The sequence below is a fragment of the Oceanobacter sp. 3_MG-2023 genome (assembly GCF_030688925.1).
In the GTDB taxonomy this organism is placed as follows: domain Bacteria; phylum Pseudomonadota; class Gammaproteobacteria; order Pseudomonadales; family Oceanobacteraceae; genus Oceanobacter.
Map to the genome: position 1 here is coordinate 1 of NZ_JAUYVX010000017.1, position 57,671 is coordinate 57,671.

At 52.8% G+C, this 57,671-nt stretch carries 54 protein-coding genes, 2 tRNA genes and 1 pseudogene (1 of these 57 running past the window's edge); 17 read left to right on the top strand and 40 right to left on the bottom strand.

Annotated elements, in window-relative coordinates; translation table 11 throughout:
• Positions 1 to 169: 169 nt before the first annotated feature.
• From Q8W32_RS14770 to Q8W32_RS14790, 5 genes are all read right to left on the bottom strand, one after another.
• Positions 170 to 703: a HEPN domain-containing protein gene (locus Q8W32_RS14770; protein ID WP_305415495.1), complete on the bottom strand. Its 534-nt coding sequence runs from the start codon at positions 701 to 703 to the stop codon at positions 170 to 172.
• 13 nt (positions 704 to 716) lie between these two features.
• The gene (locus Q8W32_RS14775; RefSeq protein WP_305415496.1) at positions 717 to 2,306 is read right to left on the bottom strand and encodes a VWA domain-containing protein; all 1,590 of its coding nucleotides are present in this window, start codon (positions 2,304 to 2,306) and stop codon (positions 717 to 719) included.
• Entirely contained in the window at positions 2,303 to 3,781 is a 1,479-nt protein-coding gene (locus Q8W32_RS14780; RefSeq protein ID WP_305415536.1) for an AAA family ATPase, read from the bottom strand. The genes Q8W32_RS14775 and Q8W32_RS14780 overlap by 4 nt, the downstream gene beginning before the upstream one ends.
• An 87-nt stretch (positions 3,782 to 3,868) precedes the next feature.
• Entirely contained in the window at positions 3,869 to 5,239 is a 1,371-nt protein-coding gene (locus tag Q8W32_RS14785; RefSeq protein ID WP_305415497.1) for a sigma-54-dependent Fis family transcriptional regulator, read from the bottom strand.
• 309 nt (positions 5,240 to 5,548) lie between these two features.
• Positions 5,549 to 7,465: a 3'-5' exonuclease gene (locus Q8W32_RS14790; protein WP_305415498.1), complete on the bottom strand. Its 1,917-nt coding sequence runs from the start codon at positions 7,463 to 7,465 to the stop codon at positions 5,549 to 5,551.
• Positions 7,466 to 7,617: 152 nt separating this feature from the next.
• On the opposite strand from Q8W32_RS14790, the pseudogene Q8W32_RS14795 reads away from it, so the two are divergent.
• Positions 7,618 to 7,992: pseudogene (locus tag Q8W32_RS14795) on the top strand (transposase); the annotation flags it as partial.
• Between the two features lie 339 nt (positions 7,993 to 8,331).
• On the opposite strand, the gene Q8W32_RS14800 reads toward Q8W32_RS14795, so the two are convergent.
• Positions 8,332 to 8,408: transfer RNA gene (locus tag Q8W32_RS14800), tRNA-Val, on the bottom strand.
• A 99-nt stretch (positions 8,409 to 8,507) separates the two neighbouring features.
• Positions 8,508 to 10,538, bottom strand: a complete 2,031-nt coding sequence (uvrB, locus tag Q8W32_RS14805; protein ID WP_303434042.1) for an excinuclease ABC subunit UvrB — start codon at positions 10,536 to 10,538, stop codon at positions 8,508 to 8,510.
• Positions 10,539 to 10,663: 125 nt separating this feature from the next.
• On the opposite strand from uvrB, the gene Q8W32_RS14810 reads away from it, so the two are divergent.
• Positions 10,664 to 11,851, top strand: a complete 1,188-nt coding sequence (locus Q8W32_RS14810; protein WP_303434115.1) for a pyridoxal phosphate-dependent aminotransferase — start codon at positions 10,664 to 10,666, stop codon at positions 11,849 to 11,851.
• Positions 11,852 to 12,078: 227 nt separating this feature from the next.
• Here the strand turns inward: Q8W32_RS14810 and hda are convergent, their stop codons facing one another.
• Both hda and Q8W32_RS14820 read right to left on the bottom strand, forming a co-directional pair.
• Positions 12,079 to 12,780 carry a DnaA regulatory inactivator Hda gene (gene hda, locus Q8W32_RS14815; protein ID WP_303434043.1) on the bottom strand — a complete coding sequence of 234 codons (702 nt, stop codon included), beginning with the start codon at positions 12,778 to 12,780 and terminating at the stop codon, positions 12,079 to 12,081.
• Positions 12,780 to 13,790 carry a DUF2066 domain-containing protein gene (locus tag Q8W32_RS14820; protein WP_303434044.1) on the bottom strand — a complete coding sequence of 337 codons (1,011 nt, stop codon included), beginning with the start codon at positions 13,788 to 13,790 and terminating at the stop codon, positions 12,780 to 12,782. The genes hda and Q8W32_RS14820 overlap by 1 nt, the downstream gene beginning before the upstream one ends.
• A gap of 440 nt (positions 13,791 to 14,230) precedes the next feature.
• On the opposite strand from Q8W32_RS14820, the gene purM reads away from it, so the two are divergent.
• From purM to Q8W32_RS14845, 5 genes are all read left to right on the top strand, one after another.
• Positions 14,231 to 15,283: a phosphoribosylformylglycinamidine cyclo-ligase gene (purM, locus tag Q8W32_RS14825; RefSeq protein ID WP_305415499.1), complete on the top strand. Its 1,053-nt coding sequence runs from the start codon at positions 14,231 to 14,233 to the stop codon at positions 15,281 to 15,283.
• Complete coding sequence (purN, locus tag Q8W32_RS14830) at positions 15,280 to 15,948, top strand: phosphoribosylglycinamide formyltransferase (RefSeq protein WP_303434046.1); 669 nt, start codon at positions 15,280 to 15,282, stop codon at positions 15,946 to 15,948. The genes purM and purN overlap by 4 nt, the downstream gene beginning before the upstream one ends.
• A gap of 28 nt (positions 15,949 to 15,976) precedes the next feature.
• Positions 15,977 to 16,792 carry a DUF3108 domain-containing protein gene (locus Q8W32_RS14835; protein WP_305415500.1) on the top strand — a complete coding sequence of 272 codons (816 nt, stop codon included), beginning with the start codon at positions 15,977 to 15,979 and terminating at the stop codon, positions 16,790 to 16,792.
• Positions 16,793 to 16,818: 26 nt separating this feature from the next.
• The gene (dcd, locus tag Q8W32_RS14840; protein ID WP_303434048.1) at positions 16,819 to 17,400 is read left to right on the top strand and encodes a dCTP deaminase; all 582 of its coding nucleotides are present in this window, start codon (positions 16,819 to 16,821) and stop codon (positions 17,398 to 17,400) included.
• Positions 17,401 to 17,543: 143 nt separating this feature from the next.
• Positions 17,544 to 17,619, top strand: a tRNA-Asn gene (locus Q8W32_RS14845).
• Between the two features lie 310 nt (positions 17,620 to 17,929).
• On the opposite strand, the gene pyrF is transcribed toward Q8W32_RS14845, so the two are convergent.
• From pyrF to gyrA, 11 genes are all read right to left on the bottom strand, one after another.
• Positions 17,930 to 18,664 (bottom strand): orotidine-5'-phosphate decarboxylase, encoded by a 735-nt coding sequence (gene pyrF, locus Q8W32_RS14850; RefSeq protein WP_305415501.1) that lies wholly within the window; start codon positions 18,662 to 18,664, stop codon positions 17,930 to 17,932.
• On the bottom strand, positions 18,661 to 19,845 hold the full coding sequence (locus Q8W32_RS14855) for a hypothetical protein (RefSeq protein WP_305415502.1): 1,185 nt from the start codon (positions 19,843 to 19,845) through the stop codon (positions 18,661 to 18,663). The genes pyrF and Q8W32_RS14855 overlap by 4 nt, the downstream gene beginning before the upstream one ends.
• 9 nt (positions 19,846 to 19,854) lie before the next feature.
• On the bottom strand, positions 19,855 to 20,139 hold the full coding sequence (locus Q8W32_RS14860; RefSeq protein WP_303434051.1) for a LapA family protein: 285 nt from the start codon (positions 20,137 to 20,139) through the stop codon (positions 19,855 to 19,857).
• A gap of 23 nt (positions 20,140 to 20,162) precedes the next feature.
• Positions 20,163 to 20,474 carry an integration host factor subunit beta gene (gene ihfB / locus Q8W32_RS14865; protein WP_303434052.1) on the bottom strand — a complete coding sequence of 104 codons (312 nt, stop codon included), beginning with the start codon at positions 20,472 to 20,474 and terminating at the stop codon, positions 20,163 to 20,165.
• A gap of 352 nt (positions 20,475 to 20,826) precedes the next feature.
• Entirely contained in the window at positions 20,827 to 22,509 is a 1,683-nt protein-coding gene (gene rpsA / locus Q8W32_RS14870) for a 30S ribosomal protein S1 (RefSeq protein ID WP_303434053.1), read from the bottom strand.
• A gap of 157 nt (positions 22,510 to 22,666) precedes the next feature.
• Positions 22,667 to 23,383: a (d)CMP kinase gene (gene cmk / locus Q8W32_RS14875; RefSeq protein WP_303434054.1), complete on the bottom strand. Its 717-nt coding sequence runs from the start codon at positions 23,381 to 23,383 to the stop codon at positions 22,667 to 22,669.
• Entirely contained in the window at positions 23,376 to 25,625 is a 2,250-nt protein-coding gene (locus tag Q8W32_RS14880) for a bifunctional prephenate dehydrogenase/3-phosphoshikimate 1-carboxyvinyltransferase (protein WP_305415503.1), read from the bottom strand. Before Q8W32_RS14880 ends, cmk begins: the two co-directional genes overlap by 8 nt.
• Positions 25,622 to 26,734: a histidinol-phosphate transaminase gene (hisC, locus tag Q8W32_RS14885; protein WP_305415504.1), complete on the bottom strand. Its 1,113-nt coding sequence runs from the start codon at positions 26,732 to 26,734 to the stop codon at positions 25,622 to 25,624. Before hisC ends, Q8W32_RS14880 begins: the two co-directional genes overlap by 4 nt.
• A 112-nt stretch (positions 26,735 to 26,846) precedes the next feature.
• Positions 26,847 to 27,938: a prephenate dehydratase gene (pheA, locus tag Q8W32_RS14890; protein WP_305415505.1), complete on the bottom strand. Its 1,092-nt coding sequence runs from the start codon at positions 27,936 to 27,938 to the stop codon at positions 26,847 to 26,849.
• 65 nt (positions 27,939 to 28,003) lie between these two features.
• Positions 28,004 to 29,086, bottom strand: a complete 1,083-nt coding sequence (serC, locus tag Q8W32_RS14895) for a 3-phosphoserine/phosphohydroxythreonine transaminase (protein WP_303434058.1) — start codon at positions 29,084 to 29,086, stop codon at positions 28,004 to 28,006.
• Between the two features lie 59 nt (positions 29,087 to 29,145).
• Complete coding sequence (gyrA, locus tag Q8W32_RS14900) at positions 29,146 to 31,839, bottom strand: DNA gyrase subunit A (protein ID WP_305415506.1); 2,694 nt, start codon at positions 31,837 to 31,839, stop codon at positions 29,146 to 29,148.
• Between the two features lie 470 nt (positions 31,840 to 32,309).
• On the opposite strand from gyrA, the gene Q8W32_RS14905 reads away from it, so the two are divergent.
• The 5 genes from Q8W32_RS14905 to Q8W32_RS14925 all read left to right on the top strand — a co-directional run bounded on the left by Q8W32_RS14905 (position 32,310) and on the right by Q8W32_RS14925 (position 37,113).
• Positions 32,310 to 33,614 (top strand): TRZ/ATZ family hydrolase, encoded by a 1,305-nt coding sequence (locus Q8W32_RS14905; RefSeq protein WP_303434060.1) that lies wholly within the window; start codon positions 32,310 to 32,312, stop codon positions 33,612 to 33,614.
• Positions 33,615 to 33,647: 33 nt separating this feature from the next.
• Positions 33,648 to 34,376, top strand: coding sequence for a bifunctional 2-polyprenyl-6-hydroxyphenol methylase/3-demethylubiquinol 3-O-methyltransferase UbiG (gene ubiG / locus Q8W32_RS14910; protein ID WP_303434061.1), 729 nt, complete (start codon positions 33,648 to 33,650; stop codon positions 34,374 to 34,376).
• Positions 34,373 to 35,032: an HAD family hydrolase gene (locus Q8W32_RS14915; RefSeq protein WP_305415507.1), complete on the top strand. Its 660-nt coding sequence runs from the start codon at positions 34,373 to 34,375 to the stop codon at positions 35,030 to 35,032. Before ubiG ends, Q8W32_RS14915 begins: the two co-directional genes overlap by 4 nt.
• A gap of 91 nt (positions 35,033 to 35,123) precedes the next feature.
• Positions 35,124 to 35,879 carry a YciK family oxidoreductase gene (locus Q8W32_RS14920; RefSeq protein ID WP_303434063.1) on the top strand — a complete coding sequence of 252 codons (756 nt, stop codon included), beginning with the start codon at positions 35,124 to 35,126 and terminating at the stop codon, positions 35,877 to 35,879.
• Positions 35,880 to 36,189: 310 nt separating this feature from the next.
• Positions 36,190 to 37,113 (top strand): GGDEF domain-containing protein, encoded by a 924-nt coding sequence (locus tag Q8W32_RS14925; protein WP_303434064.1) that lies wholly within the window; start codon positions 36,190 to 36,192, stop codon positions 37,111 to 37,113.
• A 12-nt stretch (positions 37,114 to 37,125) separates the two neighbouring features.
• Here Q8W32_RS14925 and rluB read toward each other — a convergent pair whose 3' ends face one another.
• The 7 genes from rluB to Q8W32_RS14960 form a co-directional block, all read right to left on the bottom strand.
• The gene (gene rluB, locus Q8W32_RS14930) at positions 37,126 to 37,980 is read right to left on the bottom strand and encodes a 23S rRNA pseudouridine(2605) synthase RluB (RefSeq protein WP_303434065.1); all 855 of its coding nucleotides are present in this window, start codon (positions 37,978 to 37,980) and stop codon (positions 37,126 to 37,128) included.
• On the bottom strand, positions 37,977 to 38,939 hold the full coding sequence (scpB, locus tag Q8W32_RS14935; protein WP_305415508.1) for an SMC-Scp complex subunit ScpB: 963 nt from the start codon (positions 38,937 to 38,939) through the stop codon (positions 37,977 to 37,979). The genes rluB and scpB overlap by 4 nt, the downstream gene beginning before the upstream one ends.
• Positions 38,932 to 39,834 (bottom strand): ScpA family protein, encoded by a 903-nt coding sequence (locus Q8W32_RS14940; protein ID WP_370693693.1) that lies wholly within the window; start codon positions 39,832 to 39,834, stop codon positions 38,932 to 38,934. Before Q8W32_RS14940 ends, scpB begins: the two co-directional genes overlap by 8 nt.
• An 8-nt stretch (positions 39,835 to 39,842) precedes the next feature.
• Positions 39,843 to 41,048, bottom strand: a complete 1,206-nt coding sequence (locus Q8W32_RS14945; RefSeq protein WP_305415537.1) for a tryptophan--tRNA ligase — start codon at positions 41,046 to 41,048, stop codon at positions 39,843 to 39,845.
• Positions 41,049 to 41,154: 106 nt separating this feature from the next.
• The gene (gene trpS, locus Q8W32_RS14950) at positions 41,155 to 42,204 is read right to left on the bottom strand and encodes a tryptophan--tRNA ligase (protein WP_305415509.1); all 1,050 of its coding nucleotides are present in this window, start codon (positions 42,202 to 42,204) and stop codon (positions 41,155 to 41,157) included.
• Between the two features lie 77 nt (positions 42,205 to 42,281).
• Complete coding sequence (locus Q8W32_RS14955; RefSeq protein WP_303434068.1) at positions 42,282 to 42,905, bottom strand: L-threonylcarbamoyladenylate synthase; 624 nt, start codon at positions 42,903 to 42,905, stop codon at positions 42,282 to 42,284.
• Between the two features lie 101 nt (positions 42,906 to 43,006).
• Positions 43,007 to 43,870, bottom strand: a complete 864-nt coding sequence (locus Q8W32_RS14960) for a PHP domain-containing protein (RefSeq protein ID WP_305415511.1) — start codon at positions 43,868 to 43,870, stop codon at positions 43,007 to 43,009.
• Between the two features lie 65 nt (positions 43,871 to 43,935).
• Here Q8W32_RS14960 and Q8W32_RS14965 point away from each other — a divergent pair, with 65 nt between their 5' ends.
• The 5 genes from Q8W32_RS14965 to mnmC all read left to right on the top strand — a co-directional run bounded on the left by Q8W32_RS14965 (position 43,936) and on the right by mnmC (position 48,416).
• Positions 43,936 to 44,541 (top strand): septation protein A, encoded by a 606-nt coding sequence (locus tag Q8W32_RS14965; RefSeq protein ID WP_303434070.1) that lies wholly within the window; start codon positions 43,936 to 43,938, stop codon positions 44,539 to 44,541.
• Between the two features lie 3 nt (positions 44,542 to 44,544).
• Entirely contained in the window at positions 44,545 to 44,844 is a 300-nt protein-coding gene (locus Q8W32_RS14970) for a YciI family protein (protein ID WP_303434071.1), read from the top strand.
• 22 nt (positions 44,845 to 44,866) lie between these two features.
• Entirely contained in the window at positions 44,867 to 45,595 is a 729-nt protein-coding gene (locus tag Q8W32_RS14975) for a TIGR04211 family SH3 domain-containing protein (RefSeq protein WP_305415512.1), read from the top strand.
• A gap of 93 nt (positions 45,596 to 45,688) precedes the next feature.
• Positions 45,689 to 46,246 (top strand): peptidylprolyl isomerase, encoded by a 558-nt coding sequence (locus Q8W32_RS14980; protein ID WP_370693694.1) that lies wholly within the window; start codon positions 45,689 to 45,691, stop codon positions 46,244 to 46,246.
• An 88-nt stretch (positions 46,247 to 46,334) separates the two neighbouring features.
• Positions 46,335 to 48,416, top strand: coding sequence for a bifunctional tRNA (5-methylaminomethyl-2-thiouridine)(34)-methyltransferase MnmD/FAD-dependent 5-carboxymethylaminomethyl-2-thiouridine(34) oxidoreductase MnmC (gene mnmC, locus Q8W32_RS14985; RefSeq protein ID WP_305415513.1), 2,082 nt, complete (start codon positions 46,335 to 46,337; stop codon positions 48,414 to 48,416).
• Between the two features lie 371 nt (positions 48,417 to 48,787).
• On the opposite strand, the gene Q8W32_RS14990 is transcribed toward mnmC, so the two are convergent.
• From Q8W32_RS14990 to Q8W32_RS15050, 13 genes are all read right to left on the bottom strand, one after another.
• The gene (locus Q8W32_RS14990) at positions 48,788 to 49,090 is read right to left on the bottom strand and encodes a DNA-binding transcriptional regulator (RefSeq protein WP_303434075.1); all 303 of its coding nucleotides are present in this window, start codon (positions 49,088 to 49,090) and stop codon (positions 48,788 to 48,790) included.
• Positions 49,083 to 49,457 (bottom strand): type II toxin-antitoxin system RelE/ParE family toxin, encoded by a 375-nt coding sequence (locus Q8W32_RS14995; protein WP_305415514.1) that lies wholly within the window; start codon positions 49,455 to 49,457, stop codon positions 49,083 to 49,085. Before Q8W32_RS14995 ends, Q8W32_RS14990 begins: the two co-directional genes overlap by 8 nt.
• Positions 49,458 to 49,789: 332 nt before the next feature.
• The gene (locus Q8W32_RS15000) at positions 49,790 to 49,987 is read right to left on the bottom strand and encodes a hypothetical protein (protein ID WP_303434077.1); all 198 of its coding nucleotides are present in this window, start codon (positions 49,985 to 49,987) and stop codon (positions 49,790 to 49,792) included.
• A 45-nt stretch (positions 49,988 to 50,032) separates the two neighbouring features.
• A complete protein-coding gene (locus Q8W32_RS15005; RefSeq protein ID WP_305415515.1) occupies positions 50,033 to 50,287 on the bottom strand; it encodes a YheU family protein in 255 nt (84 codons plus the stop codon).
• Positions 50,277 to 50,720 carry a hypothetical protein gene (locus tag Q8W32_RS15010; RefSeq protein WP_303434079.1) on the bottom strand — a complete coding sequence of 148 codons (444 nt, stop codon included), beginning with the start codon at positions 50,718 to 50,720 and terminating at the stop codon, positions 50,277 to 50,279. Before Q8W32_RS15010 ends, Q8W32_RS15005 begins: the two co-directional genes overlap by 11 nt.
• A 189-nt stretch (positions 50,721 to 50,909) precedes the next feature.
• The gene (locus Q8W32_RS15015; protein ID WP_303434080.1) at positions 50,910 to 51,239 is read right to left on the bottom strand and encodes a multidrug efflux SMR transporter; all 330 of its coding nucleotides are present in this window, start codon (positions 51,237 to 51,239) and stop codon (positions 50,910 to 50,912) included.
• Positions 51,240 to 51,403: 164 nt separating this feature from the next.
• Positions 51,404 to 53,206, bottom strand: a complete 1,803-nt coding sequence (locus Q8W32_RS15020; RefSeq protein ID WP_305415516.1) for an alpha/beta hydrolase — start codon at positions 53,204 to 53,206, stop codon at positions 51,404 to 51,406.
• 76 nt (positions 53,207 to 53,282) lie between these two features.
• Complete coding sequence (locus tag Q8W32_RS15025; RefSeq protein ID WP_303434082.1) at positions 53,283 to 53,675, bottom strand: phasin family protein; 393 nt, start codon at positions 53,673 to 53,675, stop codon at positions 53,283 to 53,285.
• Between the two features lie 236 nt (positions 53,676 to 53,911).
• A complete protein-coding gene (locus Q8W32_RS15030) occupies positions 53,912 to 54,163 on the bottom strand; it encodes a DUF6489 family protein (RefSeq protein ID WP_303434083.1) in 252 nt (83 codons plus the stop codon).
• 43 nt (positions 54,164 to 54,206) lie between these two features.
• The gene (locus tag Q8W32_RS15035; RefSeq protein ID WP_305415517.1) at positions 54,207 to 55,364 is read right to left on the bottom strand and encodes an MFS transporter; all 1,158 of its coding nucleotides are present in this window, start codon (positions 55,362 to 55,364) and stop codon (positions 54,207 to 54,209) included.
• 11 nt (positions 55,365 to 55,375) lie between these two features.
• Positions 55,376 to 56,491, bottom strand: coding sequence for a chorismate synthase (gene aroC / locus Q8W32_RS15040; protein WP_305415518.1), 1,116 nt, complete (start codon positions 56,489 to 56,491; stop codon positions 55,376 to 55,378).
• An 85-nt stretch (positions 56,492 to 56,576) separates the two neighbouring features.
• Positions 56,577 to 57,515 (bottom strand): 50S ribosomal protein L3 N(5)-glutamine methyltransferase, encoded by a 939-nt coding sequence (gene prmB, locus Q8W32_RS15045; RefSeq protein ID WP_303434086.1) that lies wholly within the window; start codon positions 57,513 to 57,515, stop codon positions 56,577 to 56,579.
• A 132-nt stretch (positions 57,516 to 57,647) separates the two neighbouring features.
• Positions 57,648 to 57,671, bottom strand: the final stretch of a protein-coding gene (locus tag Q8W32_RS15050) for a patatin-like phospholipase family protein (protein ID WP_303434087.1). Its footprint extends 903 nt past the window's final position; 24 of the gene's 927 nt are visible here — the last part of the coding sequence; its start codon lies off the right edge, out of view; its stop codon occupies positions 57,648 to 57,650.

Here is a 57,671-nt window from a genome sequence, read left to right on the forward strand (position 1 = left end):
TGCTGGTCATCAGACACCTCGTTTATGGTGGCGATATTACCACCTACGTTGGTGTCCGGAATCATTGAACCACTACAGCCAGGTTCGCGAGATCCTCCCAATGAGGGCGAAGATTTTCAAAGTTGATCGATTCCAGAAATTCTTTGCTCATTTTTACTGCTTTCCCTGGTTATTCGACATCCAGAACCTTGTCGGTTACCTCAACGATACGCTTGAAAAAAGCCACGCATTTGCTCATATCATTGCGGCTGACAAGGTGACCGGATTGCTTGTCCATAACAGACCGGTGAACAGCATCACCGCGTTTTTTAATCCACTCATCAAGTTTTACCGTAGAGGTCTTGGTTTCAAAACCGGCCCAGTTCCAGCCGGCAGTCACATCCACATTCAGAAATCGTTCAAATAGCTGCTTCGTTTTTCTGGTGTTTGGCGTATGAAAATACTTCAGTTCTTTCTCAAGGGTTCCATTTACAAAACGCGCAACCTGAGACCCCTCCAGAGGTCGCATCTGGCTTTGTAATTCTTCAGTGATTCGGTCTTCAACATAGGTTTCCCAAGCCGTCAAAGACATAATCAAGGCAGCACGTTTAAGTTCTTCCGGGTCCCGGTTATCAATCCGATCTCTATTAAGTTTGTCGTAGGCTTCCAGGATACGCTCGGCATCCTGAATGGCGATTTCAAAATTGTCTTTGGCTTTTGACATGGCGATGTCCTTATCAAAGTGATTGAGAGCGCTGGTTCAGTTGCAAGTCGATCCAACGGTCGAAGCGATGCAGTGGATCACAAATGCGGCTCATAGCACGATCCGCATTGCCAATCAGTGTGCCATGAATCGAAAGCATTCGTTGTTCCTTGGCCGCTGTGATTTTTTTGACCAAATCACTGGAAACCGGAAACTCGCCATCACTCACGATCATAATGTCAGATTTCTGCCATTGCTCTTGCTCGGACTTTTCCAATGCCAGGCGCAACGGGCCTTCGGCATCCGTACCGCCACCTAAAGACATCGATAGAAATTGAATCATTCGCTCCAGACCCTGTTCGGTTGGTGTCAATTCCAGCTCCTCAACTTCGCCATGACTGCCAAATAAATAGACATAACATTCACGCTTTTCTTTTTTAGCAACTGACAAGCACTCCAATACCAGCGCTTTGGCGATATTTTCCGGTGTACCGCTCATCGAGCCAGAGGTATCCAGACACACGATCATCGGGCCACGGTTTTTATTCGCTTGCTTCCCTGCTCTTTCTTCACGAACATCCTGTTCCTGCTCACTTATCAGCTGGACAATCTCTGTACCTTCGACGGCATAGCTGAGAAGAGCATGTTCAGCTCGGCGGGCGTGCCAGAGTTTTTTCAATACCGGATGCCCCAGAAAGGCCGCTTCTTGCGGTAACATGCGACTGATGGAGTCAGAACGGGTAATGCCTTTGGTTTCCATCGGCACCAGAGGTGTGGTGACCTCCTGTTGATGACGTGCAACCACACTCATGCGCGACACAATTTCTTCAATGATGGGCTCACCATCAGTGTCTTTCATACGCCCCAACGTTTCGATCACTTCCCGCAGTTGTGGCAGTTGCTCGACCAGCTTGTGCAGGCGCACCAGGTTCATCCAGCCGTGACTTTGCAATACACCACACGATAAATCCCACCCCAGACCCGTGATCAAACCAAGGTCGTTAAAAACTGATTCCAGCTGCTGCCACACCAGCAGACGTTCGTCCCACTCCTGCGGAAAAAAAACATCAGATCCAACGAGTACCTCCAGCCAGGCTGATACCTCTCCATGAGCCTGAATTTCGTTCAATTGCTCCTGTGTCAGCGCAGCAGTTTGCCGTTTTTGCTTTTTCTTGCTCAGAGCATCCAGCTCTTGCTGCAATACTGACAACTGTTGTTGCTTCAGATCTTCAGCATGCTGTAGTGCCAACGTTCGCTGCGTTTCCTGTTTGTGTTCCAGAGCATCAAGCAAGTCCAGAATCAGCGCATCAGTGACCTCTTCGTTATCTTTGCAATATCGGGCAATGCCCGACTGCTCAATTCGCTCCAGCACGCGCTGCTGAACAACCTCAGGCAACCAAGGGCACGGAGATATCAGCTCGGCACCAGCTAACAGGGACTGACGCAACTGCGCAAATGACTGGCAACGAGCTTCAAGCTCGCCACCGGAATGCGTAATAACGACAGGCAGCAGTGACTCTGGCAACAGATCGAGATAGCTGAATTGGTTGTTAAGCTGATTAAGCAAACCGCCAGAAGCCTTCCGGCCAGGTTGAGCGGCTGGCATGGGCAACGAATCAGTCACAAAGTTCCCCCCTCAATAACATCATCTTCTTGGGGCAGACCTTCAAAACCATTTACCAACACCTCAGAACGATCAAGAAGACCTTTTGTGTGCTTTTTGGCATTACGAATATTGGTAGTGATGTCAGGTTTCAGAGCTGGATCAATCCAGAAGTGTTCCTCGAAAACCAGATCCACCATCTCCAATTGATTATTGAGATGTTCGATATGAGCTGAAATTTGGTTCTTAACTGAAGTCACTTGCGTGACCCGTTCCTGAATATGGGAAGCGGAATAACACATCGACTCCATAAAGGGAGTATTAGGGCCATTAACCATAAAGGGTTTGTTCGTTTGGTTATACCCGCTATTCTTCTGAGTCGTTTCACCATCATATTCGCAATGATAAAGTTTCTCGCCATTATTATTTTTCTTTTGATATCGCCCACTTTTGCGGGTTGTTGATTTACCATCCGGGCCGCAGTAAAGCAGCTCGCCTCGATTATTTATTTTTTGACGTTTTGCATTTTGCTCTTCTTTCAGCTTCGACTCCCAGACAACCAGCATTTTAGCAACCCGATCCGCAGAAAAATCGCCAGTTAACGAGATCGCTTGTTTATAGACTTCTTGCAGCCCTTCGAGCTGCTCTGGCTTTTGCCAGAGGCAATGCGGCAGGATCCAGGCGTCGTAGCTGGATACTTCATCAAAACCGGAGGTAAAGGCAGAGACCTTCATCAGCTTAACCAGTTTGCGCCAGCGACGATCGGATACATAGATGTCTTCTTGCTTCAAGTAACGACGGAATTCTTTACATAGCTCAATCACGTCGCTAGTTAATTCGACCTTTTCAGCTAATTGTTGAACTTCAGCAAGATCGTCAATCTTCAGGCGTATGGATAAATCTGGGTCACAGGTTTCATTGCCAAGAGTCAGCAGGTTTTCAAAGCTGCCATCAGAAACTGGATTCACAAAACTGCGCAGCATAAATCGATCATACAGAGCATCCAGCTCCTCACCTTCCGGCAGTTCGTTGCTGGCTGCCACTACCGAGATCAGAGGTATGGGATAACGCCGATTGCCGTTGTCGAACTGGCGTTCATTCAACAGAGTCAGCAGGCTGTTGAGAATCGCACTATTCGCTTTGAATATTTCGTCAATAAAGGCGACTGAGGCTTCGGGCAAATAGCCACTTGTCAGGCGCTTGTATTTATCCTCTTCCAACGCCTGAATAGACAGTGGCCCAAAAACCTCCTCAGGAACAGAAAATCGGGTCAACAAGCGTTCAAAGTAATCAGCTTCAACAAATACATTTTTTAATCGTTTTGCCAGCTCACTTTTAGCGGTACCAGGAGGGCCAAGTAACAGTACATGCTCTCCAGCCAGAGCTGCCAACAAAATCAGCTTTACCTGTTCAGTACGTTCCAACAAGCCGTTATTCATGGCTCCAATCAGTTGGACAATTTTCTTTTTACGATCCGGCAGTACGGCTACAGACATGTTTTCCAATGTTCTATTCCTTGAGTAAATAATATTCCCTGAGCTATCGGGGCTATGGTGCTTGATAGCGATTGGTGTGCCAGAAATTCAACTTTCGGCTGAAATGCCCAGCTTTTTCATTTTATTGCTCAGCGTCTGGTGGTTGTTATACCCCAACAGCTCGGCAGCTTTGGTCTTTTGCCCAGCGCTGTGCTGTAGCGCTTGTTTAACGTAATGGCTTTCGACTTCATCCAGAAGTGCTTGAATATCAAGCCCCTGAGCTACATCACGAGCCATAATTGAGTCTTGCTTGCTGGCGGTTTTGAACAAGGCCTGCTGCATGTCATCTCCGGTAATTTCGTTACCACTGGCCCACAGCGCCGCACGTAGCAAAGTAGATTTCAGCTCACGAATATTGCCCGGCCAGCGATGCTTCTGGATAACGCTTTTGCCAGAGGCGGAAATTTTTTTACCTTCGAGTAACAGATATTCCATTTTCATTGCATCAAGCAGGCTATCGGCCAGGAACAGCACATCGCCATTACGTTCGCGTAGCGGTGGCAGGTGTAATACACCGACGGCGATGCGGTAAAACAGGTCTTCACGGAAGTCACCTTTAGCGATGTCTTCAATCAGGTTTTTGTTGGTGGCGGCGATCAGGCGGAAGTCACTGGTCTGCTCTTTGGTGTCGCCAACGCGGGTGAAGGTTTTGTCTTGCAGAACCCGCAGCAGGCGCACCTGAACGGCGGGTTCCAGCTCGCCAAATTCATCCAGAAACAGGGTGCCGCCGTTGGCTTGTTCGAAGTAGCCGGGCTTGTCGGCAATGGCTCCGGTAAACGCGCCTTTTTTGTGACCAAACAGCATGGAGTCGATCAGTTCTGGCGGAAATGCACCGCAGTTCACAGGAATAAAGGACTTGTCTGCACGAGGGCTGGCATTGTGAATGGCGCGGGCGAACAGCTCCTTTCCGGTACCGGATTCGCCATCAATCAATACTGACACTTCGTGCTCAGCCAGAATCTGCGCACGCTGAATCAACGCCTGCATGGCATCGCTGCGGGTAACGATGTCTTTAAAGGCCGCATTATCCGGTGGGTTAGTATTGCTGAGCGTTTGTAGCTGGCCAGCACTGAGGGATTTGACGGGAGGGATGTATTCCGCAGCAATTTCAAAAGGGATTTCTACCGTGTGAGCCCCCTGCTCCCTCGAGGATTGATAAAACGTTGCAGGGAAACGGGTCTTGCCAAGCAATATCCACACAGCTTGCATAGCCGGTGTGCCAGGGCTAAGCAGGATGGCAAGTTGTTCCCGCTCTTGTTCATCCAGAGAGTTTAAATACCGACTGGCATATTCATAGATCTCACCAAAGTTCACTGGTGATGAAAGTTCAACAAACTTGGCATCAATCGCGATTTCTTCGACTTCTTCATCAAGCCATTTGAGATATCCCTCAACCTGATCCTGAGGATAGTTGTACAAAAGCCTTACATTATTGAATGCATGAGTCTTAAGTGTGGCAAGCACAGGCCCATCCTGCCCCTTAAATCTTGCATCCAAATCATGCTGGCCAACCCAACTAATAAGTATCTCACTCGCCACTAGCCATTTCCTTTCTGATCGGTTCTATGGTTCTTATTCGACCATACACTAATCCAGAATGGGTTGATTTGTAAGGGATGTATGAGTCGCCGTAATACGCAGAAGAAGATCTGTGCTTTCTCGTCGGCTATGCCCCAGTGATGGCTGTCCTAATAAAAAAATTCGTGGCTGTCTCAATAAAAAAGCGCTTCAGTATTCTACGGTATCTACGATGGATGTTTCGGACGCTTGCAATTGAGCCACCAGCGGCGTGTTTTTCGAGCAGGTCAGTTGCAACTCGCTTTGCGCCCGCGTCATCCCTACGTATAACCACCGAGCACTCTGGACCAGTTGTTCATCATCACAAGATAATTCACCGCTACCCATCACAACAACCGCGGGAAACTCCAACCCCTTACTGGAAGGAATCGCCATCACAGCGACCTTGTCTTGTTGTGGGTCATACCCAAATTTGAACGACTGAGAAGCTAACCAGACACAGGGGATACCACTGCGTTTCAAATAACTGGCCAACGTCGAACCTTGCTGCCCGGTAACATACAACACTGCCATCTCGTTCCAGCGCATACCTTGGGCTTTCCAACGCTGCAAGTGCGCCACGGCATGAGCCATTTCATCCAGCCAGTGCTGGCCCATCGTAACCACAGGCACAGGGCCAGAACGTCCGGCAGATTCCGGTGCCAATACCGGTATGTGGTCATCATCTGAGCTTTTTGCGCAGATATATCGCTCGGCAAACTGATATGCAAACGCCAGAATTTCACGGGTATTGCGATAATTCCGGCGCAAGATGGTTGTCCGCCCCTGCGCCTTGACACCAACGCTCGACAAACTGAACCCCAGACCGGATCGTTTTTGATAGATCGACTGGGCATCATCGTAAAGCAGCAATAGAGAATCCGATTCCGGATCGATCATTTGCACCAGCAGAGTCAGCCATTCCGCCTCAAAATCATGTCCTTCATCAATCAACAAGGCTCCATACTGGGCACGAGGAATATGCCCTTGTGCTACTCCCTGTATCACCGATTCCACCTGACGCTCCCAGACAGGCTCAGGCCCGGCAACCGTATTAACCTGATAAGTGTTCAATTGACGCTTGCACCAATCATGAAAATGCAATGCCTGTACCCGATGCTCCAACCCTTTGGCCAACATGAGCGCATTCAGCTTACGCGCCAGCGTAATGTTAAAACACAACACCAGAACCGGCTTACTACTGGTTGCCGCCAACAATTCACAGCGATAGCCAAGAATCAGCGTTTTGCCAGAACCTGCCACCCCATGTATCACTCGATGGCCTGCTCCCAAACTACGCGCCAACTTCTCCTGCTGAATGTCCATAATTCGAACAATATCTGGCAGTGCGGTATTCAACGGCGGCGATGAATCATCGTCTTCAGTGCATATCAATTCATCGGAATCTGCATTGTCTGCCATGGCAAACATATCCTGCTGCAACGATATCCGCACTTCTGGAAACAAATGCCAACGAATGCGATCAATTTGCGGCACCGTTAATTTATTGGGAAAACGATGGTTAAACATGCCCCACAAACGCTGTTGGAATACCTCGGCGTTCGTCGACTCCAGCATTTCATCCTTATAAATAACCAGGTTATCCGGAAGCACCGCCTCCCGTTGGGCATCGGTTGTATTGTTGGTAATTTGCTGGCGATTAATATTGGTCAGTACTGTTCCCCAAGCATATGGAAAACATAATTTCCCTTGATAGCGACTGTCTTCACTTTGCAGCAACTGAGGGTCCCGACTCAAGAGATTGACCACTTGCAACATATACTGCCGCGCTTGCTCCAATGGATTCGCTACCTCGATTGGCTTGTCATTCACCAGCAAGGAAGCCGTTTGTTTATTCAGCCGTTTAAGTGTCGATGCCTTCCAGTCTTTCACTTCCAGAAACAGTAACCCTCGAGCGGGATGCAATATAATAAAATCAGGATAGCGACGTTCCCTGCCCACTGGAATATCGAACCAGCACAGATAATCATCCTCAAGAAGGTTTTTCAGGCGCAGGGCAAAGCGCTTCTCACCTGCCGTCATTCTAGCCAATACAGCGCTGCTTAAAGCAGGAATAATTTCAGCCATCAGAGCAAATCCATGACAACAAAAAAGTACCCAATACAATCTCAGCCACTCGAACATCCTGTAAGTTTTGACGAATTAATCGATATCTAGTGGTTCAATGATTCCAGACATCAACGCAGTTGGTAATATCGCCACCATAAACGAGGTGTCTGATGACCAGCAAGCGACGTTCTTTTTCTCCTGAGTTCAAACAGGAAGCAGCCAGCCTGGTGCTGGATCAAGGTTACACGATTCCCCAGGCGAGCGCGTCCTTGGGAATTGGTGAAAGCGCTATCCGGCGCTGGGTTAACCAACTAACCGAGGAGCGTGACGGTATCACCCCGAAGGGCAAGGCCTTAACCCCGGAGCAGCGTCGTATTCAGGAGCTGCAAGCGCCTTGAACAGGAAAAAGACATACTAAAAATCTTGATGTCGGACGAGATGAATCGTACGCGCTGATAGACCAGTTGAGTGAGCGAATGTCTGTTGAAATGGTCTGCAATGCGTTTGATATCAGCCGTTCCAGCTATTACGAGTACCGACATCGGGAACCACGTTGATGTGGAGCGCATGGCCCTGAAGGCTCAGGTAAATTAGAGGATGCCGAAAACCTTAGATTTGTGGTAAAAATTCTTGGCTTCATTCAAGCTGATGCAGAAGCTATCAAGGATCTATTGGTTGAGCTGAGGAAGAAACCCAACGTGTCCAAGTCCATTTGACAGACAGCTACATACTCACTACCTGATCAGATGATTAGTGACGAAAATAGAACAGGAAAAGAGCTGCAAGAAACCACTGTATATTGCCAACGAATTGCCAACACGTCGAAACCAGCCTGACAGACACAAAAAAGCCGCTCGTAAGCGGCTGATTTGTAAAAGAATTCTTGGTAGGACTACCCAGATTCGAACTGGGGACCTCTACCATGTCAAGGTAGCGCTCTAACCAACTGAGCTATAGTCCTAAAGAGAGCGCGCATATTACTTCTGGTTTTGTAGTCGTGCAACCCTTTTCCTGAATTTTTTCGAAAAAGGGGGAAATCGGTCGGCTGCCACTTTTTATATTAGCTGTTGGCGATGATTCTGGCTTTCATGTCGTGGAGCTGGTCGCGGAGTTTGGCGGCGGTTTCAAAATCGAGGTCGCGGGCGGCTTTGAACATGCGGTCTTCAACTTCGGCGACTTTTTTCACCAGCTCGGGGGCGGTGAGTCGGCTCCAGTCGGCTGATCCATAATCCGGCTTGTCTTCCGCCACTTTGCGGTTACGGTTGCCATTGCGTCCTTTTTTACCGGGTGCAGGAGCCGCTTCCAGGATGTCTTCAACCGATTTGAAGACGCCTTGGGGAGTGATGTTGTGCTCTTCGTTGAAGGCGACCTGTTTTTCCCGGCGGCGGTCGGTTTCTTCCATCGCCTTGCGCATGGAGTCGGTTACCCGGTCGGCGTAAAGTATTGCCCGGCCATTCAGGTTACGGGCGGCGCGGCCAATGGTCTGGATCAGTGAGCGTTCGGAGCGCAAAAAGCCTTCCTTGTCGGCATCAAAAATAGCCACCAGCGAAACTTCCGGGATATCCAGCCCCTCTCGCAATAAGTTAATACCCACGAGCACATCAAACTCGCCCAGCCTCAGGTCGCGGATGATTTCTACCCGCTCGACGGTGTCAATGTCGGAGTGCAGGTAACGAACGCGCACGCCCTGCTCAAACAGGAAGTCGGTCAGGTCTTCGGCCATACGTTTGGTGAGTACGGTAATCAGTATCCGTTCGCCCTTGTCGACCCGTAAGCGCAGTTCATGCAGCACATCGTCGACCTGACCGGTGGCCGGGCGGATTTCGATAATCGGGTCGACCAGGCCGGTGGGCCGCACCACCTGTTCGACCACTGCGTCCTGGTGCTCTTTTTCATAATTGCCGGGGGTGGCGGAGACAAAGATGCATTGCGGTACGATGGCTTCCCACTCTTCAAATTGCATCGGCCGGTTGTCGAGTGCCGATGGCAGCCGAAAGCCAAATTGCACCAGGGTTTCCTTGCGGGAACGGTCGCCCCGATACATGCCGCCAATCTGGGGGATGGTAACGTGACTTTCATCCACAAATACCAGCGCGTCTTTGGGGATGTAGTCAAACAGGGTTGGCGGCGCGGCCCCCTGCTCTCGGCCTGAGAGGTAGCGCGAGTAGTTTTCGATGCCGGAGCAGTACCCCAGCTCTTGCATCATCTCAATATCGTAGCGGGTGCGCTGTTCCAGCCGCTGGGCTTCGACCAGCAAATTCTCGTTGCGGTAGTATTCCAGCCGTTCGTCCAGCTCGACCTTGATGCCGTCAATGGCATCGAGAATACGCTGGCGCGGGGTGGCGTAGTGGGTTTTGGGATAGATCGTGACGCGGCCAAGGCGGTTGTGTATGGCGCCGGTCAGTGGATCAAAACTGCTGAGCTGCTCGACTTCGTCGTCAAACAGTTCGATACGTACGGCTTCGTCGTCACTTTCTGCCGGGTAGACGTCGATCACTTCTCCCCGTACTCGATAGGTGCCGCGGTGAAAATCCATGTCGTTACGAGTATATTGCAGCTCAGCCAAACGGCGTAGAATAGTACGCTGATCAACCTGGTCTCCGCGCACCAGGTGCAGCATCATCTTGAGGTAGGAATCCGGATCACCAAGGCCATAGATGGCCGATACGGTGGCGATAATAATGGCATCGCGGCGTTCCAGCAGTGCCTTGGTGGCCGACAGCCGCATCTGCTCGATGTGTTCGTTGACGGAAGCATCCTTGTCGATAAACGTATCCGATGAGGGCACATAGGCTTCTGGCTGGTAGTAGTCGTAGTAGGAAACAAAATATTCCACAGCGTTGTCGGGGAAAAATTCCTTGAACTCGCCGTACAGCTGCGCCGCCAATGTTTTATTGTGCGCCATGATAATCGCCGGCCGCTGACACTGGGCGATAACGTTGGCCATGGTGTAGGTTTTACCGGAACCCGTAACGCCGAGCAGGGTTTGTTTGAGAAGTCCGGCGTTAATACCGGCCACTAACTGCCGAATGGCTTCAGGCTGATCTCCGGCAGGGGAATATTTGGACGTGAGCGCAAACGTCTTGCTCATAGGGATTCCAGTATGTCAGTAGATTTAGTAAGATTCCGCAGTTTGGCATTCATTCCGGACAATTCATCATTTTGCAACATTGCTCCGGTTGTCAATTTTCTATCACGCCTGTTTTGAGGATACACATTTTGGACCTGCAACTGTCTGATCGCGTTCAACAGATCAAGCCTTCCCCTACGCTGGCAGTCACCAATCGTGCTGCGGTTTTGCGGTCAGAAGGTAAGGACATTATCGGCCTTGGCGCCGGCGAACCGGATTTCGACACCCCTGAGCACATAAAAAAAGCGGCTATTGCGGCTATTGATGCAGGCTTCACCAAGTATACCTCTGTGGATGGAACGCCGGGACTCAAACAAGCCATTATCAGCAAGTTCAAAAACGACAACAACCTGGAATATGAAGCAAATCAGATTCTGGTGTCGTGTGGTGGCAAGCAAAGCTTTTTCAACTTGAGCCTGGCCTTGTTAAACCCTGGCGATGAAGTCGTTATCCCGGCGCCGTACTGGGTGTCTTACCCGGATATGGTCAAGATTGCGGAAGCCACGCCGGTGATTGTTGAAACATCAATGGACAACCAGTTCAAGATGACGGCTGAGCAACTGGATGCGGCCATTACTCCCAAAACGCGTCTGGTGGTCTTGAACAGCCCATCCAACCCGTCTGGCAAAGCCTACAGCTTGGATGAACTGAAAGCGCTCGGCGCGGTGCTGCAACAGTATCCGGATGTGCTGATCGCCACCGATGATATGTATGAGCTGATTTTGTGGGCTGAGTGTGGCTTCCACAATATTCTCAACGCCTGCCCTGAGCTGTACGAGCGCACCATCGTTCTGAACGGTGTATCCAAGGCGTTCAGCATGACTGGCTGGCGGATTGGTTATGCTGCCGGGCCAGCCAAGCTGATTGGGGCGATGAAAAAGATCCAGTCACAAAGCACATCAAACCCGGCCTCGATCTCCCAGGTGGCGGCGGAAGCCGCTTTAAGAGGCGGTAACGACTGCGTCAAACCCATGGTGGCTGCGTTCAAGGAACGTCACGACTATCTGGTAGCGGCATTAAATGCGTTACCCGGCGTTGAGTGTCTTGAAGGGGATGGCGCGTTCTACGCGTTCCCGAGCTTTCAGGGCGCGATGGATACGATGGGCATTGCCAATGATATCGACTTTGCAGAGAAGATGCTGATCGAAGCCGGTGTGGCGATGGTGCCTGGGTCGGCGTTTGGTTCGCCAGGCTTTATGCGACTGTCGTTCGCAACCAGTCTGGCGACGTTGAAAGATGCCATTGCGCGCCTGCAAAAAGCGCTGGGTAACTGATCCGGCGACGTATTTTGGCTTCAGTCTTCCTTGTTCCCATGCCTGGCGTGGGGACAAGGCAGCCAGACATCAATAGCTGAATCTTCAGAATTAGCTGTAACGTTTTATCAAGACCGTCTTGTTTATCCTGCCCAACAACACCTGCAGCACACCTATACCAGCACCATAAACACACCTACTCCAACAGCACCAACAGCATCGACATGGCCTTGCCAAGGTTGGTTGTGTTACCAGTCCATCTCTTCCTTGACAAACGGAATGGTCAATTTGCGCTGATGGGTCAACGAAGCATGGTCCAGACGATCCAGAATATCAGCCAGGCCTTCCATATGTTCCGGCCCTCGCGAGACGATAAAACGCGCCACGTCTTCTGCCAGTAAAATACCCCGCTGCCGCGCCCGCAAGACCAGCGCCAGAGCCCGCTCTTCTGGCTGCAGCAATGCCAAATGGTACACCACGCCCCAGCATAATCGGGACCCCAGATCCGGCAGCGCCACAGCCAGCTGTTGAGGTGGACAACGTGCCGAGATCAACAAATGGCCATCGTTTTCCCGTACCCGGTTAAACAGATGAAACAGGGCCAGCTCCCAGTCGTCATGGCCCAGTACTGCCTCGATATCATCCAGTACCACCAAGGGTAATTGTTCCAGTGAATCCAGCACCTCGGGGCTGTAGTTCACCAGCTCTTTTAATGGCAGATAGACACTGTGATGACCGAGACCATCGGCATAATGACACGCCGCTTGCAACAAATGACTCAGGCCGCAACCGGAATCCCCCCAGAGGAACAGGAAAGGGTCTCCTGATAACGTCCATTGGCGCTGCACAGCCTGGATGACTTCTTCGTTGGGTCCGGCATAAAAATTGGCAATGCGCGCATCATCCCGCACATAGACGGACAAGGTCAGCTGAGGGTGCGGCGTCACCATTAATGCCCCATCCAGAGCAGTGTATCCGGCAAGTTGCTATCACTGACTCGACGGTCAAAACGGATATTAGTCAGCACCTGCGACCAACTGGCATTCAGCGTCAGCCCCAGATCGAGACTGTCGCCACGAACGCCCAGAACCGACACCTGCTCTACCCCGGATACTGAAGCCAGTAATGCCAACACAGCCCGATAATCGTCGTAGCGGCTAACCTGCTGTATGGTCAGCGTCTGTTGCTCTATTGCCAAATCGGCTGCTGAAGTCACCACGCCGTAGCGACTGGAAAAATAGCCACTCACTGCCTCGGCCAGTGCAGCAATAACTGCCGACTCCGATTTGCCGCGAATATCCAGCGGAAAGTGGTCATGGTGATATTCAAGATAACCATCCGCACGCCAGCCATCCCCAGACGGAGTGATCCGGGCGGCAACAATGGCATCCGTGTGATAGCGTTCAGAAGCTGCCCGGATATCATCCCGGAACAAGCCGAACAGGCGTTCGGCTGGTAGCGCCATCTGGTCGTCCAGGTCCTGAATCGGCCAGACGGCTGGAATCCCGTGCAGTGCAAATACATTGCGCCAGCCCCGATATTGATCGGCACTGATAACCGATCGGCTACCATTATAAGACAATCCCAGCCAGAACATGACATCCGGTCGATTACTGCCCCACACCGGCAATCCATGACGGGCCAGCAAGTCATTGACCGGGCCTGTAGCAAACATGGCTTGCAGTACCAGAGCCCCGCCATCCGTCTGCGAGGTGTAACGATAACTGGCCAGATAACGGCTCGATGACTTACCGGTCAGAGATTTCAGCTCTGCCGCAGGTTTGCCCGACACCTTGGTCAATACCTGCAGCAATGCTGCGGGCATCGCCGCTTCTCGCGTCGCGGGCGTTCTATCTGCCACTTCAATAGAGGCCAGATACAGATCCGTTACTACCCCGGCAGAGGCCACGGGAGAGAGTAACAACAGACAATACATCAATCGCAGAAAGACTGAGCGCACGCGTGAAAATTCCTTTGTCATTCCGGTTTACGGCGTACAACCACCGCGAACATGGGTTCTTGCTCTGACGCCAAAGGGGTTGCTGCGACTATCGGTACTGCGACTGTTTATAAGCCTTATATTGCAAGCCTTATAAGCTCCGTTATTGATAGCCCCACATTGACTGCGGCCATCATAACCATCACAACAACAATACCGGGAGCAGGAACAACACCAAGACATCGGACAGTGGCTATTGTGCCACGCACAAGCCACGCACCCAAGAGAACTCCGCCAGTGACTTGATGATCTGGGGATGCTGATCGTAACAAAAGCCGGTTTCCATGCGCTTCTGCGCCAATTAACTGGCCTGTCGTACTATTTCTTTGTCGCAGCAGGTGAAGTGGCGGACACAAATCGCTAGAATACCCCGCTTCTTTGCAGCCACCCTGTGAATCCGAATGACCGAATCAAAATCCCTAAGCTATAAAGACGCTGGCGTTGACATCAATGCCGGAAACGCACTGGTAGAACGCATCAAGGACGTAGCCAAACGCACTCGCCGCCCGGAAGTCATGGCCGGCCTTGGCGGTTTTGGCGCTCTGTTCGAACTGCCACAAGGCTACCATCAACCCGTTCTGGTATCGGGTACCGATGGCGTGGGCACCAAGCTGCGTCTGGCTATGGATCTGGGCAAGCACGACACCATTGGTATCGACCTGGTCGCCATGTGTGTCAATGACCTCGTGGTCTCTGGTGCCGAGCCGCTGTTTTTTCTTGACTATTATGCCACCGGCCACCTGAACGTTGACGTTGCCGCAGCTGTTGTCAGTGGTATTGGTGCCGGCTGTGAACAGGCCGGTGCCGCACTGGTTGGCGGTGAAACCGCTGAGATGCCCGGTATGTACGAAGGCGAAGACTACGATCTCGCCGGTTTTTGTGTTGGTATTGTTGAAAAAGCCGACATCATTGATGGCACCAAGGTTCAGGCCGGTGATTCCCTGGTCGCGCTGGCCTCCAGTGGCCCGCATTCCAATGGCTACTCGCTGGTACGCAAGATCCTTGAAGTTGCTGATGCCGATCTGCAACAGGACCTCGACGGTGTGCCGCTGGCCGACGCTCTGATGGCACCGACTCGCATCTACGTCAAATCAACCTTGCAACTGATCAATGCCACCGAAGTGCACGCGCTGTCGCATATCACCGGCGGCGGTTTCCAGGAAAATATCCCCCGCGTTTTGCCAGACAACTGCAAAGCCGTGATCAATACCAACAGCTGGCGCTGGCCTGCGGTGTTCGAATGGCTGCAACAAGCCGGTAATGTCGCCACCGCAGAAATGTTCCGCACCTTTAACTGTGGTGTTGGCATGATCATCGCCTTGCCGGAACACAAAGCAGACCAGGCGATCGCCCTGCTGAACGCTGAAGGTGAACAAGCCTGGATTATTGGCAATATCGTTGAAAAAACCGATGAAGAAGCCAGCGTGGAATTCATCGGTCACCGCACCGTATGATGACCGACTCGGCACTTGATCAACCTCGTATCGTGATACTGATTTCCGGTACGGGGAGTAATATGCTGGCCATTGCCGACGCTGTCCAGACGGGCGATATTGACGCCATGGTTGCCGGTGTTGTTTGTAATCGCCCAGAGGCAGCGGGTATGCAATATGCCCGCGACCGCGATATTCCGGTGGTACTGGTGGACCATCAGCAGTTCAACAGCCGCGAGGAATTTGATGCCCATCTGATGCGGGCCATCGATGACCTTGCCCCGGATCTGGTAGTGCTGGCGGGATTCATGCGCATCCTGACCGCCGACTTTGTTCGTCGTTACCGCGGCCGCCTGATCAATATTCACCCATCCCTACTGCCCTTGTATCAAGGGTTGGACACCCATCAACGCGCCATTGATGCCGGTGACAAAGAACATGGAGCCTCCGTACACTTTGTCACCGAAGAGCTGGATGGTGGCCCAGTGATCGCTCAAGCCAGTGTGCCCATTGAGGAAGACGACACCGCCGCCAGCCTGCAACGCAAGGTACAGGCCCAGGAGCATGTGTTGTATCCAATCATCGTCAAATGGTGTACACAAGGCAGACTGGAGATGACTGATAAAGGTGTCACTCTTGATAGTAAACTTCTGCCGCCATCCGGACTCAGACTGACAGCCCAGTAATCAATCACCATCGCAGTGAGGATGATCTGTGAGACGAATCAAATACCTGGCCTGTACTCTGCTACTGTCACCCTTATTGGCTTTGGCCAGTAACGGTGACACTCAGCCCCCTACTCTGGACAGCACGGATAGCACCTACCCGTCATCGACGGACGATGTCGGACTGCAACCAGAGCACAACGCGATACCAGACGAGCTGCCAGCAGTACAACACGCCACACTGCAACCCTTCAGGGCACAATATACCAGTCGCTACGAATGGGGGTTTTTCAGTTTCAACATTGATGCTGAGCGCCGTCTGGTACAGCGCCAGGATGAGCTCTGGCAGATGACCTTTGAGGCTGACGCCTCCGCCGCATCGGTGCAGGAGCAGGCGGTTTTTTCACTGCAGGATGGCATTATCCAGCCGCAAAGCTACCATTACCGGGGCTCAGGACTGATCCAGGAAGATGATCAGGAATATCAGTTTGACGCTGCCCGGCAGCGGATTTATTCACCGTTGCAGTCGCGTGAATTTAACGATGTCTGGCAAGACAAGCTGCAAGACAAGCTGACCTATATGCTGCAAGTCAGCCTGGATCTTGCCAGTGGTCAGGATCAACTCAGCTATCAGGTGTTCGAGAAAAACCGGGTACGCAATTATGAATTTGTTATCGTTGCGGAAGAGCCGTTAAAAACCAGAATTGGCGTGCTGGATACCATCAAGATCAAACAAGTCCGTGATGATCAACGAGACATTTATGCCTGGCTGGCGAAAGACAAGGGTTACCTGCTGGTAAAACTGGTGGATCGCAAAAAAGGCAAAATCCAATATCAGATCGACCTGGTCAGTAGCGACCTGTAAATCGACCCAATAATCAGAGAACCGCCATGCGATTAAGTGATGCCGACATTGAACAGCGCCTGAGTGAGGGCAGCATTACTATCGAGCCAGCTCCAGGCCCCGATGCGATTGCTGGCATCAGTGTTGACCTGCGCCTCGACCACCGTTTTCGAGTCTTCAGCAATAACTCTGCCACTCACCTGGATCTTTCCGGTGAACGCGCACAGCTGGAGCGCGATATCGACCATATCATGAGCAAGGAAATCGAAATTGCACATGATCAGTCGCTTTATATCCATCCGGGGGAGCTGGTACTCGGCGCAACCATGGAATCTGTCACCATCCCGGACGACTTGGTTGGATGGCTTGATGGTCGCAGCTCACTGGCACGCCTTGGTCTGGTGGTTCACCTGACCGCCGGACGAATCGACCCGGGCTGGGATGGCCAGATCGTTCTGGAGTTTTATAACAATGGTAAATTGCCGCTGGCATTACGACCAGCCATGGTGATTTGTGCCTTGTCGTTCGAAACGCTCAGCAGCCCTGCCAAACGTCCGTATAACAAACGGGTAAACGCCAAATACAAAAACCAGAAAGGTGTGGTTTTCAGCCGTATCGCCAAAGATTAAAGATGGCTTCTGCTGATGCGTCGAATACTTTCTACCGACGCTCCGGCAGAACGCCTAACGCCTTGAATTTTCTCTTGTTTATTTAATTCTGGGCTATTGACACAAACCGCTGGCTCCGTATAATGCGCACCACTTGCTGATGTTCCCCGATAGCTCAGTTGGTAGAGCAGTAGACTGTTAATCTATTGGTCGCTGGTTCAAGTCCAGCTCGGGGAGCCAGGCAAGTAATATGAAGTTCTGCTAATCGCTCTCGCCGATTCCTTCTTCAATTGATCCTATCCGTGTTTTCTTTCTTGTTATATCCAAACAGATCCCGACGATTTGCCGTTGTTGCTTTATGGTGTCATTGATTATGGCGTCGTTGATCATGGCGCCATTGATTGTTACGTCATTGATTGTTACGCCAACTCAGCCCCATTCCGCCGCTGGTCTGGTTAAATCTACTGCTGCGCTTTTGCTATCACAGTACCGACATCGTATTGAATAAGTGCTCATCCATAAGCACTCCCAGCAGCAGACACATCAGCGATCAGGCCAGGCTATCGAGAATTTTCTGACACGCTGCAGCCGGATTCTCCGCCTGGGTAATCGGTCGGCCAATGACCAGATAATCAACCCCTGCAGCCATTGCCTGTTCGGGTGTCATAACGCGTTTTTGATCCTGATTCGTGCTCCAGGATGGACGGATACCCGGCGTTACTGTTTTGAACTCGGCCCCACAATGCTGGCGAATAACCGCGAGCTCATTGGCAGAACACACAACACCGTCCAGCCCCGATGACTGCGCCAGGCTTGCCAGTCGTGCTACCTGCTGCTCCGGTGTCACCGTCAGGCCCAACTCCGCCAGATCAGAGCCATCCATGGAGGTCAGCACCGTTACACCAATCAACAACGGAGGGTTGGAACGCTTGTCCAGTTCATTACGAGCGGCTTCCATCATGCGACGACCACCACTGGCATGTACATTCACCATCCAGACACCCAGGTCGGCCGCAGCCGCGACAGCCTTGGCGCAGGTATTGGGAATATCGTGAAATTTCAAATCGAGAAACACATCAAATCCAAGCCCATGTAATTGCTCGATGACACTCGGCCCAGCGGCGGTAAACAGCTCTTTACCCACCTTCACCCGACAACTGGCAGGGTCCAGCAATCTGGCGGTTGCCAGTGCGCCCTCCGATGAGGGGTAGTCCAGCGCCACCACGATAGGAGAAGTTACAGCAGCGGAAACAGGTGGAGCAGAACGGAAAGAATCAATAGTCATAGGTCTTCAATAACAACGGAGGAGTGACTGGAAGAGGTGATAGCCTTGAAGCTGGCCCAGTTTTTACAACTTGGGCAGCGCCAATGGAATTCCCGCGCCTTGAAACCACATTGACTGCAGACAAAGCTCGGGTCATCGGTATCGATGCGGTGGAGAATATCATACACCCCATGGGCCTGCGACTCGGTCAAACGCTGCTTGTGGCGCAGCAACAAGCCCAACATCGCCACATACCCGGTATAGGATGGATAACGTTCAAGATCCTCGATAAATCCAGCGATGGCGCTGTCCGCCCCTTCGAGATCGGCCAGGGTTTCGGCACGGGCCACCAGAGCAGGCACGTAATTCAGCTCTTCACCATGACGCTGCAAGTGGGCCAGCAAACCACGGGGATCGCCCAGCTGACGGAACGACTTCACCATCGGTTCCAGCATGGCAATAATGGAGCCAGGATCATGATCCAGCGCTTTCAGATAGCAGCGTACCGCTTCATGGGGTTCGCTTTGCTCAAACGCCATATTCCCCAGCACCACAAAAGCACGGGCACAGCGACTGTCTGATTTGAGTGCGGCGCGGCACAGCTGACGGGTTTCAACATAATTGCCACTACTTGCCACCCGTTCAGCCAATTCACACGCCGCATGTGCCACACGGCGTTGTAACAAAGGGGAAGTGGGTAATTTTTTGGCCTGATTCAGGTCGAGAATTTGTTGCCACTCGCCCTCGCCTTCCAGCAATTCCAGTAAAACCATGGCTGCTTTTTCCTGGATACGGCCACGACTCTCCAGTAATTCCAGCAACAGGCGTTCCGCCCGGTCGTGCAGACCCGCCATGGAAAAATCCATCGCCAGTTCCAGCTCCAGTTCTTGCAGCAGTACGCCCTTCAGGTCAGTCCGGGCAAACAGGGTCTGGTGCAAGTGAATAGCACGTTCGACTTCGCCTTTTTCCCGCAAACTACAGCCGAGACGGAGAAACAATTCAACCGAATCATCATCCAGTGTCTGGGCATTAACAATACGTTTAAGAGTGAGGTCGGTGTTTTGTGCAAGAATAAAATCGATACTGGGAATCCAGTCAACCGGTGTACTTTTGGGGCGAGCCTTACCGGAACGATAGCCCAGTGTCCAGCCGATGCCAGTACCTACCAGCACCAGTATAAACACAATTACGGATTCTATCATGATGCCAGCCTAGGGCAGCCTGCCAGATCGCTTCTCTAATTCATCCAGCGCTTTTTGCAAGCGGCGGATTTTGCGTTTCTTTGATAAGACGGACATCACACCCGCCAGCAGGCCAATAGCACAACCAAGTGCCAACATCAGACCAAACCACAGCGCAACCGGCAGACTGACAGGAGCCCCTACCAGAAAAAACACATCCAGCGACTCGCTGTTACGAGTCGCGAATGTCAGACAATAGAGAAAGATAAGCAGGAATGAGATCAGACTTATGCCGATCCTGATTTTTTGCAGCATGATATTACCTGGCCGACAAGGCCCTAGTGTTCGCCGTCGATACTGTCATTAACCTGGTCGCGCAAGTCTTTACCCGGCTTGAAATGCGGCACAAACTTGCCTTGCAACTCGACCGTTTCGCCAGTTTTGGGATTACGCCCGATCCTCGGTGCACGATAGTGCAACGAGAAGCTGCCAAATCCGCGAATCTCAATCCGCTCACCCGACGACAGGCTCAACGACATATAATCGAGCATCGTTTTAACGGCTAACTCGACATCTTTGGCAGATAACTGCGGCTGACGACTGACGATACGTTCTATCAGTTCAGACTTAGTCACAGTGTTTTCCTCCATGAGGTGACTGCATGACAATAACTGTTGTCAAATCATGCAGTTAGCAGACAACAAATGCAACCGTTCGATGTTTGTTTATGTACTCAAAGATGGGAAAGCCATTTCATCCACGATGTTACCTGAAATATCCAGACAATCCCTATAGCTAATCGACATAAAAGCGCACTGCCAATCAAGGAAAACCTTTCCTGACTGTCTGGAACCATACCGCTTCAAACAATACCGTCTCAAACAATACCGTCTCAAGCAATACCGTCTCAAGCAATACCGAAATAATGCCCTGCTATCAAAACTGGATAACAAGGCATAAAAAAACCCGCCGAAGCGGGTTTTTATTCAGAGCAGCTTGACCTTAGTCTTTCTGGTTCAGCTGTTCTTTGATCAGATCACCAATGGTGGTCGGTCCAGATACTTCAGCATCCGCTTTGGTACGCTGTTCTTTCAGAGCCTGACGATCTTCTGCATTGTCTTTGGCTTTCATAGAGATGCTCAACGCACGGTTTTTACGATCAACCATGGTGATAACACCTTGTACGTCTTCGCCTTCTTTCAGCACAGTACGGGCATCGTCTACTTTGTCACGGCTGATTTCAGAAGCTTTCAGGGAAGCTTCTACGCCTGGAGACAATTCAACAACCGCTGATTTGACATCAACAGAAATGACCTTACCAACAACAACAGCACCTTTATCGTGAACTGCAACAAACTCGGAGAACGGATCGCTTTCCAGCTGTTTCACGCCCAGAGAGATACGCTCACGCTCTGGATCGATAGACAGGATAACGGTTTCCAGTTCATCGCCTTTCTTGTAGTTACGAACGGCTTCTTCGCCCGTGTCGTTCCAGGAGATGTCAGACAGGTGAACCAGACCATCGATACCACCGTCCAGACCGATAAAGATACCGAAGTCAGTGATTGACTTGATCTTGCCGGAGATTTTATCGCCCTTGTTACACTTGGTACCGAATTCTTCCCATGGGTTCATGGTGCACTGCTTGATACCCAGAGAGATACGACGACGTTCTTCGTCGATATCCAGAACCATCACGTCGATCTCATCACCAACCTGAACAACCTTGGATGGGTGAATGTTCTTGTTGGTCCAATCCATTTCGGAAACGTGAACCAAACCTTCAACGCCTTCTTCCAGCTCTGCGAAACAACCGTAGTCAGTCAGGTTGGTGACGCGGGCTTTAACGCGGGCATTTTCAGGGTAACGGTCATTGATGTTGACCCATGGATCATCACCCAGTTGTTTCAGACCCAGGGAAACGCGGTTGCGTTCACGGTCGAATTTCAGGACTTTAACGTCAATTTCGTCACCAACAGCAACGATTTCGCTTGGATGCTTGATGCGCTTCCAGGCCATATCGGTGATGTGCAGCAGGCCGTCAACACCACCCAGATCGACGAATGCGCCGTAATCGGTCAGGTTCTTGACGATACCTTTGACAGACTGACCTTCTTGCAGGTTAGCCAGCAATTCTTCACGTTCCTGGCTGTTGGCAGCTTCCAGAACGGCACGACGAGAAACCACAACGTTGTTACGCTTGGCGTCCAGCTTGATAACCTTGAATTCCAGCTCTTTACCTTCCAGGTGGGCTGTGTCACGTACTGGACGGACATCAACCAGAGAACCTGGCAGGAAGGCACGGATGTTTTTCAGGTCAACAGTGAAACCACCTTTAACCTTACCGTTGATAATACCGGTAACCATTTCTTCAGCTTCAAAGGCTTTCTCAAGCTCTTTCCAGCTTTCAGCACGCTTGGCTTTTTCACGAGACAGCTTAGTTTCACCAAAACCGTCTTCAACCGCTTCCAGGGAAACCTGGGTTTCGTCGCCAATAGCAACTTCCAGTTCACCTTTTTCATTCAGGAACTGGCTGCGGGGAATAACAGCTTCAGATTTCAGACCTGAGTTCACAGTTACCCAGTCGCTGTCGATGTCGACTACGGTACCAGTGACGATAGAACCGGGCTGCATGTCCAGTTCTTTCAAGGATTCTTCAAATAACTCAGCAAAACTTTCGGTCATGAATTAATACCTATATAAAAGCGTATATTCCGATGAAATGGTTGACGGAATAGTGACGCGTTCCAAATGGCCAGACATTTGGGTCAAATCATACAAAAACCCTGGTACGCTTCTGATTCCTTAGAGCAGGGGGCTGGCAAACGTACCGGATTTCATCTCAGACCAGTCCTGCTTTGCGAACAAGATCTGCCACGTGTCCGCACACCTGGTCGATCGTCAGCTCAGTACTGTCAATGGTTATAGCGTCATCGGCAGGCTTCAGCGGAGCAACAGCCCGGTTGCTGTCGCGTTCATCGCGAGCTCGGATGTCTTCGATAAGGGCGGGTAAACTAGCATCAAATCCCTTGTCAAGCAACTGCTCATATCGCCTTCTGCCCCGCTCTTCGGCGCTGGCGGTCAGGAATACTTTAACTTCGGCCAGAGGGAACACCACGGTACCCATATCCCGGCCATCAGCAATCAGGCCCGGGGCCTGACAAAAGTCACGTTGCCGCTGCAACAGGGCATCGCGTACTGCAGGTAAAGCCGCAACCTGAGAGGCCAGGCTGCCAACGTCTTCAGTGCGAATGGTGTCGGTCACGTTTTCGTTTTCCAGAATCACCTGCACTCCAGTGCTGCGTGGTTCAAAACGCACATCCAGCACCGCAGCGACAGCGGCGACAGCGACTTCGTCATCCAGCGCAATCTGTTTGCGGCTGGCGGCCAGACCGGTAATCCGGTACAGCGCACCACTATCCAGCAAATGCCAGCCCAGCTGCTCAGCCAAAAGCGCACAAACGGTGCCTTTACCAGCACCGGAGGGGCCATCAATGGCGATAACCGCAGACGTCGTCGGGACTGCTGCCGGAATTGACGTTGCTCTCGAATCAGTCACCACCCACATCTCCTTGTATTTGCAGCTGTAACCCTGTGCTATTGGCCAGTTCAACATAACCCGGGAAAGAGGTCGCGACGTTGGCGCAGTCATGAATAACAATCGCTGCCTCTGCCCGCAATGAAGCCATTGAGAAACTCATGGCGATACGATGGTCGCCATGGCTTGCGATCACGCCAGCACCAAAGCTGCCTTCAGGGCCAAAACCGGGAATAATTGCACCATCGGCAGTGCCTTGCGCCGCAACGCCGAGGCTATTCAAGCCATCAACCATAGACTGGATACGGTCGCTCTCCTTGACGCGCAATTCCTCTGCTCCCGTCAGGATGGTTTCCCCTTCGGCACAGGCGGCGGCAATAAAGATCGCCGGAAATTCGTCAATCGCCAGCGGCACCTGGTCTTCCGGTATATGGATACCCTTGAGCTGGGCCGAGCGTACCCGGATATCAGCTACCGGTTCACCGCCAACTTCACGCTCATTCATAACCTCGATATTGCCACCCATGGCACGGAGGATATTGATCACGCCAATACGGGTCGGATTGATACCAACATGCTGCAAGGTAATATCGGAACCCGGTGCAATACTGGCTCCCACCATATAAAACGCAGTGGACGAGATATCTGCCGGGACATCAATACTGGTCGCCGTCAATTCACCGCCAGACTGGATCGTCACCGTGCTGCCATCCACCTGCACATCGTAGCCAAAGCCTTTCAGCATGCGTTCGGTATGATCCCGGGTCGGTGCCGGTTCCGTCACTGATGTACTGCCTTCGGCGTACAAACCCGCCAGCAGCACACAGCTCTTGACCTGAGCACTGGCCATGGGCAACACGTAGTGAATACCTTTCAGGGCCTGGTTACCCTTGATTTTTAACGGTGGACGACCGCCTTCTTCGGTTTCCACAATGGCGCCCATTTGTCGTAACGGATCAGCCACTCGCCCCATTGGACGCTTGCTCAAGGATTCATCACCACTCATTTCGACATCAAAAGACTGACCCGCCAACAGACCGGACAACAGCCGGATGGAGGTGCCAGAGTTGCCGACATACAGGGCATTGGCCGGTGCTTTCAAGCCATGCAGGCCAACACCATGAATGGTCACACGACCACGATGCGGGCCTTCAATCACCACACCCATATCCCGGAAGGCTTGCAAGGTTGCCAGGCTGTCTTCACCTTCGAGAAATCCGCTGACTTCTGTAACACCATTGGCCAGCGAACCCAGCATGATGGAGCGATGAGAAATGGATTTGTCGCCAGGTACGCGAAAGGTGCCGGACAAACACTTGGCCGGTTGCACCAGATAGGAAAGAGAACTGGTTTTCATAGGTTCCACAAAGGCCCTGCGGGCAAGTATGTTTGAAAAATGATCCCGTGCAGCCTTGGCACGAGTCAGCACCCCCATCAGGGTCGTGGTGTCATTCTGGACAATGGCCTCACGTAACTGCAGGAGGTCTTTGTTAAACAGGTCCAGGGTTGCCAGCAATTGCTCCCGGTTGGCGGTAAAAATATCCCGCCACATCTCCGGGCTACTGGCAGCGATCCGGGTAAAGTCACGGAAACCACCCGCCGCATAATTGAAGATTTCTTTGTTTTCATGATTGTTGGCCAGGGTATCCACCAACGAATAGGCCAGCAAATGCGGCAGATGGCTGGTCGCGGCCAATACTTCGTCGTGATGATCCACCGACATGATTTCGACGTCGGCTCCCACCGCTTGCCAGGCCTGCATGACCAGTTGCAGTGCGGTGTTGTCGGTATGGGCTTCGGTCGTGATGATCACCTTGTGCCGGCAGTAGAGATGTTCATCCGCCGCGGCCACCCCACTGCGTTCAGAACCGGCAATCGGGTGGCCGAGAATAAAGCGGCCAAACCCGGCCCCGAATACCGCCTTGACATCTGCAGCAACCGACCCCTTGACCGAGCCGACATCGGTAATCACCGCATGCTGCGGCAAGCTCGCACTCAATGCCTGCAGCACCGGACGTACCGATAAAATCGGCACCGATACAATCACCAGATCGGCGTCGGCAACCGCTGCCCCGGGGGAGGTTGCGTAGCGGTCAATAATGCCGGTCTCGCAAGCCAGTTCCATTGAATCGAGGTTGCGATCAAAGCCGACCACCTCGCCTACGCCCCCCTGGGCACGCAGTCCCTTGACCCAGGAGCAACCAATCAGCCCCAGGCCAATTACCGCGACCCGGTGAACAAAGAATCCATTCTCTGTGGTCAAGCCAGCACCTTCGTCAACGCATCAATAAATGTCTGGTTTTCTGCCGTCGTTCCGACCGATACCCGAATGTATCCGGGCATATCGTAGTTGGCGACCGGGCGAATAATCACCCCCATTTGCAGCAACTGTTGATTCACCGTCTGATCATCCTTGCCTGCAGGCAACTTGAAGGTCACAAAATTGGCTACTGACGGAATATAACTCAATCCCAGCGACTCAAACGCGGCAACCAACTGCGCCATACCCTGACGGTTAAGCGCAACACTGTTGGCCAGATAGTCGCTATCTTTCAGCGCTGCGGTGGCAGCAGCCAGTGCAAAGGAATCCACATTGAATGGCGGACGAACCCGGTTCATCAGGTCAGCCACAACCGGGCTGGAAACGCCATAACCGACCCGCAGCGATGCCAGACCATAGGCCTTGGAAAAAGTACGCACGACCAGCAGGTTGGGATACTGTGACAGGTAATCCAGACCGCTGGGGTAGTCTTCAACTTCGGCATATTCGAAATACGCTTCGTCCAGCAAGACCAGCACCCGCTCAGGTACCGCTGCCAGAAAAGCTTCCAGTTCTGCACGGGTACTGTAGGTACCAGTCGGGTTGTTCGGATTGGTGGCAAATACAACCCGTGTACGGTCATTGATCGCCGCCGCCATTGCCATCAGATCATGGCCAAAATTCAGGGCAGGCACTTCGATCACTTCGCCACCAATGGCGCGGGTCACCAGACCGTAAATGGAAAAAGCATGTTGCGACACAACGACGTTATCGCCCTTGTCGACAAAAACCCGCACGGCAAAATCGAGAATATCACTGGAGCCGTTCCCCAGTGTCAGTTGATCCGCGGTCACGCCCAGGCGTTCACACAAGGCAGCCTTGAGGTCAAAACCGGCACCATCCGGGTAACGGGTCAGTTCTGCCAGTTGACCCTGAATGGCGGCAATCACATTCGGGCTGGGGCCAAGCGGATTTTCATTGCTGGCCAGCTTGACAATATTGGCCTCATCCAGCCCATGTTCACGCGCCAGCTCATCAATCGGTTTGCCAGGCTGATAAGGTTTCAGACCGCGCACTCCGGCAACGGCCAACTGCTGAAAATCTACACTCATGATTTGCTCTCATAGCATGGGCCAGACAAGGGAGCCGCACGGCCAGATGTCTAACACTTGTTTAATCAACCCCGTCAATCGATGGACAGACAGGGCTCGGTAACCAGGTCGCTTACAGAACGGCTTTCGGATAAGAACCCAGCCATTTGTAATCCGCCGCAACCTGTTGCAGCTGTTCCAGCACAGTACTGATCACAGCGTCGTCACTGTGGCCTTCAAAATCAATAAAAAAGGCGTAATTCCAGGTGCCGGTACGTGCTGGTCGGGTTTCGATACGCGTCAGGCTGATTCCGGCCTGATGAAATGGCTCCAGCACCTGATACAGGGCACCCGGCTGATTGCGGCTGGACACCATGATCGAGGTTTTGTCTTCACCACTGGACAGGGTTGCCTGACGGCCAACAATCAAGAAGCGCGTGGTATTGTCCGGGCGATCTTCAATATTGGCGCTGCAGACAACCAGCTGATACAGATCAGCAGCAACTTCACCGGCAATCGCCGCACTGCCCGGTTCAAGGCTGGCACGGCGCGCCGCTTCAGCATTGGAACTGAGCGCAATCCGCTCCACGTCCGGATAATGCTGGTCAAGCCAGCGTCGGCATTGCCCCAGTGACTGGGCGTGGGAGTAGATCCGTTCGATCGGTTGGGCCGGGTCTTGCGACATCAGGTGATGATGAATCCGCAGCGATACTTCGCCACAAATCTGCAAGTTTGAATCAAAAAAGCTGTCGAGGGTATGGGTCACCACGCCTTCGGTCGAGTTTTCTACCGGCACCACCCCAAAATTGGCAGCACCGCTTTCCACTTCACGGAACACATCACCAATCGAGACCTGGCTGTGACAGCACACGGCATGGCCAAAATGTTTTACTGCCGCCTGTTGGGTGAAGGTCCCTTCCGGGCCAAGAAACGCCACATTCAATGGCTCTTCCAGAGCCAGACATTGCGACATGATTTCGCGAAACAGGCGCGCCATATTTTCATCCGGCAACGGGCCAGTATTACGCACCATTACATTACGCAGTACCTGTGCTTCCCGCTCAGGACGATAAAAAATCACCGACTCACCCGGCGCTGCGTATTTTTCCTTCACCTCTGCAACCTGCTGGGCACAGCGGGCACGCTGATTGATCAACTCCTGAATTTGCCGATCAATAGAGTCAATCGACTGGCGCAGTTGTTCGAGTTCCTGAGCTTCACTCATGAGTTGCCTTGCTTCGTTAATCTGGAATGGGATCACTGACCCGACAGGCGAGCCAGTGTACAAGCTTAACCGTGGCGACGAGCGAAGTCGGCCATAAAGTCGGTTAATGCAACAACAGCCGCTTCAGAAACGGCATTGTAAATACTGGCACGCATACCACCCACACTGCGATGACCGGCCAGATTCAACAGCCCGGCCGCTTCACTCTGTTGCAGGAACAAGGAGTCCAGATTCGCATCGGCCAGGGTAAAGGGCACATTCATGATCGAGCGATTGGGAAGTGCAACCGGGTTGGCATAAAAGTCATTGGTATCGATAAACTGATACAAATGTGCCGCTTTGCGATGGTTGGCCGCCGCAATGGCCGCAATACCGCCCTGTTCTTTCAGCCATTCAAACACCAGCCCGGCCAAATACCAGCTATACGTTGGTGGTGTGTTGTACATCGAGCCGTTATCGGCACACACGGTGTAGTTGAACATCGTTGGTGTGGTTGCCCGGGCCTTGCCCAGCAAGTCATCACGAATAATGACCACACACAGGCCCGCCGGGCCGATGTTTTTCTGGGCACCGGCGTAGATCATGCCAAAACGGCTGACATCCAGCGTATCAGACAAAATCGCCGATGACAGATCCGCCACCAGAGGAACGTCGCCAGTGTCAGGAATATAATCAAACGCCACACCACCAATCGTCTCATTCGGACAGTAATGGACATAGTCGGCGTCGGCGTTGAAGGCCAATTCTGATGGTGCCGGCGCCGAGGTAAACTTATTGTCTTCGGTCGAGGCAATCACCCGGACATCCGCAAAACGCTTGCCTTCTGCCAGCGCTTTTTTTGACCATTGGCCGGTCACGATCTGATCGACCTTGCCGCTGCCGTTGGCCAGGTTTAATGGCACCATCGCAAACTGGCTACTGGCGCCACCTTGCATAAACAACACTTTATAGTTGTCGGGAATGGCCATCAGGTCACGCAGGTCTTGTTCGGCTTTTTTGGCCACGGCAACAAAATCAGCGCTGCGGTGGCTCATTTCCATGATCGACAAGCCCTTGCCATGCCAGTCTGCCAGTTCCAGACCCGCCCGCTCCAGTACCGCACTCGGCAATGCCGCCGGGCCAGCACAAAAATTAAACACTCGGTTCATCAGATTGATTGCTCTGTATTGCAGGCGCCGGAGCGCCCCGTCCAGACGAACGCAGCTTGTTATTCTGCGTCGTCACCGTTGTCGTCGGTATTGCTGTCAGAATTGTCTTCAACACCGGCTTCTTGATCGCTTTGATCACTATGATCGGCCGTATCGCCGGCGTCATCAGCGTTCGCCAATACCGCCAACAGGGCTTCATCATCTTCCGGATCACAGATCCGTTCCAGCCCGACCAGCTTTTCTTTCTCACTGACACGAATCAGGGTCACACCCTGGGTGTTACGACCCAACAGTGATACTTCGTTGACATGGGTACGCACCAGCGTGCCCTGATCGCTGATCAGCATCACTTCATCACCGTCGAACACTTGCACGGCTCCCACCATACGGCCGTTACGATCGTTGGTGACCATGGCAATCACACCTTGTGTGCCGCGCCCCTTGGTCGGGAACTCCGTCACTTCCGTGCGTTTGCCAAAACCACGCTCTGAAGCGGTGAGAATCGCACCGTTTTCTTCCGGAATGATCAGTGCAATAACGCTCTGCTCCTGACCCAGTGTGATGCCTCGCACCCCACGGGCTGTACGTCCCATCGGCCGTACTCCGCCTTTGCCTTCGCTGTCCTGGCCTTCATAAAAACGCACCGCTTTACCGGCATCAGACAGCAGCATGATATCGCGCGAGCCATCGGTAATGGCCACACCAACCAGATGATCACCGTCATCCAGCTCACAGGCGATCAAACCGCTGGAGCGTGGACGGGAAAACTGGTCGAGCGAGGTTTTCTTCACCGTGCCGCGAGCGGTGGCCATAAAGACAAAGTTGTCTTCACGGTACTCGACCACGGGCAGAATGGCGGTAATACGTTCACCTTCATCCAGTGCCAGTACATTGACAATCGGACGGCCTTTGGCATTACGGCTGGCTTGCGGAATATTGTACACCGTCAGCCAGTACACCTTGCCCGCATCGGTAAAACACAACACGGTATCGTGACTGTTCACCACTAACAGGTGTTCGATGAAGTCCTCATCTTTTACTGACGTGGCAGAACGCCCTTTACCACCGCGCTTTTGGGCCTGATAGGCATCGATCGGCTGGGTCTTGGCGTAACCGCTGTGGGACAGCGTCAGCACCAGATCCTCTTCCGGAATCAGGTCAGCCATGCTCAGGTCGCGCTTCACCGCCATGATTTCGGTCTTGCGCTCATCGCCATACTCTGCCCGAATGGCTTCCAGCTCTTCCCGGATCACTGTCATCAAGCGATCGGCACTACCAAGAATCTCCAGATATTCGGCGATTTCTTCCAGTTTTTGCTGGTACTCTTCGATCAGTTTTTCATGTTCCAGGCCGGTCAGTTTTTGCAGTCGCAGATCCAGAATGGCTTGTGCCTGGGCCGGCGACAAATGGTACTTGCCATCCCGGAAGCCAAATTCTTCCGGCAGGTCATCCGGGCGACAGGCGTCTTCACCGGCTCGCTCCAGCATGTCCAGGACATCGCCCGGATGCCAGGCGGTAACGATCAGTTTTTCCTTCGCTTCGGCAGCGTTGGTGGATTCCTTGATCAACTGGATCACCGGATCAATATTCGCCAGTGCCAGTGCCAGACCTTCCAGCAAGTGGCCGCGCTCCCGGGCCTTGCGCAGATCAAAAATGGTGCGACGGGTAACGACTTCACGACGGTGCTTGACGAAAGCTTCCAGCAGCTGCTTCAGGTTCAGCGTGCGGGGCTGGCCTTCGACCAGTGCCACAACGTTGATGCCGAACACGCCTTGTAACTGGGTCTGGGCGAACAGGTTGTTGAGCACGACTTCGGGCATTTCACCACGACGCAGCTCTATCACAATCCGCATACCGTCCTTGTCGGACTCATCACGCAGTTCGGTAATGCCTTCCAGTTTTTTTTCCTTGACCAGCTCGGCAATTTTTTCAATCAAGCGGGCCTTGTTCACCTGATAAGGAATCTCGGTGAACACAATACTGACCTTGCTGTTCTTTTCGTCGGTTTCAAAATGGTGGCGAGCACGCAGATAAATGCGACCTCGACCGGTGCGATAGGCTTCAATAATGCCATCACGACCATTAATAAAGGCGCCCGTCGGGAAATCCGGCCCCGGGATGTATTCCATCAGGGCGTCGATATCGAGATCCGGGTTGTCGATCAGCGCCAGACAACCGGTCAATACTTCGGTCAGGTTATGCGGCGGAATATTGGTTGCCATACCCACGGCGATACCGGAGGAACCATTCACCAGCAAATTGGGCACACGGGTCGGCAATACTGCCGGAATCTGCTCGGTACCGTCGTAGTTGGGCACCCAGTCGACGGTTTCCTTTTCGATATCACCCAGCATGTCGTGGCTGATTTTATCCATGCGGATTTCGGTATAACGCATGGCTGCGGCCGAGTCGCCGTCGACCGAGCCAAAGTTACCCTGGCCATCCACCAGCGTGTAACGCATGGAAAAATCCTGCGCCATACGCACAATAGTGTCGTAAACAGCAGAGTCACCGTGCGGGTGATATTTACCAATGACATCACCAACCACCCGAGCGGATTTTTTGTATGGCTTGTTCCAGTCGTTGTTCAGTACGTTCATCGCATGCAAAACACGACGATGCACCGGTTTGAGACCATCCCGAACATCGGGCAATGCTCGCCCGACAATTACGCTCATGGCGTAATCAAGGTACGATTGTTGCAATTCATCTTCGATGTTAATCGGGAGAACTTCTTTGGCTAACTCACCCATAGACTATTAAGATCCGTGCTGTATCGCTTGGCCACATACCGTGGCGATGGCATTCACTTGACTGTATTGATTAACAGAACAACCGCCGGAGCAGGCAGCAATCACAACCGCTACCCATTCGTACCGCTGCCCTGGCTGCAGACAACAGACTGGTTCAGAACCAGCGTTATTTTGCAGCGCAAAACAAAGCGCGCATCATACCATAAAAGCCCCGATAACCTAATACACTCCCTGCCAGAAGCGTCTCAGAACAACCACAAGCCCAGCATTAACAAAATACCCGGCAACGAACATCTTTTCGGGCAAAAGCGCTCCATTGCCCTTGACGGCCGCCCAAACCGCACTTTTGGATTCCAATCTTGCAGACTCTGCAAGTCTGCGGTCGCGAACACTCCGGGCGGTGGATATAATCGTCTTCGTGCCCGCCACCGTTGACGGCGATCTACTCTCTTTTTACATGAGGATTATTCATGACTGCAGACCTCCGTCTCAACGCTCGCTGGCTGGTGCCAATGGATGGTAATCAACCGATCATCGAACACGCTTCGGTTTTTGTAACAAACGGCCGTATTGAAGCCATTGAGTCGTCAGAATCTGAGCGTGACGCCCGGCAAACCATCGAATTGCCCCACCATGCACTGCTGCCCGGCTATATCAATGCCCATGGTCATGCCGCGATGTCGCTGTTCCGGGGAATGGCGGATGATTTACCCTTGATGACCTGGCTGCAGCAGCATATCTGGCCTGCCGAGACCCAATGGGTGAATAGTGACTTTGTCCGTCAGGGTACCGAACTGGCGATGGCGGAAATGATTCGTTCCGGCACCACCACCTTTGCCGATATGTACTTTTATCCGCAGGATGCCATTGCGGCCTCGCTGACCGTCGGCATGCGCCACGTTAACCTGATGCCGGTTCTGGATTTTCCTACCAACTACGCCAGCAACGCCGATGACTATCTACAGAAAGCCCTGGCAGTCCATACCCAGTGCCAACAGCACGATCTGCTGACATTGGGACTCGGGCCTCATGCCCCCTACACCGTCTCCGATGCTCCTTTGCGCCAGGTACGCGCCATGGCTGATGAGCTGCAGCTACCGGTACAGATCCATTTGCATGAAACCGCCTTTGAGGTGCAAGACAGCCTGGAAAAATACGGCAAGCGCCCTATCGAACGCCTGTTCGATCTGGGCTTTCTGGCCCCTGGCGTCAGCTGTGTCCATATGACCCAGATCAACGACCAGGACCTCGAGCTTATGCGCCAGAGCGGTGCCAGCGTCGTCCACTGTCCGGAATCCAATCTGAAACTTGCCAGTGGCTTTTGCCCCACGGCTCGGCTGTTGCAGGCCGGTATTCCGCTCGGGCTGGGCACCGATGGTGCCGCCAGCAACAACGACCTGAACCTGCAGGCCGAAATGAAAACCGCTGCCATGCTGGCCAAGGCCGTCGCCGCCGATGCCGCCGCCGTACCGGCCTTGCAAGCCTTGCATATGGCCACGCTGGGCAGTGCCCAGGCACTGGGCATCGACCAGCACACCGGTTCGATTGAAGTTGGCAAATGGGCTGATTTACAAGCAGTTGACCTGTCGCAGCTATCACAGCAACCACTGTATGATCCAATATCCCAGCTGGTTTACACCGACAGCAGTCGTTATACCAGCCATGTCTGGGTGGCTGGCCAGGCGCTGTTGCATAACGCCGAGTTTACCCACATAGATATCGACCAGCTGACCGCCACTGCGCGCCAGTGGTCACAACGTATTCGTCCGAATTAACCCAAGACCTCGACGGGACAACAGGAAACAATGATGACCGAACACAGTACAGCAAACGTCGACCACGCCGAAGTCGCCAAATTTGAAGCCCTGGCCAGCCGCTGGTGGGACCCGGAAAGCGAATTCAAACCCCTGCACGATATCAACCCATTACGCTGCAACTACATCGACCAGGCTGCCGAACTGGCTGGCAAACAGGTTCTGGACGTTGGCTGTGGTGGTGGTTTGCTCAGCGAAGCCATGGCCCAGCGCGGTGCCACGGTTACCGGTATCGATATGGGTGAAGCGCCGCTGAATATCGCCCGTTTGCACGCCCTCGAATCCGGCGTCAAAATTGATTACCAGCATATTGCCGTTGAAGCACTGGCCGAACAGCAACCGGCCAGTTTCGACGTCGTCACCTGCCTCGAAATGCTTGAGCACGTACCCGACCCGGCTTCCATCATCCGTGCGTGTGCCACCCTGGTAAAACCCGGCGGCCATGTGTTTTTCTCTACCTTGAATCGCAACCCCAAAGCTTATGGCATGGCGATTATCGGAGCGGAATACCTGTTAAAAATGCTACCCGCCGGTACCCACGATTACACCAAATTCATCAAGCCCAGTGAGCTGACACGCTGGTGCCGCCAGGCTGATTTGCAAGCGACCCATATTACCGGCATGACCTATAACCCGCTGTTCAAAAGCTACAAACTGAACGACCAGGATGTCAGCGTCAATTACCTGATGACCACCATCCGGCCAGCACAGGACGACGTATGAGCCAGCCGCATCCACACGCCATCCTGTTCGACCTGGATGGCACCCTGCTCGACAGTGCCCCCGACTTTTTTGGTGTTGTCAATTCGCTGCGACAAGAACAGGGCAAGCCCCCACTGGACCATAAAACCATTCGCCAGCAAGTCAGTAATGGCGGTGCGGCACTGACCGAAATCACCTGGGAAATAAGCCGGGATCACCCGGAATTCAGTGACTACCGCGAGCAGTTGCTCAACCGTTATGGCGACTACCTTGCCACGGCCAGCGCCTTGTTTCCCGGCTTCCGGGCCGTACTCGATGAATTGCAACTGCTGGGGGTGCAATGGGGCATTGTCACCAACAAACCACGCCGTTTTGCTGTTCCCTTGCTGGAAAAGCTGGCCATTAGCGCACCGGTACTGGTCTGTGCCGACGATGTTCGTATCGCCAAACCAGACCCGGAAAGCCTGCTGCTGGCCGCAGCCCAGCTGGAACTGCAACCGGAGGCCTGCTGGTATGTGGGCGACCATCTGCGCGATATTCAAGCCGGCAAGGCTGCCGGTATGCGCACCATTGCCGCCCTGTTTGGTTATATAGAAGACCACGATGACCCGCAGCGCTGGCAAGCCGATAACAGTATTCATACCGCGGATGAACTGATCACCTTGCTCGGCCGCTAGCCGCCATCCTGTTGATCAGCACCACCAGGGCGGCGTATCGGTTGATCCAGGCCATCCCCCTGACCCGAACCACCAGACCAAGGATTTTCGCATGACCGCAACACAAGCCCTGCAAGGGCGCACTATTCTGATCACCGGCGCTGGCTACGGAATTGGCCGCGAAGCAGCCCTGACTTATGCCCGGGCCGGAGCCACCGTTTTATTGTTGGGACGTACCCAGGAAGCCCTGAACGATACCTACGACCTGATTGAAGCCGAGCAATTGCCACAAGCCGCCGTTATGCCGTTTGATCTGGAAACCAGCGACGAAGAACCTTACCGTCAGTTGGCCGAGATGATCGAAACCCACTTTGGGCATCTGGATGGCTTGCTGTTGAATGCCGGTGTGCTCGGCCAGCGTACCCCCATCGACAACTACCATGCCGACACCTGGATGAAGGTGATGCAAATTAACCTCAACAGCCAGTTTTTACTGATCAAGCAGCTGCTGCCATTGCTGCACAAGGCACCCGCCGATGCCGCCATTCTGTTTACCAGCAGTAGCGTTGGCCGTGTTGGTCGCGCTTATTGGGGAGCCTATTCGGTATCCAAATGTGCTACCGAAGGGCTGATGCAGGTACTCGCACAAGAGCTGGAAAACACCAGCAATATCCGCGTCAATGCCATCAACCCGGGAGCGACCCGCACCACCATGCGGGCAGCCGCTTATCCGGTTGAAAACCCCGCCGATGTAACTCCTCCCAGTGATATTATGCCGTTGTACCTGCATTTGATGAGCCCGGCATCCACCGGTATTCATGGCCAGAGCCTGGACGCCCAGGGCGAACACGCATTTCGCCCGGAATAGACCACTAGCGGACTCAGGCTGAATGAGATGTCTGGCCGGGGTGTTCTCCGGTCAGACACTCTTGCTCCGATTCCCTCGCCATTCTCTCCGCTCTCTATATCCACGCCACGTCAACAACTGACAATAAATTGACTTGCTGCGTCAAAAATATGTTCTTTTTAATGACACCAACCAAGAGTATTTTTCAGCAAAGCCGATGCTATAAAGACAAGTTATTGAGTTATATAGTATTTTATCAACACCAGAGTTCAGGCATTAACTTTGCTTATGAACTATAATCTGGTCATAAAACAACAAGAGGCAAGATGGGGTGAACCGATCACAACGCAGTAACCCGCCTGGGCCGAACGACGCCACCGTTATTGATGACCCCATTCGACCCGAAACCCTGCTTCATCTCGCCCTGCAACTCCAGAGCACGCTGGAACTGCGACTGCTGATTGAACTCTTCTTCCAGAATATCCAGAACACTATCCCTATTGATGGCATCAGCTATCGCTCGTATGACCTGCCTATGGCGGTCTGCCTCGGGCGGGTTGGCCCACACCGGGTCAATCACTCCCTGAATCTTCATGATGATGACCTGGGCGAACTGATTTTTTTTCGCGCCACCCCCCTGTATGACCACGAACAATCCTGCTTGCACGTACTGCTTGGGGTTTTACGCCATCCTCTGCGTAATGCCTTGCTGTATCAGAAAGTACGGGATGCCTCGTTTCGTGACCCCTTGACCGGAGCTGGTAACCGGATTGCCATGGAACAGACGCTGGAGCGGGAAATTGAACTGAGCCATCGCCATAACCAGCAACTGTCGCTCTTGATGCTCGATATGGATAACTTCAAGGCGATTAACGACCAGTATGGCCACAACAGTGGCGATGAAGTACTACAAAGCGCGGTACAAGCCATTACCGACTGTATGCGCCAGACGGACCTGTGCTTTCGTTTTGGAGGGGAAGAGTTTCTGGTATTGCTCAGCAATGCCCATCAGAGCGATGCCATGATTGTTGCCAACCGGATTCGCGAGACCATCAGCCAACGGCGTATTTCATCACATGGGGTCAATATCGCTGCCACCGCCAGTATTGGCTGTGCCAGCCTGAGGGTATCTGACAGTCGCCGCAGTCTGATTCATCGTGCCGACCAGGCGCTGTACAGCGCCAAGCATCAGGGCCGCAACCGGGTGGTGGGTGAGCAGGCATTGCCAGAATCCTGCGCCACGCCACCGGATTAATACCAGAACGGATCAGGCTTCGGGGTTACGCCGCTTGGGACGTGGGCCAACCTGCTGACGTATTTTTTGACGCTTTTGCTGGCGCTGGAATTGTTCTTTTTCTTTCCCGACCAACCGGCGCACGCGTTTACGCTCCAGGCTGACCGAGTCTGACAGGTCATTCAGCTCACGCTGGCCCAGCTCAACCCAGGTACCGACCGGAATATTGGATGGCAGAAAAATACAGCCATAGCGCACCCGTTTAAGACGACTGACTTCAATTCCCTGGCTTTCCCACAAGCGCCGCACTTCGCGGTTACGACCTTCCATCACCACCACGTGATACCACTTGTTCTGGCCTTCGCCATCGAAGTATTTCACATCGGCAAACTTGGCCATGCCGTCATCCAGCAAGACGCCTTCTTTCAGCCGGGTAATCATCGCCTCATCCACATCACCCCGAACCCGCACCGCGTACTCACGATCGACACCGGTCGATGGATGCATCAACCGGTTGGCCAGTTCACCATCGGTGGTGAACAGCAGCAAACCACTGGTATTGATATCCAGACGGCCAACATTGATCCATCGTTCGCCTTTGGTTTTGGGCAAGTGATCAAAAACCGTCGGGCGCTTCTCCGGGTCGGTACGGCTGCACACTTCGCCCACCGGCTTGTTATAAGCCAGCACGCGGCGATCCCGGCCAATATCATCCAGCTTGAGCGGGCGACCATCGAGGCGCACATCATCATACTTATCGGCGCGATCACCCAACACGGCGGTTTTGCCATTCAGGCCCACACGACCTTCAGCAATCCAGCGTTCGGCTTCACGACGGGAGCTGGCAATGGCACTGACGGCCAGGATTTTTTGTATACGTTCTTTCATGACGGTTTATCTTGTTTACGGGCATCCTCTGCATCATCTTCCGATGCCGCTGAGTCTGCAGGTGTCTGGGAAGCGTCCCGCTGTGCTGGTTGTTGCAGCCGGTCGATCAAATCGTCAAGCTGTTTCCGGGCGGGGACGCCCTCTGTATTGCTACCTTTGGTGATCTTGTTATTGCTGCCTGAGTCATGCTCATTACGGGCCAGCAAATTCTGTTCAACTCGGGCGACCAGTGCATCGGCCTCGGCCAAGTCATCGGCGGTGGCATCCAGAACATCGGCACCACGCCGAGCGACGTCTTCGTCGCGGGTAAATGTATAATCTTCATCGGGACGGCGCTTGGCGTCGGCATTCTCACCCAACGCCTGCTTGCGATTGTCCTCATCCAGCTCCCGGATAGCCATCAGAGAGGGTAGTTGATCAAGGCTACTGAGGCCAAAATAATCGAGAAATTCTGCCGTGGTGGCGAACAGCGCTGGCCGCCCCGGTACATCACGATGGCCGACCACCTTGATCCATTCACGCTCCAGCAAGGTCTTGATAATACCGGAACTGACCACCACGCCACGTACATCTTCAATATCACCTCGAGTCACTGGTTGTCGATAGGCGATCAGCACCAGGGTTTCCAGTAAAGCCCGGGTATAACGCGGTGGCCGCTCCTGCCATAACCGGCTGACCCAGGGCATGGTGTGCTGACGCACCTGCAATCGATAGCCACTGGCGACCTTGACCAGTTCAATACCTCGCCCCTGCAGCTGCTGATCCAGCAACTCAAGGGCAGCGCGCAGTTCTGAATTAAGCGGTTTCTGCGACTCGTCAAACAGGCTGGCCATACGCTCCAGCGACATCGGTGCGGCATGAACCAGCATCGCAGCTTCCAATACAGCAGCCAGCTGCTCTGCTGTCAGGCCATGGCGAACCAGTGACTGATTGCGGTGATGACGGTCAGGATTATTCATCGTCAGTGTACTCTCCGCTTGCGGGCTTCATCCGCACATGGATCGGACCAAATGGCTGCTGTTGCACCAGCTCGATCAGTTTTTCTTTTACCAGTTCCAGCACCGCCAGAAAGGTCACAACAACCCCCAGACGACCTTCCGTCGGATCAAACAGCTGCAGGAACGGGCTGAATTCATCGCCATCCAGTCGCTCCAGTACCTGGCTCATACGCTCCCGGGTTGATAGCTGCTCACGTTGTACTTCGTGATGTTCGGTACGGTCAGCCCGCCGCAGAATATCGGCATAGGCCAGCATCAGCTCCCGCATGTCGACATCCGGGTGCATACGGGTCACTGTCGGCTGCTCGATACGAAGGCTGGCCTGTTGCCAGTCCCGCTCCATACGCGGCAGGGCATCCAGGTCTTCAGCGGCCGTCTTGAAACGCTCATATTCCTGCAAGCGGCGGATCAGCTCGGCGCGAGGGTCTTCTTCTTCATCATCACTGCCGTCACTGTGACGAGGCAACAGCATGCGGCTTTTGATTTCTGCCAGCATGGCGGCCATGACCAGATACTCCCCCGCCAGCTCCAGCTGCATTTCTTGCATCACATCAATGTAGCGCAGGTACTGATCAACAATATCAGCCACGTTGACGTCGAGAATATCCAGGTTCTGTTTGCGAATCAGGTACAGCAGCAGATCCAGTGGCCCTTCAAATTGCTCCAGAATCACTTCCAGCGCATCGGGAGGTATGTACAAATCCAGCGGCAACTGGGTCAGGGGCTGACCTTGTACCAAAGCAAAGGATATCGCTGGCGGCGTCGATCCAAGAGATTCGGTCACTTCAGTGACATCCACAGCGGCAACGGAGGTATTGCCGGGTGCTGGGGCGGCGTTATTCTGCGCGTGTGTCACAGCCTCTCCTAGCGATAGCTTAATCCCATGGCCTCGCGCACTTCATCCAGTGTCGCTCGCGCTGCATCCCGCGCTTTGTCGGTACCATCCGCAATCAGACTGCGGAGCAAATCCGGCTCGTTTTCATATTGTGCCGCGCGGGCACGAATCGGTTCCTGCTCTGCCACGATCGCATCGATCACCGGTTGTTTGCATTCCAGACATCCCCACTCACCACCACGACAGGCGCCCTGGACACGCTGCTGCAGTGATTCATCGGAATAGACCTGATGAAAGGGCCATACCGGGCACACATCCGGGTTGCCGGGGTCTGTCAGCCGGACTCGTGCCGGATCGGTACGCATGGTGCGGATTTTCTGGCTGACCTCATCAGGCTCAGCGCGTAATGGAATAAAATTATTCCCGGAGCTGGACATTTTTTCGCCGTCCAGGCCGGGCATTTTTGCCGTAGCCGTCAGCATTTCATGGGGTTCCGGCAGAATGGTTCGCCCTACGCCTTCAAGATAACCGATCAGGCGTTCCCGATCGGATAGCGTCAGGCTGACCTGTTCCCGCACCAGCGCCTGGGCAGTCAGCAAGGCGTCGTTATTGCCATGCGAAAGAAAATCCCGCCGCAATTCCTTGTACAGCTTGCCGGTCTTTTTACCGATTTTTTTTAACGCCAGCCGGGCATGATCTTCAAACCCGGCTTCGCGGCCGTATAAATGATTAAAACGGCGGGCCAGATCTCGCGCCATTTCGATATGAGCCACCTGATCGGCACCGACCGGCACCAGACCGGCACGATAGGTCAGAATATCGGCGGCTTGCAGCAAGGGGTAACCCAGCAGGCCATACGTCGATGATTCCGATTCATGCAGGGACGATTTTTTGTCTTTGTAGCTCGGTACCCGCTCCAGCCAGCCTTGTGGCGTCAGCATCGACAGCAACAAATGCAGCTCGGCTTGCTCCGGTATTTTGCTTTGGATAAATAATGTCGCAGATCCCGGATTGATCCCCGCTGCCAGCCAGTCGATCAGCATGTCCCAGACATGGGTCGACAATGCCTGTGGCTGCTCGTACTCAGTGGTCATGGCGTGCCAGTCGGCAACAAAGAAAAAACATTCATATTCGTGCTGCAAACGCACCCAGCTTTTTAATACGCCGTGATAGTGCCCGAGATGCAACCGCCCTGTCGGGCGCATACCGGAAACCACGCGCCGCTGGGAATCCATGGAGCTCAAATAACATCCCTCTTGTATTGATCCTGATACGGACTACCTGCCAAACGCAGGTGCCAGTGACAACAAATACGGATAACCCGATTCACCGAACGGGTTTTCAAAACAAGCGGGCGATACCTACCGCCTGCCGCACCTCAGCCATCATGGGTTCACTGATGGCGCGAGCACGGGCAGCACCGGCCTGCAGCTGTTCTTCGATATCCTGGGGACGGCTCATCAAGTCGTTGTAACGCTCCCGTGATTCAGCCAGCTCAGCGTTGATCAGCTCGAACAGTTGTTTCTTCGCTTCACCCCAGGCAATACCATCAGCAAAGGCCTGGCGCATGGCGGCGGTTTGTTCGTCGGAAGCAAAGGCTTGCCAGATCTGGAAGACCGCAGAGGTATCCGGGTCTTTGGCTTCACCGGGTTCCAACAGGTTGGTCTTGATCTTGTTGATGTGTTTTTTCAGTTGTTTCTCAGGCAAAAAGAGCGGAATGGTATTACCGTAGCTTTTGCTCATTTTACGACCGTCCAGCCCTTGCAGCACGGCCACCTGATCACTCACAACGTAATCGGGCAGCGTCAGAATCGGGGCCTTGTTGGCATAGATATGGTTAAAACGCTGGGCGATATCGCGGGCCATTTCCACATGCTGGATCTGATCCTTGCCAACCGGTATATGTGTGGCACCAAACATCAGGATATCCGCTGCCATTAGTACCGGGTAGCTGAACAGGCCCATGCTGATGCCTTTGTCGGCATCCACACCGTCGGCTACGTTGACGTCCACGGATGCCTTGTAGGCATGTGCCCGGTTCATCAATCCCTTGGCGCAAATACAGCTGAGAACCCAGCACAGTTCCGTGATCTGGGGAATATTTGACTGCCGGTAAAAAACGGCTTTGCTGGTATCCAGCCCCAAGGCAAGCCAGGTCGCGGCAATTTCCTTGGTGGACTGTTGGACCGCGGCCGGGTCCTGACATTTGATCAGGGCATGATAATCTGCCAGAAAATAGAACGACTCGTTGGTGTCTTCCCGGCTGGCTTCAATGGCTGGCCGAATGGCCCCGACGTAGTTCCCCAAATGAGGTGTTCCGGAGGTGGTAATGCCGGTCAGAACCCGTTTGGGGCCGTTTGGCGCAGTGGCATTCGAAGCGTCTTGAGTCATTCTAATCATCCAGGCAAGCGAAACAACAAAACGCGCATCATACCGGTTTTATCCCCGACTGACAGCCCGGCCGATGACTAGTCGAGGATATCTGCCGCATCCCCGACCCCTTGTCGAATCAGCTCTGGTGCGTCGCCGGTCATATCAATCACGGTCGTGGCTTCAAAACCGCAATAACCGCCATCGATAATCAGATCGAGCTGGTTTTCCAGGGTTTGACGAATATCGTAAGGATCGGACAGCGGCATATCGTCTCCGGGCATAATCAATGAACTGGTCATCAGTGGTTCATCCATGGCCTCCAGCAAGGCCATGGCGATGGCGTTGTCTGGTACCCGAATACCGATGGTGCGTTTTTTCGGGTGCATCAGCAGTCTTGGTACTTCACGGGTGGCGGGCAAAATAAACGTGAATGCCCCCGGTGTATGGGCTTTGAGCAACCGGTACTGGCTGTTGTCTACCTTGGCAAACGTTGCCAATTCAGAGAAATCCCGACACAACAAAGTAAAATTGTGTTTCGGCCCCAGCTGGCGCAAACGCTGGATTGTTTCTGTGGCTTTTTTGTCTCCGATACGGCATGCCAGCGCATACGAGCATTCGGTGGGAATAATACCAACGCCGCCTTTGCGCAGCACTTCAACAGCCTGATTAATCAGTCGTGCCTGGGGATTGTCTGGATGAATCTGTAAAAATTGGCTCATGTTAACTCCTGTCTCTTTCAATCAATCTGCCATCTTGATCATACGCCGACAGTCACTCGCCTGCTTAAAAAACCATAACGCAGATCAACGGCAACCCTTGCTCAACATGGCGCGGAGGAAGAAGCTGGCCATTGCTGCCACACCGGGGTAATCAGCGACGGATAAGCCGGCATCATACCCAGCTCGAGGCCAAAACGGTTCGGGCCGTGGTAATCACTACCGCAGGAGCCAAGCATATTGAACTCCCGCGCCAGCGAGGCCATCTGCCCCGCCTGATTGCTGTCCATTTTACCGTAACTGACTTCCAGCGCCTGACCACCCGCAGCGATAAAATCCCGCACACAGCTGCGTAATTTGGTACGGGTCATATTGTAAAGGTGGGCATGGGCCAACACCGGTATGCCACCCGCTGCCACAATCCACTCCACTGCAGTAGCCATATCAGGCCAGCCGCTTTTGACGTCACCAATCTTCCCCGCACCCAATAATTTGCTAAACGCCTGCTGCACACTGGGCACCAGGCCTTTCTCGACCAGGTATTTGGCAAAATGTGGACGCCCCAACTGATCCGCTGTGGTGTTACCGAAGGCTATCACTTCTGCCAGCGGGATCTCACACCGCAGTTTTTTCGCCAGCCGCGCAGCGATAATTTCTGCCCGCGCTGCCCGCACAGTACTCTGATGCTGTTCCGCCTGTTGCATCACCGCCGCCTCCGGATCAAAGCCGAGCCCGACAATATGTACCGATACACCACTCCAGACAGTCGACAGCTCAATTCCGGGGATCAGCTGTATCCCCAGCTCCGCTGCGGTATGCTGGCCCCGACGGAACCCGTCAACCGTATCGTGGTCTGTGATCGCCAGAGTTTTGATACCGCGCTCGGCAGCAAGACGCACTAGCTCGTCTGCCGGAAAGTGGCCATCGGAGGCATTGCTGTGGCAGTGTAAATCGATCTCTGAGTTCACATGGACGCTCTTGGTAGGTTCAGCCATAATCGGCCTATTGTAATGGGACATAGAATGCGAAGCGAATGAAGTTACTCCTGGATTTTTTACCGATCGTTGTTTTTTTTCTGACCTACAAGTTCGCTCCCGAGCTGATTGAGTGGGTATCGCCTTGGTTGAATGTCGACCAGCAGGCCTCATTACATGCCATGGAACCGATCGTACTGGCCACCGCCGTACTGATTCCGGCCACCATTTTGCAAATCCTTTATACCCGCTTCACCACGGGTAAAATCGAGAACATGCATCTGGTGACTCTGGCTCTGGTGGTACTGATGGGCGGCGCCACGGTTATTCTGCAAGACAAAACCTTTATTCAATGGAAACCCACCGTTGTAAACTGGCTGTTTGCAGCGGCTTTTCTGGGTACCTACTGGATCACAGGAAAAACCCTGCTGCAGCGTATGATGGGTCAGAACCTGACGCTTCCTACACAAGTCTGGGTTCAGCTGAACTACGCCTGGGTGGCTTTTTTCCTGCTGAGTGGCATCACCAACCTGCTGGTTGCCTATAACTTTTCTGAAGATATCTGGGTTAACTTCAAACTGTTTGGCCTATTGGGGCTGACCATTGTATTTATCGTGGCGCAGTCGATATTTTTATACAAATACATGAATCACGAGGAGTCCTGAACCATGTGGTATGCCATTATCAGTCAAGACGTTGACAACAGTCTCGATCAGCGCCTGTCTGCCCGTCCGGCCCATTTGAAGCGTTTGCAAACCCTGTCGGACGAAGGCCGTTTACTGGTTGCCGGGCCTCATCCTGCCATCGATAGCGACGATCCCGGCAAGGCCGGATTTACCGGCAGCCTGGTGATTGCCGAATTCAACTCACTGCACGATGCCCAGCAGTGGGCTGACAGTGACCCTTATATCGATGCGGGCGTATACCAGCAGGTCATCGTAAAACCGTTCAAGAAAGTGTTGCCTTAAGGCAACCCGCAAGGAGTAAGACGTGAAACTGTTAACGCAACTGGGGTTATGCCTGATCATCGCCGCAGGCACAACAGCGACAAGCGGCGCTCAGGCAGAACAAACCGCGGCCGGTGACAGTTATGTTGCCGTCTCTGCCGGTTCAAAACGCTATGTCACCGACACGCTGTGGCTGCAACTGCGTTCCGGCCCTTCTGCCCAACACCGGATTATCCAGGCGCTGAAAAGCGGTGAGCACCTGACCCTGATTGGCGAAAATACCGATGCTGGCTATTCACTGGTACGAACCAGCAAGAACAACGAAGGCTGGGTTCTGACCCGCTACCTCGACAACCAGCCCACCGCACGGGAGCATCTGGTTGTTGTCAACCAGGAGCTGGAACGGACCAAAGCAGAACTCACCACTGCAACCGAACGCCTGCAAGCCCTGGAGACCGAGGTCAAAGGATTACGCTCCGAACGCAGCGACCTGGAGCAAAAAACCGTTCAGGTCACCCAGGAACTGAACAATATCCGTGAAGTATCTTCTGGTGCGCTGGCACTGGATGAAAAAGCCCGCAAATTATCGACCCGTAATCAGGAGCTGGAAATCCAGCTCGAAGCGATAAGTGTCGAAAACGCACAATTACGCGAAGACCGCGACCTCAACCGCCTGATTTATGGTGGAGGTCTGGTGTTTCTCGGCATTCTGGCCGGCTTGATCCTGCCTTCCCTTCGTGGTGGTCGCAAGCACACCAGCAGCTGGTCCTGATCGCGGCCCGGCACCGCCCGTCATTCCGGCCGGTGCCGGAATGACACCGGCCTGATACCTATTTATTTCTGGAGTAAATCGATGTTCCGTCGTTTGTTAGTTAAACAGCTACTGGCCCTGAGCGCCGTTTTGATGTTATCCCCCGCCTGGGCCGATGCCACCCCACAAGCACCGGTTGCCGTCCGCCTGACCACCAATATGGGTGTTATTGAGCTGGCCCTGGATCGTAACAAGGCCCCCATTTCGGTAGAGAACTTTCTGACCTATATGAACAGCGGCCATTACAATCAAACGCTGTTCCACCGCGTTATCGACGATTTCATGATTCAGGGCGGCGGCTTCACCACCGACATGCGCCAGCGTGCTACCTTGCCTCCCATTGCCAACGAAGCTGAAAACGGCTTAAAAAACGTACGGGGCAGCATCGCCATGGCTCGCCGGAACGATCCTGCCAGCGCCACCAGCCAGTTTTTTATCAACCTGAGCGATAACCACTTTCTCGATAACGGCAGCCGGGGTTTCGGTTACGCTGTATTCGGCAAGGTCACCAAGGGGATGGATGTAGTGGATGCCATCGGCAAGGTCAAAACCCTGCGAGGAGACAAACCCGCAGAACCGGTGATCCTTATCAGTGTGGAAAAAATCCAGTAACAACCGGCAGCAGCCAGTCACAGCCATACCGGTGCCTTGTTCACTTTTGCCGGTATGACTGAATCCGATACCCATTTCCTGTAACGCCATGGCCAACATGACCTCCCACTCCGCTTCGTCTTCTCCTCTCGCTCTGGGCAATGCCGATATTATCTGGCAAAACGATGATCTGCCGGTATCCCGACAGTTTCACGACCCTTACTTTTCCCTGCACGATGGTCTGGCCGAAAGCCGCTATGTTTTCCTGCAACACAATCAGCTGCCACTGCGCTGGGCCGACTGGCATGGGCCTTTCTGTATCGTCGAAACCGGGTTTGGCACCGGGCTGAATTTTCTCGCTACCTGGCAGGCCTTCCAGCAACACGCCGGCCCTGACTGCTGGTTACACATCACCAGCATTGAGAAATACCCACTCAGCCGCCAGCAGCTCGCCAGGGCACTGGCACACTGGCCGGAACTGGCAGAGCTGAGCGAGCAATTACTCACTCAGTACCCGGACGCCATTCGTGGCTTCCACAGCCTCTGTTGGCCCGCACAACGGGTACAACTAACGCTGGTACTGGACGATGTAGACAATGCCCTGAGCGAACTGTCCGGGCCGGTTCATGCATGGTATCTGGACGGCTTTGCTCCGGCGACCAATCCGCAGATGTGGCAACCCGAGCTGTTTAACCAGATTCGCCGCCTGAGTTGTCGTCATCCTCACCTGACAGGCACTACCACCCTGGCCACCTTTACCGCTGCCAGTGCTGTACGCCGCGGGTTACAAGGAGCCGGGTTTCAGGTCAACAGGCCCAAGGGCTTCAACGGCAAACGGGAAATGCTGGCGGCAACATACGCCGCCACCATTGGCCCAGAGCGTCCACCCGAAGCCAACACCCAACCATGGCTGACACCGGTGCGGCCATGGTTAGCAGAGAACACTACCGAGACCGGCACGCCCGATCTCGCCATGGTCGTTGTCGGCGCTGGGCTGGCCGGTGCCACCACCGCCAGAGCCCTAGCAGAACGGGGGATGCCGGTACGGGTAATCGACCAGACCGGTATTGCCAGCGGCGCTTCTGGCAACCCTCAAGGTGGGCTATACGTCAAACTGGCCGCCAATGACCAAGCCACCCATACTGAATTTTATTTGCAGGCTTATCTCACCAGCCTGCGCTGGATGAAGCGACAGCTGGCAGCCGGTCCCGATGGCGCCTGGAACCCTTGTGGCGTATTACAACTGGCCTGGTCTGCAGCCGAACAACAACGCCAGCAAAAATTTCTCGACCGCCTCCACTACCCTGAGAGCTTGATTCGACCGGTATCCGCGGCAGAAGCCAGTACCTTGTCAGGGAATCCGCTACAGCAAGGCGGGTTGTTTTTCCCGGATGCCGGTTGGGTCAGCCCGGCGGACTTGTGTCAGCAACTGCTTGATCACCCCTTGATTGATGTCCAAATCTCTACCGTCCGATCAATACAGCAAGATTCCGACACTCGCTGGCAGTTGCAGCTCGACAACGCCCCCACCCTGACCAGCCGACAACTGGTGATTGCGACAGCCGGTGCCAGCCCGTCATTACTGCCGGATACCTACCTGCCGATCAAATCCATTCGTGGTCAGCTCAGCTACCTCGATGCCCAGCAAAGCCCTCCATTACAAACCGTGCTGTGTGGCCGCAGCTATATGGCACCGGCACGGCAAGGTCAGCTGGTACTGGGGGCAACCTATCATCAGAACGACCCGGATCTGACGCTCCGCCCGCAAGACCACCAGACCAACCTTGATCACCTGAAAGATTTTGGCTCATCATGGCATGCGCTGGCGGACACCGCCGACAAGAGCGGCCTGGTTATTGGTGGTCGTACCGGATTCCGTTGCACCACCCCCGACTATCTGCCCATGGCCGGACCAGTGGCGGATACCGATGCCTTTATCCGCTGCTACGCTCCCATGATCAAAAACGCCAAGCAAATACCGGCGCGCAAGGCCCCGCTGCACACGGGCTTATGGCTCAATATCGGGCATGGTTCCCGGGGCCTGGCATCAACGCCATTGTGCGCAGAACTGCTCGCCGCCCAGATCACAGGAGCGGCCTTGCCCGTCAGTACCCAGGTCGCAGCCGCCTTGTGGCCAGGACGTTTTTTATTGCGGGATATGATTCGGCGCAAACTGCCAGCCCGAACCTGATTGCGGCCAGACCAAGGCGGTTATATATGCCTATGTGCGGAGGTGTAGACAGAAATTAAAAGGGTCTGGTTCGGGAGGACTTTATCCTCGGCCAGATTATTGACGTGCACAATGGTATCTTCATCCAGCCTAATCGTAACCAGCTTATTGATCTTCTTGATGTAAGGGTTATTTATTAATCGAACATGAACATTATAATGATCACGCAGGCAGATACTTTTTATAAACAAGTCTTTCGCTCTCACTTATCAGCCTTTGTGCAGAGCTGGTTCAGATAGCCTCACCGCTGTATCCATTTTGAAGGCCAGATCGACAAGGTCGAAAAACAGTGGCGAACACAGAGATTCGAACTCCCTCCTTTTACTTACGACTTACGCAATAACTTCAAGTCCTTTTTTTTCAGCTATAGATAACATTTTCAACGCAGCTCCTCTTGGCGAACTATCACCTTGCTCCCACTTTTTAACTAATTTATCACTAACATTTAAATATTGAGCAAAAACGGGCTGAGAAAGACGGTACTTCAACCTAAGATTACGAACTTGATCAGGAGTGAATTCGTGGACATTAGTTAAACATAATGCATCAAATTTACGCATTGTCGTTTTGTCAATTACTCCTGATTTTTTTAAGCCTTTAGCTGTTTTATGAACCGACTCTAAAATATCACTCATTTTGATTACCTACTATTATTAGTTCACCATCTTGAACAAGCTGGTCCAGCTCACCTGGAGTGAAGTTGAGAAACTCTTTAGCCAACTCTTTGAGGGCTAGTTTTTCCTTTGTATTTATATTCGACCTTGCATTTTTCGCAAAAGCATATAAGAAAAAATATCTGTCTCCCATAACCGCTCCCACGATGGTCCTATAACCACCACTCTTACCTTTATTACCTACTGATATGCGTTTCTTGTATACATTGCCACCTAAATCAGCATCGTAAAGCCCATTTGTCATCTCCCTGCAAGCAAGGACAAGATCGTCATCAGACAAGCTTTCTTTTTTGGTTAAAGACACAAAACCCTTTGTTTTATAGATCAAAGTATACTCCACAAGGGTATGTTTTCATATACTGAAAGTTTTCTGGATGCTCGCCAGAAAACTAACCGGTAGTCCCTTTCACAGCCAGCTTTCCCACCAACTGTTCGTTCTCTGTGTAGTCGCTCAATGATTCCGGACAGTTTGTAGCGGAACGAAAAATTGTTACGTGTGCTTGTGTTTGTTGAATCATTTACCTGCAGCTTCCGGTACAGAAGCGAATGGGAGACAAAGCAATGGATGTCAGCCCTGATCGCTCAGCTTCGCTACCATTACTGATTTAACGCCCGCATTGGGGCTGGTTGAAGTGCAACGGAAAACCATCACACCGCCCCCTAAACGACTCGTTTCAGCATATTTCGCCGCTTGGCGGCTTGCCTGGCACGTATCGAGTCTTCACGGATCTTGCGCATGGAAGCCGATAACTCAGCGCAACAATCACGAATCTCGGCCAGTTGGTCTTTCATGGTATCCATATCATCCACCGCATCCGCCACCCGACGGCGTAACCGTTGAACTCGAATATCCGTCATGGTGGCAGCCTCCGGAGGTGTGGTTTTGAGATAACGACAATCAGCTCAGTTACGAACCAGGTCAATGTGGCAGCTATTTTCTATCGGGTCAAATAACAACCGGGCCTTGCCGGATTCCAGTTGTTGCTTCACGTGTTGCTTTTTATCAGTCAGGCTGAATTCTTGTTCACCGTAGTCGGTGCCTTCTCGTAATACAAACTCCGCCAGCACAGCATCCAGGGCATCCGTACTCAGACGATTCCAGGGAATTTCAAGCACGCCATGATCCGGGGTATCGTCTTGTGGTGTCTCAGAACGCAAAGCCAACCTCTCTTTCCCACTCGCAGCTCATGCGTAATTCAGCATCCGAGGGGATATGACCACGATCAGCTTGCCAGTTAAACGTATGTTTACCTGATAATTCCGTTTCCAGGTGTACGGTCGCGGATACCCAGAACATCGACTTGAGCAAGGATTCAAACTGCCGTAACCAGGATTCCCATTCATACTCGACCGCCCGATAAGAAGCAGCAAAATGAATAATATGAGTTTGATAGGTACCATTCAGCAGATGCTGACCGGGCATTGAGAACATCTCCCGGCACAACAACGACCAATCATCATCCACCCCCAGAGGCAGGCTCTGCAAGGCCGCCCAATTTGTACGCCGCTCATTCTCGGCAATCACTTCCCGAGTACTGGGGCTATGGCGTATCACGCCATACACGATGGATTCCTGATCAAAGTGGTTCACGGGTCTGTCCTGAACTAGAGGCTCGATAACATAATCATAAACAAAACCACCATGGCGGCAAGCGCCTGAAGCCCATTGCGCATACTGATCGCCACAATTGCTATTTTGTGATGTTTACTCAGGCTGCCACTCCGTGCTCTCTGTCACACATTGTGCAGGCTTTTTCTTCAGGCCGGTTGGTTGACCCTGTCAATGCCCTGCTTTTGAAAACAGATTGATCATGGCAACACCGGTAATAATCAACCCCATACCAGCCAATGCCCAAAGATCAGGTTTTTGCCCGTGCAGGAAAAAGGCAATAACGGCCACCAGTACGACCCCCAACCCAGCCCAGACGGCGTAGGCAATACCCACCGGAATGGTTTTTAACGCGACAGATAAAAAGTAGAACGCAACCACATATCCCAATACAACAATAATCGACGGCCCCAGGCGGGTGAAACTGTCGCTTGATTTTAACGCTGATGTTGCAATCACTTCGCCAAGGATGGCAATTGCTAACAAGACCCAGTGGTTCATTCTTTCACTCCAGACAGGTAAGCGGCCAGTGTATCTGTCTGCCTTCCAATAAGCGCATAAAAACGCCGGATTGTCAGCGAGACAATCCGGCGCTCTGATCGGTCAGTGGTCGTATTCAGTTCAAGCCAATATGCGCTTGCCTGAACAAGACAGTCATTCCAGCCCTATTTTGCCACAACCCCGATCCGGCGTTGTACGTAAGAGCCCGGTGCGTCTTCAATGACGGGCAACTCATCGCTGCCTGGCTGACGAGCATCCACTTCTTCCATGCCTCCTTGTTTGAGAATCCATTCTTGCCAATCTATCCACCAGGAACCTGCATTGTGAGTTGTGCCCTTGTACCACTCATCGGCATCTTCCGGCAGCTCGTCGTTGGTCCAGTAGCCGTACTTTTTCTTGTGTGGCGGATTCACAATACCGGCAATATGACCAGATCCACCCAGTACAAAGCGGTTTTTTCCGCCCAGGATGGTGGCCCCTTTGTAGGTACTTTTCCATAAAGCAATATGGTCCTGGGCACAGGAGATAAAGTAGCTTGGTGTTGTGATCTTGCTGATATCAATCGGAACACCGTCCAGCATGATGCCATCAGGTTCGATCAACTTGTTGTACAGGTACATATTGCGCAGGTAAAAACTGTGCATTGCCGCTGGCAGGTTGGTGCTGTCGGTGTTCCAGTACAGCAAATCAAAGGCCGCCGGACGTTCACCCATCAGGTAGTTGTTAATAAAGAACGACCAGAACAAATCATTTTCACGCAAGGTGCTGAAACTGAATGCCATTTGTCGACCATCGTAATAACCCACGAGATCCATCTGGCGTTCCAGGGCAGAAATAGCGGTTTCGTTAATAAACACACCAATTTCACCGGGCTCAGAAAAGTCCATCAAGGTAGCCAGGTAGGTCGTTGACTTGATCGGCGACTTACGTTTTTTCTTGAGGTAAGCCATCGTTGATGCCAGCAAGGTACCACCAACACAGTAACCAATGGCGTTGACTTCTTTTTCTCCGGTCGCTTTCTGAATCGCATCAACAGCAGCGATCGGGCCTTCCAGCATATAGTCGTCAAAGCCCTTGTCGCGTAGTTCCGAGCCAGCATTCACCCAGGAGATACAGAATACTGTGTGGCCCTGATCCACCAGCCACTTCAGGAAGGAGTTATCTTCGCGCAGATCCAGAATATAGTACTTGTTGATAAAGGGCGGAATAACCAGCAACGGCCGTTTGAAGACCTTGTCGGTCGACGGGCTATACTGGATCAATTGCATGACGTCGTTCTGATACACCACCTTGCCTGGCGTCACCGCAATATTACGACCGACCTGAAAGGCACTGGTATCTGTCATGGCGACGTTCAGAGAGCCTTTGACACTACCTTCGATATCTTCCATCAGCTGCTCCATACCCTTTGTCAGGTTGGAGCCGCCGGTTTCAATCGTTTTGCGAATAACAGCAGGGTTCAGAGTAGGGAAATTGGTTGGTGCCAATGCATTGACGTACTGACGTATAAAATACTCTACTTTTTGGCGGGTATGATCACTCAGGCCATCGGTGTCACTGATCATTTTCATCAGCGAGTTACCCTGGATCAGATACAACTGCTTGATATAGTCAAAAACCGGGTTTTCTTCCCATTCTTCATTCTTGAAGCGACGATCGGATGGATCGGGAGTAACCACAGGGTCCGGAGCCTGCCCCAGAAAACGTAATACTGTATTTTGATACAACATCTGCTGCTGCTTCATCAAATCCATCTGATCAGCAATCAACTTGTTGGGGTTGTTCAGCATGGCTGATCCAACCTCCTGAAGTGCCGCAGAAAAGTCGGACAATACAGACGCAGAAGGATCTTCCCCTGATGTTGGCTGGGTAACCACTTTTTCCAGCAAATGCCCGTATTGTTCTGCCAGCCGACCTGACATCTCGTAAAAATCGCCGACTGCGACTTCAAAATTTTCCTTGGTCATATTTATCAAACCCATAATCCGAACAGAAGAAAGAAAAAAGGCCACCCAAAGGTGGCCTCAGAAACTTCGACCAGGATTAAGCGGCTTTAGTAGTCGCTTTGGTCGCTGGTTTTGCAGTCGTAGCAGTAGTAGCCGCTGTGGTGCGAGCTTCTTCCATGATAGTTTCGACCTGGGATTTGAACTCCATGGCCATATCAGAGAAAGTTTTCGCATCTTCCATGATTTTTTTGTTCAGCGAGCTGGCAGCTTCAGCCTGTGCAGCAGTGTAGGCACGCATACCTTCGGTATCTTTTACTTCAGATGCTTTTTTCATCTGATCCAAACCCATCTCAGCATAGCTTTTGATAGAGTTCAGTTGGAAATCGGTCATTTTTTCCATATTTTCAACAAACAGGCTGTTGAATTTGGACATTGGCGCGTACATGGTTTTCGCTTGTTCTGCGAACGCATTCAGGACGTTATCTTGCATGGTTTTGCTCCTTCAAAAGGTCGTGGTTAGCAAGTATTGCCACAGTCATACTAGCTGATGCCGTTTTACACTTAAATGACAAATAACATTATTTGACAAATTTTATTGCGCCAAATCACATATTATTTAATCTTGCGTTCAATTCGTCAGAAAATTGGCACAAACAAGGCCCGTTTTTGACCAAAATTCTAACTAGTGTTAGAAGAACACCCGTAAAGCCCTATAAATACAGGCTATCACCCGTTAGAATTTTCATCTGTTTTTCCAGCCATCATGCCAAACATCATATTTTGAAACTTGTTCATCGCTGTCATACTTTCACTGAACAGAGGTTTATATAACGACATGGCATCATAACCTTCCTCGCCTGACTTCATTTTTTCCATCATTTGATGAAACACTTCCTGCTGGAATTCCTGAACATCCGGTAAGCCCATAACACGACGGAATTCTTCAGGCGTTAAATCAAAACTTACATTAATTTTCATATTTTATTCCTTTTGATTCTTATAAATTCTTATAACTTATTAGCTATTCGATTTTTATATTCATTCCTTTCCAGGCAACAATCAATGCCAAAACGGCAACAACCGCTGCACCAACAAACACCCATTCCCCACCCAGATGCCAGAAATAGCCACTCAACCAGGCGCCCAACGCCCCACCCAGGCCAAACCCGGCACTGGAATACAGCGCCTGACCCCGGCCATGGCTTGCAGCAAACAGTACCGACACATAACGGATACAAACAGCATGTAACATGGCAAAAGTGAACGCATGGGAAGCCTGAGCCAATAACAACACCCACAACTGCTGTGGAAAAGCCGCAATCAACAACCAGCGCAAGGCGGTGATGAGCAGGCTGACCAGTAACCAGTGGCGCAAGTTCAGCCACTGCAACAACCAGCGAATACGCCAGAACAGTATCACTTCAGCAACCACCCCCAGAGCCCAGAGCAAGCCGATACTGCTGGAGGAGTAACCATTGTCATCCAGATAAATACTTAAAAAAGTGTATAACGGCCCGTGACTGACTTGCAGCAACAGATTAACCAATAAAAAGGCCATCACCGGCCAACGTGTCAATAACGCCCAGAGTGAGCTGTCTTCCCCATTATCACGGCCTGGCTGCTGGTCTGCGGCAGGCTTCAGTCGCCAGCTATTCACCACCACGCCCAGCATCAATACCAGCATCACCGCAGGCAACCAATCCACCGGGATGTACTCAAACAGCCAGCCCAGCAGGGCCACGGTAATCACAAAGCCAACCGATCCCCAAAGACGAATACGACTGTAATCCTCAACACGGTTGGCAATGGCATGCATGGTGATTACTTCGTACTGCGGCAACATCGCCGACCAGAAGAAGCCATACAGCAACATTACCCCCAGCACCGGCCAGAAGCCGTCCACCAGCCAAATCGCGCTGAAACAGACAGCAGTCATTAGTCCGGCGATGCGGGCCATATGTAAAGGAGTGTGGAAGTAGCGGCTCCAGTGAGCCCAGAGCATGGGGGCAACAATACGAACAAGGGAGAAGGAGGCAATGGCGCTGCCAATATCGCCATAATCAAAGCCAAGGGATTGCAGATATGGCCCCCAGTAAGGGGCATTACAGCCAACCAGCGCAAAAAACAGCGCATAAAAAACCGCCAGAGGCTGGCGCACCTGGCGATCGTTCGCAGACATATTGTGCTCCGTTACTGACCGGCTTGAGGAGCGGCCCCGGCAATCACCGGCGTCGTACAGTGCACGTCGCCATTCTGGCCACGCTGGCGTAACCAGTGGTCACAGATCACAATAGCCATCATCGCCTCGGCGATGGGAGTGGCACGAATACCGACACACGGGTCATGCCGGCCCTTGGTGACCACTTCGATAGGGTTTCCTTCGACATCGATGGACTGCCCTGGAATCACCAGACTGGACGTCGGCTTGAGAGCAATATGGGCTATCAGATCCTGGCCGGTCGAGATGCCGCCCAAAATGCCACCGGCGTGATTACTGAGGAATCCCTGGGGGGTCATTTCGTCACGGTGTTCGGTGCCTTTTTGTGTCACAACATCAAAGCCGTCACCAATTTCAACACCTTTCACCGCATTGATGCTCATCAGGGCATGCGCCAACTCGGCATCAAGACGATCAAATACCGGTTCCCCCAAACCTGGCATCATGCCAGTGGCGACCACCGAGATCTTGGCCCCGACCGAGTTGCCTTCTTTCCGCAACGCGGTCATATAGTCTTCCATCGCGCTGACCTTGCTGGCATCCGGACAGAAAAACGGGTTTTGCGCCACCTGTTGCCAGTCAAACTGGCTGTGATCAATGCAGATTGGCCCCAGCTGCGAGAGATACCCACGAATCTCGATCCCTTTGGCGGCCAGCACTTTTTTGGCAATTGCTCCGGCCGCCACACGCATGGCGGTTTCACGGGCGGAAGAACGACCACCACCACGATAATCGCGGAAGCCGTATTTCTGGTTGTAGCTGTAATCTGCGTGAGCCGGACGGAAGGTCGCGGCAATATTGGCGTAATCACGGGAGCGCTGGTCGGTGTTTTCAATCAGCAGGCCAATCGATGTACCAGTGGTTTTGCCTTCAAAAACCCCGGACAAAATCCGTACGGCATCGTCTTCACGACGCTGGGTGGTATAACGCGAGGTACCGGGTTTACGACGATCCAGATCCCGTTGTAAATCGGCTTCTGTCAGTTCAATCCCCGGCGGACATCCGTCAATAATGGCCCCCAGAGCCAGACCATGGCTTTCACCAAAGGTAGTGACGGTGAACAGTGTTCCTATGCTATTTCCAGACATAATCATTCCGAGGTAGCGGCCCGGCGGCCCGCGACACGGGCGGCAACAAGGGCAGTAAATTCAATCGGTATTCAGTAATCATCCGTCAATTGACGGGTCTAACGGGTGGCTCCACAAACGGATCCAGATCACGGGCTTGCAATACAAACACCCCATGACCACCACGTTCAAAATCAGGCCAGACAAACGGCAATTCAGGGAAAGCGTCCTCCAGTGCTGGCCAGCTATTACCCACTTCCACCACCAGTAACCCATCATCACTGAGATATTGCCGCGCCTGACGCAGCATGATACGCACCAGGTCGAGACCATCCTCCCCTGCTGCCAAGGCCAATTCCGGCTCGTGATGGAATTCTTCCGGCAGGCTGGCCATGTCTTCTGCATCGACATAAGGAGGATTGGAGACAATCAGATCGTATTGACCATGGGCAGCATCAAACAAGTCAGACTGTAACGCCTGTACCTGATGCGACAAGCCATGACGATGGATGTTTGCTTCCGCCAGCGACAACGCATCGAAGGAAATATCCAGCAGCTCAACCTCAGCCTCTGGAAACTGCACCGCACAGGCAATACCAATACAGCCAGAACCGGTACACAAATCGAGGATACGCTGGGGTTTCGCTGCCCCTTGCCACCAGGGTAGAAAATCCTGTTGGATCAATTCAGCAATCGGCGAACGCGGAATCAGCACCCGCTCATCCACCACAAAGGGCAAACCGCAGAACCAGGCTTCGCCAGTCAGATACGGTGCCGGCAAGCGGCTTTCAATCCGCTCGACGACCAGTCCGACGGCAGCTTCACGTTCCTGTCGGGTCAGACGAGCGCTATACCACTCCGGTGCCAGATCCCAGGATAACGCCAACCCATGCGTCACCAGCAACCGGGCTTCATCCCAGGCGTTGTCGGTGCCATGACCAAAATAGAGATCGGATTCGTTCATGCGGCTGACTGACCATCTCAAGATATCCTGGATAGTACTCAGCTCTGCAATTGCCGCAGCGGCACTCTGATGCAAATACATAATTGGCCTGACGATAAAATCCGGCTAGTTTACTGGCTGTGTACAAAAATGTCGCGAGTGACAATCAGACAAGCGCAAAATCGTCCTGGCAGCCATCCGGCTGCATCACTCGCACCCCCAATCACCCTGGTCTCAGGCCATCCGCTGACCATAAGG

Excerpts from the sequence above, each read along its gene's own strand:
- Q8W32_RS14965 (WP_303434070.1), top strand. The coding sequence starts at position 43,936 with ATGAAGTTACTCCTGGATTTTTTACCGATCGTTGTTTTTTTTCTGACC.
- gyrA (WP_305415506.1), bottom strand. The coding sequence starts at position 31,839 with ATGGGTGAGTTAGCCAAAGAAGTTCTCCCGATTAACATCGAAGATGAA.
- serC (WP_303434058.1), bottom strand. The coding sequence starts at position 29,086 with ATGAACCGAGTGTTTAATTTTTGTGCTGGCCCGGCGGCATTGCCGAGT.
- Q8W32_RS14905 (WP_303434060.1), top strand. The coding sequence starts at position 32,310 with ATGACTGCAGACCTCCGTCTCAACGCTCGCTGGCTGGTGCCAATGGAT.
- Q8W32_RS14855 (WP_305415502.1), bottom strand. The coding sequence starts at position 19,845 with ATGATAGAATCCGTAATTGTGTTTATACTGGTGCTGGTAGGTACTGGC.
- hisC (WP_305415504.1), bottom strand. The coding sequence starts at position 26,734 with ATGAGTGTAGATTTTCAGCAGTTGGCCGTTGCCGGAGTGCGCGGTCTG.
- purN (WP_303434046.1), top strand. The coding sequence starts at position 15,280 with ATGATGACCGACTCGGCACTTGATCAACCTCGTATCGTGATACTGATT.
- prmB (WP_303434086.1), bottom strand. The coding sequence starts at position 57,515 with ATGTATTTGCATCAGAGTGCCGCTGCGGCAATTGCAGAGCTGAGTACT.
- Q8W32_RS14955 (WP_303434068.1), bottom strand. The coding sequence starts at position 42,905 with ATGAGCCAATTTTTACAGATTCATCCAGACAATCCCCAGGCACGACTG.
- rpsA (WP_303434053.1), bottom strand. The coding sequence starts at position 22,509 with ATGACCGAAAGTTTTGCTGAGTTATTTGAAGAATCCTTGAAAGAACTG.
- uvrB (WP_303434042.1), bottom strand. The coding sequence starts at position 10,538 with ATGAGCAAGACGTTTGCGCTCACGTCCAAATATTCCCCTGCCGGAGAT.
- ubiG (WP_303434061.1), top strand. The coding sequence starts at position 33,648 with ATGACCGAACACAGTACAGCAAACGTCGACCACGCCGAAGTCGCCAAA.
- dcd (WP_303434048.1), top strand. The coding sequence starts at position 16,819 with ATGCGATTAAGTGATGCCGACATTGAACAGCGCCTGAGTGAGGGCAGC.
- Q8W32_RS14945 (WP_305415537.1), bottom strand. The coding sequence starts at position 41,048 with ATGGATTCCCAGCGGCGCGTGGTTTCCGGTATGCGCCCGACAGGGCGG.
- Q8W32_RS15000 (WP_303434077.1), bottom strand. The coding sequence starts at position 49,987 with ATGACGGATATTCGAGTTCAACGGTTACGCCGTCGGGTGGCGGATGCG.
- mnmC (WP_305415513.1), top strand. The coding sequence starts at position 46,335 with ATGGCCAACATGACCTCCCACTCCGCTTCGTCTTCTCCTCTCGCTCTG.
- aroC (WP_305415518.1), bottom strand. The coding sequence starts at position 56,491 with ATGTCTGGAAATAGCATAGGAACACTGTTCACCGTCACTACCTTTGGT.
- Q8W32_RS15025 (WP_303434082.1), bottom strand. The coding sequence starts at position 53,675 with ATGCAAGATAACGTCCTGAATGCGTTCGCAGAACAAGCGAAAACCATG.
- Q8W32_RS14770 (WP_305415495.1), bottom strand. The coding sequence starts at position 703 with ATGTCAAAAGCCAAAGACAATTTTGAAATCGCCATTCAGGATGCCGAG.
- Q8W32_RS15030 (WP_303434083.1), bottom strand. The coding sequence starts at position 54,163 with ATGAAAATTAATGTAAGTTTTGATTTAACGCCTGAAGAATTCCGTCGT.
- scpB (WP_305415508.1), bottom strand. The coding sequence starts at position 38,939 with ATGAATAATCCTGACCGTCATCACCGCAATCAGTCACTGGTTCGCCAT.
- purM (WP_305415499.1), top strand. The coding sequence starts at position 14,231 with ATGACCGAATCAAAATCCCTAAGCTATAAAGACGCTGGCGTTGACATC.
- Q8W32_RS14790 (WP_305415498.1), bottom strand. The coding sequence starts at position 7,465 with ATGGCTGAAATTATTCCTGCTTTAAGCAGCGCTGTATTGGCTAGAATG.
- hda (WP_303434043.1), bottom strand. The coding sequence starts at position 12,780 with ATGGTGACGCCGCACCCTCAGCTGACCTTGTCCGTCTATGTGCGGGAT.
- trpS (WP_305415509.1), bottom strand. The coding sequence starts at position 42,204 with ATGACTCAAGACGCTTCGAATGCCACTGCGCCAAACGGCCCCAAACGG.
- Q8W32_RS14970 (WP_303434071.1), top strand. The coding sequence starts at position 44,545 with ATGTGGTATGCCATTATCAGTCAAGACGTTGACAACAGTCTCGATCAG.
- ihfB (WP_303434052.1), bottom strand. The coding sequence starts at position 20,474 with ATGGAGGAAAACACTGTGACTAAGTCTGAACTGATAGAACGTATCGTC.
- Q8W32_RS14990 (WP_303434075.1), bottom strand. The coding sequence starts at position 49,090 with ATGAGTGATATTTTAGAGTCGGTTCATAAAACAGCTAAAGGCTTAAAA.
- Q8W32_RS14780 (WP_305415536.1), bottom strand. The coding sequence starts at position 3,781 with ATGTCTGTAGCCGTACTGCCGGATCGTAAAAAGAAAATTGTCCAACTG.
- Q8W32_RS15020 (WP_305415516.1), bottom strand. The coding sequence starts at position 53,206 with ATGACCAAGGAAAATTTTGAAGTCGCAGTCGGCGATTTTTACGAGATG.
- Q8W32_RS15035 (WP_305415517.1), bottom strand. The coding sequence starts at position 55,364 with ATGTCTGCGAACGATCGCCAGGTGCGCCAGCCTCTGGCGGTTTTTTAT.
- pyrF (WP_305415501.1), bottom strand. The coding sequence starts at position 18,664 with ATGACTATTGATTCTTTCCGTTCTGCTCCACCTGTTTCCGCTGCTGTA.
- Q8W32_RS14860 (WP_303434051.1), bottom strand. The coding sequence starts at position 20,139 with ATGCTGCAAAAAATCAGGATCGGCATAAGTCTGATCTCATTCCTGCTT.
- rluB (WP_303434065.1), bottom strand. The coding sequence starts at position 37,980 with ATGAAAGAACGTATACAAAAAATCCTGGCCGTCAGTGCCATTGCCAGC.
- pheA (WP_305415505.1), bottom strand. The coding sequence starts at position 27,938 with ATGAGTGAAGCTCAGGAACTCGAACAACTGCGCCAGTCGATTGACTCT.
- Q8W32_RS15015 (WP_303434080.1), bottom strand. The coding sequence starts at position 51,239 with ATGAACCACTGGGTCTTGTTAGCAATTGCCATCCTTGGCGAAGTGATT.
- Q8W32_RS14915 (WP_305415507.1), top strand. The coding sequence starts at position 34,373 with ATGAGCCAGCCGCATCCACACGCCATCCTGTTCGACCTGGATGGCACC.
- Q8W32_RS14920 (WP_303434063.1), top strand. The coding sequence starts at position 35,124 with ATGACCGCAACACAAGCCCTGCAAGGGCGCACTATTCTGATCACCGGC.